This is a genomic window from Methylobacterium indicum (assembly GCF_001043895.1).
Classification (GTDB): Bacteria; Pseudomonadota; Alphaproteobacteria; order Rhizobiales; family Beijerinckiaceae; genus Methylobacterium; species Methylobacterium indicum.
This window is the reverse complement of the sequence record NZ_JTHF01000015.1, coordinates 1-55,124: the sequence shown is the minus strand read 5'-3', so window position 1 is coordinate 55,124 and position 55,124 is coordinate 1. Positions and strand designations below refer to the sequence as shown.

Annotated in this window: 62 protein-coding genes (1 of these 62 running past the window's edge); 10 read left to right on the top strand and 52 right to left on the bottom strand. The window is 70.7% G+C overall.

The features are described from left to right. From QR78_RS02280 to QR78_RS33775, 3 genes are all read right to left on the bottom strand, one after another. On the bottom strand, positions 1-192 hold the 5' portion of the coding sequence (locus QR78_RS02280) for an NAD(P)H-hydrate dehydratase (protein ID WP_048425864.1). 699 nt of this gene lie to the left of the window's left edge; 192 of the gene's 891 nt are visible here — the first part of the coding sequence; it begins with the start codon at positions 190-192; its stop codon lies beyond the left edge, outside the window. Beyond that, positions 189-953: a histidine phosphatase family protein gene (locus QR78_RS02275; protein WP_048425863.1), complete on the bottom strand. Its 765-nt coding sequence runs from the start codon at positions 951-953 to the stop codon at positions 189-191. Before QR78_RS02275 ends, QR78_RS02280 begins: the two co-directional genes overlap by 4 nt. 151 nt (positions 954-1,104) lie before the next feature. Next, complete coding sequence (locus QR78_RS33775) at positions 1,105-1,320, bottom strand: type II toxin-antitoxin system prevent-host-death family antitoxin (protein WP_125901036.1); 216 nt, start codon at positions 1,318-1,320, stop codon at positions 1,105-1,107. A 263-nt stretch (positions 1,321-1,583) separates the two neighbouring features. Here QR78_RS33775 and QR78_RS02270 point away from each other — a divergent pair, with 263 nt between their 5' ends. Further along, a complete protein-coding gene (locus QR78_RS02270) occupies positions 1,584-2,129 on the top strand; it encodes a (2Fe-2S)-binding protein (protein ID WP_082171726.1) in 546 nt (181 codons plus the stop codon). Beyond that, entirely contained in the window at positions 2,126-5,689 is a 3,564-nt protein-coding gene (locus QR78_RS02265) for a molybdopterin cofactor-binding domain-containing protein (protein WP_048425862.1), read from the top strand. The genes QR78_RS02270 and QR78_RS02265 overlap by 4 nt, the downstream gene beginning before the upstream one ends. 61 nt (positions 5,690-5,750) lie before the next feature. Here QR78_RS02265 and QR78_RS02260 read toward each other — a convergent pair whose 3' ends face one another. Next, positions 5,751-6,539 carry a transporter substrate-binding domain-containing protein gene (locus tag QR78_RS02260; RefSeq protein ID WP_048425861.1) on the bottom strand — a complete coding sequence of 263 codons (789 nt, stop codon included), beginning with the start codon at positions 6,537-6,539 and terminating at the stop codon, positions 5,751-5,753. 426 nt (positions 6,540-6,965) lie between these two features. On the opposite strand from QR78_RS02260, the gene QR78_RS02255 reads away from it, so the two are divergent. Beyond that, a complete protein-coding gene (locus QR78_RS02255; RefSeq protein ID WP_048425860.1) occupies positions 6,966-7,778 on the top strand; it encodes an FTR1 family iron permease in 813 nt (270 codons plus the stop codon). Positions 7,779-7,885: 107 nt separating this feature from the next. Continuing rightward, positions 7,886-8,533: a glutathione S-transferase family protein gene (locus QR78_RS02250; RefSeq protein WP_048425859.1), complete on the top strand. Its 648-nt coding sequence runs from the start codon at positions 7,886-7,888 to the stop codon at positions 8,531-8,533. A gap of 37 nt (positions 8,534-8,570) precedes the next feature. On the opposite strand, the gene QR78_RS02245 is transcribed toward QR78_RS02250, so the two are convergent. After that, positions 8,571-9,119 (bottom strand): DUF924 family protein, encoded by a 549-nt coding sequence (locus QR78_RS02245; RefSeq protein WP_048425893.1) that lies wholly within the window; start codon positions 9,117-9,119, stop codon positions 8,571-8,573. Positions 9,120-9,333: 214 nt separating this feature from the next. Here QR78_RS02245 and ilvC point away from each other — a divergent pair, with 214 nt between their 5' ends. Then, complete coding sequence (ilvC, locus tag QR78_RS02240) at positions 9,334-10,353, top strand: ketol-acid reductoisomerase (protein WP_048425858.1); 1,020 nt, start codon at positions 9,334-9,336, stop codon at positions 10,351-10,353. Between the two features lie 140 nt (positions 10,354-10,493). Here the strand turns inward: ilvC and QR78_RS02235 are convergent, their stop codons facing one another. From QR78_RS02235 to QR78_RS02190, 10 genes are all read right to left on the bottom strand, one after another. After that, positions 10,494-13,667: an efflux RND transporter permease subunit gene (locus tag QR78_RS02235; protein ID WP_048425857.1), complete on the bottom strand. Its 3,174-nt coding sequence runs from the start codon at positions 13,665-13,667 to the stop codon at positions 10,494-10,496. A 45-nt stretch (positions 13,668-13,712) separates the two neighbouring features. After that, positions 13,713-14,939, bottom strand: coding sequence for an efflux RND transporter periplasmic adaptor subunit (locus QR78_RS02230; protein ID WP_048425856.1), 1,227 nt, complete (start codon positions 14,937-14,939; stop codon positions 13,713-13,715). Between the two features lie 204 nt (positions 14,940-15,143). Further along, positions 15,144-17,048, bottom strand: coding sequence for a response regulator (locus QR78_RS02225; protein WP_048425855.1), 1,905 nt, complete (start codon positions 17,046-17,048; stop codon positions 15,144-15,146). After that, on the bottom strand, positions 17,045-18,880 hold the full coding sequence (locus tag QR78_RS02220) for a response regulator (protein WP_082171725.1): 1,836 nt from the start codon (positions 18,878-18,880) through the stop codon (positions 17,045-17,047). Before QR78_RS02220 ends, QR78_RS02225 begins: the two co-directional genes overlap by 4 nt. Continuing rightward, a complete protein-coding gene (cheB, locus tag QR78_RS02215) occupies positions 18,877-19,932 on the bottom strand; it encodes a chemotaxis-specific protein-glutamate methyltransferase CheB (protein ID WP_048425854.1) in 1,056 nt (351 codons plus the stop codon). The genes QR78_RS02220 and cheB overlap by 4 nt, the downstream gene beginning before the upstream one ends. Positions 19,933-19,949: 17 nt before the next feature. Continuing rightward, positions 19,950-22,262, bottom strand: coding sequence for a hybrid sensor histidine kinase/response regulator (locus QR78_RS02210; RefSeq protein ID WP_048425853.1), 2,313 nt, complete (start codon positions 22,260-22,262; stop codon positions 19,950-19,952). Between the two features lie 30 nt (positions 22,263-22,292). After that, on the bottom strand, positions 22,293-23,969 hold the full coding sequence (locus tag QR78_RS02205) for a methyl-accepting chemotaxis protein (RefSeq protein WP_048425852.1): 1,677 nt from the start codon (positions 23,967-23,969) through the stop codon (positions 22,293-22,295). 31 nt (positions 23,970-24,000) lie between these two features. Then, positions 24,001-24,591, bottom strand: coding sequence for a chemotaxis protein CheW (locus tag QR78_RS02200; protein WP_048425851.1), 591 nt, complete (start codon positions 24,589-24,591; stop codon positions 24,001-24,003). Beyond that, positions 24,591-26,036: a CheR family methyltransferase gene (locus QR78_RS02195; RefSeq protein WP_048425891.1), complete on the bottom strand. Its 1,446-nt coding sequence runs from the start codon at positions 26,034-26,036 to the stop codon at positions 24,591-24,593. Before QR78_RS02195 ends, QR78_RS02200 begins: the two co-directional genes overlap by 1 nt. Before the next feature lie 8 nt (positions 26,037-26,044). Then, on the bottom strand, positions 26,045-26,536 hold the full coding sequence (locus QR78_RS02190) for a chemotaxis protein CheW (protein WP_048425850.1): 492 nt from the start codon (positions 26,534-26,536) through the stop codon (positions 26,045-26,047). A 142-nt stretch (positions 26,537-26,678) separates the two neighbouring features. Here QR78_RS02190 and QR78_RS02185 point away from each other — a divergent pair, with 142 nt between their 5' ends. The 5 genes from QR78_RS02185 to ilvN all read left to right on the top strand — a co-directional run bounded on the left by QR78_RS02185 (position 26,679) and on the right by ilvN (position 31,349). Then, positions 26,679-27,353, top strand: coding sequence for an energy-coupling factor ABC transporter ATP-binding protein (locus QR78_RS02185; protein WP_048425849.1), 675 nt, complete (start codon positions 26,679-26,681; stop codon positions 27,351-27,353). Next, positions 27,350-27,958, top strand: coding sequence for an energy-coupling factor transporter transmembrane component T family protein (locus QR78_RS02180; protein ID WP_048425848.1), 609 nt, complete (start codon positions 27,350-27,352; stop codon positions 27,956-27,958). Before QR78_RS02185 ends, QR78_RS02180 begins: the two co-directional genes overlap by 4 nt. 41 nt (positions 27,959-27,999) lie before the next feature. Then, on the top strand, positions 28,000-28,545 hold the full coding sequence (locus QR78_RS02175) for a biotin transporter BioY (protein ID WP_048425847.1): 546 nt from the start codon (positions 28,000-28,002) through the stop codon (positions 28,543-28,545). 461 nt (positions 28,546-29,006) lie between these two features. Further along, positions 29,007-30,785, top strand: a complete 1,779-nt coding sequence (locus QR78_RS02170; protein WP_048425846.1) for an acetolactate synthase 3 large subunit — start codon at positions 29,007-29,009, stop codon at positions 30,783-30,785. A gap of 21 nt (positions 30,786-30,806) precedes the next feature. Next, on the top strand, positions 30,807-31,349 hold the full coding sequence (gene ilvN / locus QR78_RS02165) for an acetolactate synthase small subunit (RefSeq protein WP_048425845.1): 543 nt from the start codon (positions 30,807-30,809) through the stop codon (positions 31,347-31,349). A gap of 3 nt (positions 31,350-31,352) precedes the next feature. On the opposite strand, the gene QR78_RS34795 is transcribed toward ilvN, so the two are convergent. From QR78_RS34795 to QR78_RS01985, 37 genes are all read right to left on the bottom strand, one after another. After that, a complete protein-coding gene (locus QR78_RS34795; RefSeq protein ID WP_158004007.1) occupies positions 31,353-31,496 on the bottom strand; it encodes a hypothetical protein in 144 nt (47 codons plus the stop codon). 2 nt (positions 31,497-31,498) lie between these two features. Next, complete coding sequence (locus tag QR78_RS02160; protein WP_048425844.1) at positions 31,499-31,759, bottom strand: hypothetical protein; 261 nt, start codon at positions 31,757-31,759, stop codon at positions 31,499-31,501. Between the two features lie 193 nt (positions 31,760-31,952). Further along, positions 31,953-32,507, bottom strand: a complete 555-nt coding sequence (dps, locus tag QR78_RS02155) for a DNA starvation/stationary phase protection protein Dps (RefSeq protein ID WP_048425843.1) — start codon at positions 32,505-32,507, stop codon at positions 31,953-31,955. Between the two features lie 197 nt (positions 32,508-32,704). Continuing rightward, positions 32,705-33,583 (bottom strand): SDR family oxidoreductase, encoded by an 879-nt coding sequence (locus QR78_RS02150; protein ID WP_048425842.1) that lies wholly within the window; start codon positions 33,581-33,583, stop codon positions 32,705-32,707. After that, complete coding sequence (locus QR78_RS02145; protein WP_048425841.1) at positions 33,580-35,133, bottom strand: GMC family oxidoreductase; 1,554 nt, start codon at positions 35,131-35,133, stop codon at positions 33,580-33,582. Before QR78_RS02145 ends, QR78_RS02150 begins: the two co-directional genes overlap by 4 nt. Next, complete coding sequence (locus QR78_RS02140; RefSeq protein WP_048425840.1) at positions 35,130-36,533, bottom strand: alpha/beta hydrolase; 1,404 nt, start codon at positions 36,531-36,533, stop codon at positions 35,130-35,132. Before QR78_RS02140 ends, QR78_RS02145 begins: the two co-directional genes overlap by 4 nt. A 296-nt stretch (positions 36,534-36,829) precedes the next feature. Then, positions 36,830-38,101 carry an aspartate aminotransferase type Ic gene (locus QR78_RS02135; RefSeq protein ID WP_048425839.1) on the bottom strand — a complete coding sequence of 424 codons (1,272 nt, stop codon included), beginning with the start codon at positions 38,099-38,101 and terminating at the stop codon, positions 36,830-36,832. 153 nt (positions 38,102-38,254) lie between these two features. Beyond that, a complete protein-coding gene (locus tag QR78_RS02130; RefSeq protein ID WP_048425838.1) occupies positions 38,255-38,518 on the bottom strand; it encodes a PepSY domain-containing protein in 264 nt (87 codons plus the stop codon). A 130-nt stretch (positions 38,519-38,648) separates the two neighbouring features. Then, the gene (rplQ, locus tag QR78_RS02125; RefSeq protein ID WP_048425837.1) at positions 38,649-39,071 is read right to left on the bottom strand and encodes a 50S ribosomal protein L17; all 423 of its coding nucleotides are present in this window, start codon (positions 39,069-39,071) and stop codon (positions 38,649-38,651) included. A gap of 150 nt (positions 39,072-39,221) precedes the next feature. Then, a complete protein-coding gene (locus QR78_RS02120; protein WP_210344715.1) occupies positions 39,222-40,259 on the bottom strand; it encodes a DNA-directed RNA polymerase subunit alpha in 1,038 nt (345 codons plus the stop codon). A gap of 100 nt (positions 40,260-40,359) precedes the next feature. After that, positions 40,360-41,244 (bottom strand): MBL fold metallo-hydrolase, encoded by an 885-nt coding sequence (locus QR78_RS02115; protein WP_244276392.1) that lies wholly within the window; start codon positions 41,242-41,244, stop codon positions 40,360-40,362. Positions 41,245-41,308: 64 nt separating this feature from the next. Continuing rightward, positions 41,309-41,698, bottom strand: a complete 390-nt coding sequence (gene rpsK / locus QR78_RS02110; protein WP_015928609.1) for a 30S ribosomal protein S11 — start codon at positions 41,696-41,698, stop codon at positions 41,309-41,311. A 148-nt stretch (positions 41,699-41,846) separates the two neighbouring features. After that, positions 41,847-42,215, bottom strand: a complete 369-nt coding sequence (gene rpsM / locus QR78_RS02105) for a 30S ribosomal protein S13 (RefSeq protein ID WP_048425835.1) — start codon at positions 42,213-42,215, stop codon at positions 41,847-41,849. A 207-nt stretch (positions 42,216-42,422) separates the two neighbouring features. Beyond that, positions 42,423-43,022, bottom strand: a complete 600-nt coding sequence (locus QR78_RS02100; protein ID WP_048425834.1) for an adenylate kinase — start codon at positions 43,020-43,022, stop codon at positions 42,423-42,425. A gap of 242 nt (positions 43,023-43,264) precedes the next feature. Further along, entirely contained in the window at positions 43,265-44,602 is a 1,338-nt protein-coding gene (gene secY / locus QR78_RS02095) for a preprotein translocase subunit SecY (protein ID WP_048425833.1), read from the bottom strand. 131 nt (positions 44,603-44,733) lie between these two features. Continuing rightward, complete coding sequence (gene rplO, locus QR78_RS02090) at positions 44,734-45,222, bottom strand: 50S ribosomal protein L15 (protein WP_048425832.1); 489 nt, start codon at positions 45,220-45,222, stop codon at positions 44,734-44,736. A 10-nt stretch (positions 45,223-45,232) separates the two neighbouring features. After that, complete coding sequence (gene rpmD / locus QR78_RS02085; RefSeq protein ID WP_048425831.1) at positions 45,233-45,427, bottom strand: 50S ribosomal protein L30; 195 nt, start codon at positions 45,425-45,427, stop codon at positions 45,233-45,235. 12 nt (positions 45,428-45,439) lie between these two features. Continuing rightward, a complete protein-coding gene (gene rpsE / locus QR78_RS02080) occupies positions 45,440-46,021 on the bottom strand; it encodes a 30S ribosomal protein S5 (protein WP_048425830.1) in 582 nt (193 codons plus the stop codon). Positions 46,022-46,180: 159 nt separating this feature from the next. Continuing rightward, the gene (gene rplR / locus QR78_RS02075; RefSeq protein ID WP_048425829.1) at positions 46,181-46,543 is read right to left on the bottom strand and encodes a 50S ribosomal protein L18; all 363 of its coding nucleotides are present in this window, start codon (positions 46,541-46,543) and stop codon (positions 46,181-46,183) included. Between the two features lie 9 nt (positions 46,544-46,552). After that, positions 46,553-47,086, bottom strand: coding sequence for a 50S ribosomal protein L6 (gene rplF / locus QR78_RS02070; RefSeq protein ID WP_048425828.1), 534 nt, complete (start codon positions 47,084-47,086; stop codon positions 46,553-46,555). A gap of 36 nt (positions 47,087-47,122) precedes the next feature. After that, on the bottom strand, positions 47,123-47,518 hold the full coding sequence (gene rpsH / locus QR78_RS02065) for a 30S ribosomal protein S8 (RefSeq protein WP_048425827.1): 396 nt from the start codon (positions 47,516-47,518) through the stop codon (positions 47,123-47,125). 16 nt (positions 47,519-47,534) lie between these two features. Continuing rightward, complete coding sequence (gene rpsN, locus QR78_RS02060; protein WP_048425826.1) at positions 47,535-47,840, bottom strand: 30S ribosomal protein S14; 306 nt, start codon at positions 47,838-47,840, stop codon at positions 47,535-47,537. 41 nt (positions 47,841-47,881) lie between these two features. Then, entirely contained in the window at positions 47,882-48,448 is a 567-nt protein-coding gene (gene rplE, locus QR78_RS02055) for a 50S ribosomal protein L5 (protein WP_048425825.1), read from the bottom strand. Then, positions 48,441-48,758, bottom strand: a complete 318-nt coding sequence (rplX, locus tag QR78_RS02050) for a 50S ribosomal protein L24 (RefSeq protein ID WP_048425824.1) — start codon at positions 48,756-48,758, stop codon at positions 48,441-48,443. The genes rplE and rplX overlap by 8 nt, the downstream gene beginning before the upstream one ends. Further along, on the bottom strand, positions 48,758-49,126 hold the full coding sequence (gene rplN / locus QR78_RS02045; protein WP_048425823.1) for a 50S ribosomal protein L14: 369 nt from the start codon (positions 49,124-49,126) through the stop codon (positions 48,758-48,760). The genes rplX and rplN overlap by 1 nt, the downstream gene beginning before the upstream one ends. Before the next feature lie 289 nt (positions 49,127-49,415). Beyond that, positions 49,416-49,670 carry a 30S ribosomal protein S17 gene (gene rpsQ, locus QR78_RS02040; protein WP_048425822.1) on the bottom strand — a complete coding sequence of 85 codons (255 nt, stop codon included), beginning with the start codon at positions 49,668-49,670 and terminating at the stop codon, positions 49,416-49,418. A gap of 15 nt (positions 49,671-49,685) precedes the next feature. After that, complete coding sequence (gene rpmC, locus QR78_RS02035) at positions 49,686-49,901, bottom strand: 50S ribosomal protein L29 (RefSeq protein WP_048425821.1); 216 nt, start codon at positions 49,899-49,901, stop codon at positions 49,686-49,688. Positions 49,902-49,915: 14 nt separating this feature from the next. Further along, a complete protein-coding gene (gene rplP / locus QR78_RS02030) occupies positions 49,916-50,329 on the bottom strand; it encodes a 50S ribosomal protein L16 (RefSeq protein ID WP_048425820.1) in 414 nt (137 codons plus the stop codon). A 40-nt stretch (positions 50,330-50,369) separates the two neighbouring features. Continuing rightward, entirely contained in the window at positions 50,370-51,104 is a 735-nt protein-coding gene (gene rpsC / locus QR78_RS02025) for a 30S ribosomal protein S3 (RefSeq protein ID WP_048425819.1), read from the bottom strand. Between the two features lie 10 nt (positions 51,105-51,114). Beyond that, positions 51,115-51,498 carry a 50S ribosomal protein L22 gene (rplV, locus tag QR78_RS02020; RefSeq protein WP_048425818.1) on the bottom strand — a complete coding sequence of 128 codons (384 nt, stop codon included), beginning with the start codon at positions 51,496-51,498 and terminating at the stop codon, positions 51,115-51,117. 1 nt (position 51,499) lies between these two features. Continuing rightward, on the bottom strand, positions 51,500-51,778 hold the full coding sequence (gene rpsS / locus QR78_RS02015; RefSeq protein WP_048425817.1) for a 30S ribosomal protein S19: 279 nt from the start codon (positions 51,776-51,778) through the stop codon (positions 51,500-51,502). Positions 51,779-51,790: 12 nt separating this feature from the next. Continuing rightward, a complete protein-coding gene (gene rplB / locus QR78_RS02010; RefSeq protein ID WP_048425816.1) occupies positions 51,791-52,627 on the bottom strand; it encodes a 50S ribosomal protein L2 in 837 nt (278 codons plus the stop codon). A gap of 25 nt (positions 52,628-52,652) precedes the next feature. Next, positions 52,653-52,949: a 50S ribosomal protein L23 gene (locus QR78_RS02005; RefSeq protein ID WP_048425815.1), complete on the bottom strand. Its 297-nt coding sequence runs from the start codon at positions 52,947-52,949 to the stop codon at positions 52,653-52,655. Then, entirely contained in the window at positions 52,946-53,566 is a 621-nt protein-coding gene (gene rplD, locus QR78_RS02000; protein WP_048425814.1) for a 50S ribosomal protein L4, read from the bottom strand. Before rplD ends, QR78_RS02005 begins: the two co-directional genes overlap by 4 nt. After that, the gene (gene rplC, locus QR78_RS01995; RefSeq protein ID WP_048425813.1) at positions 53,566-54,318 is read right to left on the bottom strand and encodes a 50S ribosomal protein L3; all 753 of its coding nucleotides are present in this window, start codon (positions 54,316-54,318) and stop codon (positions 53,566-53,568) included. Before rplC ends, rplD begins: the two co-directional genes overlap by 1 nt. A 47-nt stretch (positions 54,319-54,365) precedes the next feature. After that, positions 54,366-54,674, bottom strand: coding sequence for a 30S ribosomal protein S10 (gene rpsJ / locus QR78_RS01990; RefSeq protein ID WP_012330343.1), 309 nt, complete (start codon positions 54,672-54,674; stop codon positions 54,366-54,368). 80 nt (positions 54,675-54,754) lie between these two features. Continuing rightward, the coding region (locus QR78_RS01985; protein ID WP_048425812.1) for an EF-Tu C-terminal domain-related protein at positions 54,755-55,124 on the bottom strand (370 nt) is incomplete at its 5' end.

Below are 55,124 nucleotides of genomic sequence, written 5' to 3'. Positions count from 1 at the left end.
GCCGGCCGCGATCGACATCTGCAGCTTGCCGGCGCCGGCCCGGAGCGCCGCGGTGCCCGCGAGGATCGCGGCACCCGGCACCTCGACCGAGCCCGCGACCACGAGAGCGCTGCCGCGGGCCTCCTTGGTGCCGGCGCCGGGGTCCGGCAGGGGATACCCGCGCAGGGTCGCGGCGTCGATCGTGATGGTCATCGGGCGGCCCCCGTGGCGTCCGGCTCGGCCGTCACCGGGGCACCGGCCCGGGTCAGCGGCGCCACGACGTTGTAGCGTTGGAGCACGAGCTTGCCGCTGCTGCCCTGGCGCGGATCGAAAGCGTATTCGGTGACTCCGCAATTGGCGACGTCGCCCTCGCGGTCGATGGCGAGGATCTCGTCCTCGGTCATGCCCTCGATGAGGTAGCGCAGGCACAGCACCACGACCTGATGCCCGACCACCAGGACCCGCCGCCCGCCGTAATGCAGCGATATCGTGTCGAGGGCGCTGCGCAGGCGCAGGATCACGTCGCACCAGCTCTCCCCGCCCGGCGGCCGGTGGTAGAACTTGCCGAGAAGGCGCCGCAGCTCGGCCTGCTCGGGATGGAGCTGCACGATGCCCTCGCGGGTGAGCCGGTCGAGAACCCCGAATTCCTTCTCGCGCAGGCGCTCGTCGGCGACGAAATCGAGCAGCGGGTCGGCGACGCCGCCGGCCTCGCGGATCAGCCGGGCGGTGGATTCGGCCCGGCGATAGGGCGAGGTGAGCACCACGTCGGGCCGCTCGGAGGCCGGCTTCTCGGCGAACCACCGCCCGACCGCCGCGGCCTGACGCTCCCCGAGCGTGCTCAGCGGCACGTCGACGTCGCGCCCGGCGATGTCGATATGGGTGTGCCCCGCCGCTTGGGCTGCGTCCCGGGCGACGTTGCCGGCGCTCTCGCCGTGCCGCACGATCCAGATCCGGTCCGGCCAGCGCTGCTGCATTGCTCCCCCCGAGTGTCCGGGAGGGTCAGCTAGCGGAGGCGGCAGGGTCAGCAAGCGGCGGTGGCTGCGGCGCTTTCGTTGTCGATCCGTATTGTCGGGATACTAGGTGGACGCTGCCCCGGCTCGGATCGCGACCGGCCCGGGATCACCGTCATCCTTCCCAGAGAGCGAGGTCTTCGTCCGGAAGCGGTGAGAAGAAGTCCGGGCCGTCACCGAGCCGACCGCGCAGCAGCCCGAACTTGAACGGTGTGCGTGAGCGGGGCGCCGGAACACGACGCTCGATATCCGCGACCGCCTCACGGTGAGCCGCAGCATCGAGGCTGATCGCCCGCGGCTCTGCGGCCGCGTCATCATGGGCCTTCGTCATGCCGCCACTCCCGAATGCCGCTGGTCGGAGGTCGGGATGACGGTGTCACCGACCAAACGGGCGGTCAACCGGCGCTGCGCCGTCCCGCGGTCTGCCATCGAATGGGCTGGCTGTCACGCCGGCCTCTCCGATGGCCAGCCTCTTGCAAGCGGCACGGTCCGGCGATCGGGTTCCGGTCCGCCCGGAAATCTGTGAGAACAAGGCAACCGGCGAAAAGCCGGGTCTCGGGGCAGGACGAAGCGATGCAGGACGAGGGGCGGCCGATGGCCGAAGACGCGCGGCCGCACGATGCGCGGCTGGCGCCCGCGCGCCACCGGCTCCACGTCAACGGGCGCGGCGTGAGCGTCGAGGCGGCGCCCGGCACCCGCCTGCTCTACGTGCTGCGCAACGACCTCGCGCTGAACGGCCCGAAATACGGCTGCGGCCTCGGCCAGTGCGGCAGCTGCACGGTGCTGGTCGACGGGCGGGCGTTGCGCTCCTGCACGATCCCGCTGCGGGCCGCGACCGGGCGGCGGATCACCACCCTGGAGGGGCTGGCGGAGGGCGGGCGGCTGCACCCGGTGCAGGAGGCGTTCATCGCCGAGAACGCCGCGCAATGCGGCTACTGCCTCAACGGCATGATCATGACGACGGTGGCGCTGCTGACCGCCAACCCGGACCCGAGCGAGGCCGAGATCCGCGACGGGCTCCGGGCGAACCTGTGCCGCTGCGGCACCCATGTCGAGATCCTGCGCGCGGTGCGCGCCGCCGCCGCGCGGCTGCGCGGGAGGGCACAGGCGAGCGCCGCGGCACAAGCGAGCGCCGCATGACCGAGGAACCCGCCGCGCGCCGCCGCCGCTGGCAGGAGGCGGACGACCTGCTGCTGATCTACCGCGAGACGATGGGCCGCCCGCCCCGGCTCGGCGACGCGCCGGGCGCCGCGCTGGCCGTGGGGCCGCAACGCGCCCTCTACCTCGCGGTCGATGCCGGGGGCCGGGTCACCGCCTTCAACGGCCACGTCGATCTCGGCACCGGCATCCGCACGGCGCTCGCCCAGATCGTCGCCGAGGAGCTCGACGTGCCCCTCGCCCGGGTCGCGATGGAGCTCGGGAGTACCGCCACCGCCCCCGACCAGGGCGGCACGATCGCCAGCGAGACGATCCAGATCGCCGCCGTGCCCCTGCGCCAGGCCGCCGCCACCGCCCGCCGCCACCTGATCGAGGCGGCCTCGCGCCGGCTCAACCGCGGCACCGGGGAACTCGTCGTCGCGGCCGGCACCGTCCGGGTCGCGGACGAGCCGGATCTCGCCGTGGCCTACGGCGACCTCGTGCGGGGCGGACGCACCGAGCTGACCCTCGATCCCGAGGCGCCGGTGAAACCGGTGGAGGATTACGCCATCGTCGGGCAGCCGGTGCCGCGAGTCGACATCCCAGCCAAGGCCGTCGGCGCCTTCACCTACGTCCACGACGTGCGGGTGCCCGGCATGGTCCATGGCCGCGTGGTCCGGCCGCCGGTCCCGGGTGTCGAGACGGCGCTCGGCGGCCTGCTGCTCGGGGTGGACGAAGCCTCGGTCGCGCATATCCCCGGCCTCGTCGGGGTCGTGACGCTCGGCGACTTCGTCGGCGTGGTGGCCGAGCGCGAGGAGAACGCCATCGAGGCGGCGAGGGCGCTGCGCGTGACCTGGCGGCCCGGAGAGACGCTGCCCGACCTCAACCGGCCCGAGGCGGCGCTCCGCGACAACCCGGCGACCCCGCGCAAGCTCCTCGACCGCGGCGACGTCGAGCGGGCGCTCGCCCACGCCGAGGCGCGGCTCGACCGCACCTATGTCTGGCCCTACCAGATGCACGGCTCGATCGGCCCGTCCTGCGCCGTGGCGGCGTTCCGGGACGGTGACCTGGTGGTGTGGTCGGGCACCCAGAACCCGCACGTCCTGCAGAGCGACCTCGCCACCCTCCTCGACCTGCCGGAGGAGCGGATCGCGATCGAGCGCCACGAGGCGGCGGGCTGCTACGGCCGCAACTGCGCCGACGACGTGGCGGCCGATGCCGCGCTGCTCGCCCGGGCGGTGGGGCGGCCGGTGCGGGTGCAGCTCACCCGCGAGCAGGAGCATGCCTGGGAGCCGAAGGGCGCCGCGCAGGTGATGGACGTCCGCGGCGGCCTCGACGCCGAGGGCGGACCGGCGGCCTACGACTTCGAGACCCGCTATCCCTCGAACGGCGCGCCGACGCTCGCGCTGATCCTCACCGGCAAGGTGACGGCGACGCCCGCCACCTACCCGATGGGCGACCGCACGGCGGTGCCGCCCTACGCCTTCGGCAATGCCCGGGTGACGGTGCACGACATGCCGCCGATCGCCCGCGCCTCGTGGATGCGCGGCGTCTCGGCCCTGCCCAACACCTTCGCGCACGAATCCTACATCGACGAGCTCGCCACGGCCGCCGGCATCGACCCGATCGAGTACCGCCTGCGCTACCTGCCCGATCCCCGCGCCGCCGACCTCGTGCGCGCGGTCGCCGAGCGCGCCGCCTGGGTGCCCCACACCCGGCCCGGCAGCCATGGCGGCTCCGGCGACGTGCTGTACGGGCGGGGCTTCGCCTACGCGGTCTACGTCCACGGGCCGTTTCCCGGAAAGGCCGCCGCCTGGGCGGCCTGGGTGGCGGACGTGGCGGTCAACCGGGTCACCGGGGAGGTGGCCGTCACCCGTGTGGTGGTCGGCCAGGATTCCGGCCTGATGATCAACCCGGACGGGGTGCGCCACCAGATCCACGGCAACGTCATCCAGTCGACGAGCCGGGTGCTGAAGGAATCGGTCGGGTTCGACGCCACCGGGGTCACCAGCCGGGAATGGGGCAGCTACCCGATCCTCGCCTTTCCGCAGGTGCCCGAGATCGACGTGCTGATGGTGCCCCGGCCGCACGATCCGCCTCTGGGCGCGGGCGAATCGGCCTCGGTGCCGAGTGCCGCGGCGATCACCAACGCGCTGTTCGACGCGACCGGCATCCGATTCCGCGAATTGCCGCTGACGGCGGACGCCGTGCGCGCCGCCCTCAACCCGCCGCGGATCTCCGGGCCCGAACACCCCGGCGGGGACTCCGCCCCGCGCCGCCGCCGCGGCTTCCTCGCCGGGCTGTTCGGCGCCGGGGCCGGGGCGCTGGCGCTCGCCACCACCCTCCTGCCCTGGCGCCCGGCCTATCCGTCGATCGAGCGGCCGGATTCGGCTGCCTATTCCGCCGCCACGATCGCGCAGGGGCGCCTCGTCGCGGCGGCCGGGGCCTGCCTCGTCTGCCATGCCGGACCGGACGGCCGGAGCTTCGCGGGCGGGCGCGGGCTCGAGACGCCGTTCGGCACGGTCTACGCCTCGAACATCACGCCCGATGTCGGCGCCGGCATCGGCGCCTGGTCCTACCCGGCCTTCGCCCGGGCGATGCGCGAGGGCGTGTCGCGGGACGGGCACCATCTCTACCCGGCCCATCCCTATCCGAGCTTCGCCGGCATCGCGGAGCGCGACCTCCAGGCGCTCTACGCCTACCTGATGGCGCAGGAACCGGTGGCGAGGCCCGCGCCCGAGACGGGGCTGCGCTTCCCCTTCAACCTCCGGCCGCTGATGGCGGACTGGAACGCCCTCTTCCTCCGCCCGGTCGCCACCGCCGATCCGGCCCGCGGGCCGGACTGGAACCGCGGCGCCTACCTGGTCGAGGTCCTCGGCCATTGCGGCGCCTGCCACAGCCCGCGCAACGCGCTCGGGGCCGAGCGGCGTGGCGAGGCCCGTCTCGCCGGCGGCTTCGCCGACGGCTGGGAGGCGCCGGCGCTCACCGGCCTGTCCCGCTCCCCCCTGCCCTGGACCGAGGACGACCTCTTTGCCTACCTGCGCAAGGGCCGCTCGGCCCGCCACGGCAGCGCCGCCGGCCCGATGGCCGACGTGGTCGCCTCGCTGGCCCCCCTGCCCGACGAGGATATCCGGGCGATGGCGGTCTACCTCGCGAGCCTCGCCGGCGAGGCTCCGGCGCCCCGGCCGACCGCTACGGCAACCTCACGCCCGGCCGGCTCCGCCTCCCTGTTCCAGGGCGCCTGCGCCGCCTGCCACGAGGGCGGGGCCGGCGGCGATCTCGTGCCGCTGGGTCTCGTGACCTCCGTCCACAGCGCGCACCCGGACAACCTGATCCAGGCGGTCCTGAACGGCGTCGCGGCAGCGGCCGAGCGCTTTCCGAACCCCGATCCGGGCGCCCCGCCCGCCGCGATGCCGGCGTTTCGCGATACCCTCACCGACCGGCAGGTGGCAGAGGTCGTCGCCTATACCCGCGCCCGCTACGCGCCCGACGCGCCGGCCTGGACCGGGCTGGAAGCGGCGGTGGCGCGGGTGCGGGGTTTGAGGCCGCATGCGGGATGGTGAAGGTTTCGGCGCCGGAGGAGAGCCCGATCGCAACGCGACCGGGCCGTGATCGCGCCCACCGTCACTTCATGTTGGCGTCGAAGATCCGCTCGAACTCGCCGGACGCCTTCGTCAGGTGCAGCCACTGGTCGACATAGGCCTTGAACACCGTGTCGCCGCGCGGCAGCAGGAAACCCATCTCGCCGTACTGAAGGGGCCGGTCGGGGTTCACCGCGCACAGGCCCGGATGCAGCTTCTCCTGGAGCTTCACCTCGACGGACTCGGCGACCATGACGTCGGCCCGGTTTTCCGCGATCTCCCGCCAGATCACGCGGTTGTCGGGGAAGAGCTGGATCTGCGCCTTGGCGAGGTTGGCGCGGGCGAATTTTTCGTTCGTGCCGCCGGGATTGACGACGACGCGGGTCGCGGGCTGGTTGATGGCGTCCGTCGTCTGGTACTTCGCGACGTCGTCGCAGCGCACGATCGGCGCCTTGCCGTTCACGAGATACATCTCGCTGAAGAACGCCTCGCGCTGGCGCGGCAGCGTCACGGAGATGCCGCTCATCGCGATGTCGCACTGGCTCTTGAAGTCGGCGAGCAGGTTCGACCACTTGGTCTGGATGAAGACCGCCTCGGCATCGAGGGACTTGGCCAGCGAGCGTCCGAGATCGATGTCGAGGCCGACGAAGTCGTTGGCGCCGTCGGGGCGGTAGGAGAACGGGCGATAGTCGCCGGTCGTGCACACGTTCAGGACCTTGCGGTCGATCACCCGGTCGAGGCGCGAGGGCTCGTCGGCCGCGAAGGCTCGTGTCGCCGAGAGGACCAGCATCGCGCCCGCCACCAGCCGCGACGTCACCGAACCCGCCTTCATGAACCTGACTCCCCGTGGAACGCATCCTGCGTGAGCGAACCGTAAGGACGCGGGCGGAAGGCGTCCAGATTGTCGACAACGCGCACCGGCATGGGCTGGGGATGGCGGCTCGCGCCCGATGCCGCCGGCCGAGGCCTCTTGCCCGGCGGCTCTCAACCAGCTGCCCCTGCCCGGCGGCCGGGGCGGAGCGGCAGTCGTTCACACGGATCTTCTTCGTCATCGCGAGATGATGCAGCGATGGCCGCCACGCGCGGGGGACGTGCGATAGTTTCGATTTGTTTCCCGCTAATTTAGAACGATACGAAACAAGGATATGGCGTTTGAAAGCCGGGGCCGCCTCGCCTAAGAGGGCGCCGGACGTGCGGCGCGACGGCGCCCGTCCGGACGATCCCAGTTTTTCCCTGCGCCCGAGCGAGGAGTACCCCCATGGCCGACGGATCCACCTTCGCGCAGGCCTTCACCATCCTGTTCCGCGAAGGCCTGGAGGCGATGCTGGTCGTGGCGGCCCTGGCGGCCTTCCTGCGCCGGGCCGGCGCAGCGGAGAAGATCCGCCCGGTCTATGCCGGGGCCGGCCTCGCCGTGCTGGCGAGCTTCGGCCTCGCCTGGGTGTTCGAGACCTTCTTCGACGGCAACCACAACGACCTGATCGAGGCCGGCGTCATCGTGGTCGCCGCCGCGCTCATGTTCACGATGAGCGGCTGGCTCTTCCTGCGCCAGGACCCGGCGGCCTGGAAGGCCGAGATCAACCGCATGGCCGAGCGGGCGATGGGCGCCGGAACGGTGCTGTCGCTCGCCGGCATCGCCTTCCTGGCGGTGTTCCGCGAGGGCGCCGAGACGGTGCTGTTCCTGCACGCCCTCGCCCGCACCGTCGGCGGCTTCGACGCCTCGCTGCTCGGCGGCCTCGTGGTGGCGGCCGCGGCGCTCGCGGCGATGTTCGTGGCGATGCAGTGGCTGGCCCTGCGGCTGCCCCTGCGCCCGGTCTTCCTCCTCACCTCCGCCTTCCTGTTCGTGATGGGCCTGCGCCTCGTCGGCGCGGCGATCCAGGAATTGCAGGAGCAGGTGCTGGTGCCGGTCCACAACGACGGCGTGCCGGACTTCGTCACCGATCTCGGCTTCAACGGCAGCTGGGAGGCGCTGATCGTCCAGGGCGCGATCGTGCTGTGCGCCCTCGCCTGGATGCTGATGCGGCGGTCCCGCCCGGCGGCCGGCGTCGCGGCCCGCCCGCAGGTCTCGGCCTGAGGCCCCGCGCGCGGCGCGGTACCCCGCGGGGGCTTCTTCGCGGTAAGGGACGGGGGCGCCCGCGCCCCGCACGACCGGGGCGATCGCGGCGCGCCGGGAGGCCTCCGTTGTCCGACACCCTCACGCTCTACTACTCGCCGGGCGCCTGCTCGCTCGCGCCCCACATCGCCCTCGAGGAGACCGGCGCGGCCTTCGAGGCGGTGAAGGTCGACTTCGCCACCGCCGAGCAGCGCGGCGGCCGCTACCTCGCCATCAACCAGAAGGGCCGGGTGCCGGCGCTGGCCGAGGGCGACTGGGTGCTGACCGAGAACCCGGCGATCCTGCGCTACATCGCACGCCGGCACCCGCAGGCGGGCCTGTGGCCGGAGGACCCGCGCGAGGAGGCGCGGTGCGCCGAGTGGCTGGCCTGGCTGTCCTCCACCATCCACCCCGCCTACGCCCATATCCGGCGGGCCGAGCGCTACGCCACCGACGAGGCGGCGATCGAGGACGTGAAGGCCAAGGGCTTCGAGACCTGCGCCGATCTGTGGACGATGATCGAGGTCGGGCTCTCCCGCGGCGGCTGGGCCGCCGGCGAGCACTACAGCGTCGCCGACCCCTACCTCCTGGTGTTCTGGCACTGGGGCCGCGGCCAGGTGCTCGGCTACGACATGGCCCGCCAGTTCCCGTACTGGACCGACCACGCCCGCCGCATGGCCGCCCGCCCGGCGGTGCAGCGCGCCTTCGCGCGCGAGGGATTGCCGCTGCCCGCGTGACCCGGCCGCCGCGGGGGTCCACTCCGGCGAAATCCGCTTAGCCCCGGAAGGCGCCCTCCCCCGCCAGATAGTCCCGCTCGGCCGCCGTCTCGGGCCGGCCGAGCACCGCGTTGCGGTGGGGAAAGCGGCCGAAGCGGCGGATCAGGTCGCGGTGCTCGATCGCCGCTTCCAGGTGCACGGGCAGGCCGAGGGCGGCAAAGAGCGCGACGCTGCGCTCCTGCAAATCCCGATCCTCGGCATGCGTCAGCGGCATGTAGAGGAAGATGCGCAAGCCCGGCTCGATCGCCCGGTCGTGCCCGCGGGCAAGGGCGCGCTCGGCCGCCGCCAGCGCCGCTGCGTCGGTCGCCCAGGCCCGGGGCGTGCCGCGAAAGAGGTTGCGGGGAAACTGGTCGAGGAGCAGCACCAGGGCGAGCGCGCCCTCCGGCGTCGCCTCCCAGGCCGCGAGTTCGCCCCGCGCCGCCGCCTCGTGCAGCGGCCGGTAGGCCCGGCAGGCTGCGTCGAAGGCCGGATCGGCGGTGAACCAGCGGTCGAGTCCCGCCTCGCGCCAGAACGCCACCAGTTCGGCGGGTCCCGCCCGCTGCGTCATGCCGGCCTCCACCATTGCCGAAACCCACCCATCCCGCACGACGATCGTGCCCGGTCCGGCTGCATGCGCACGCCGAACTTGGCAGCCATGTGCAGCTTGGTGCGCATCGCCTATTCCCTGACGCGAATCACGCCGCTACAAGCCGGCCGTCGCACGGCCGCTCCAGCGCCCGGAGCGTTCGAGATTCTCGCCATCTGCACAAGGGGGAGCCGCCATGCGGGTCTATTACGATCGTGATGCCGACATCAATCTGATCAAGGGCAAGAAGGTCGTCATCGTCGGCTACGGCAGCCAGGGCCATGCCCACGCGCTGAACCTGCGCGATTCCGGCGTCAAGGACGTGGTGATCGCGCTCCGCAAGGGCTCGGCCAGCGCCAAGAAGGCCGAGGCCGAGGGCTTCACGGTCATGGAGGTCGCCGACGCCGCCAAGCAGGCCGACGTCGTCATGATGCTGACCCCGGACGAGCTGCAGGGCGAGATCTACCGCGATTCGCTCCAGGCCAACATGAAGCAGGGCGCTGCGCTGCTGTTCGCCCACGGCCTCAACGTCCACTTCAACCTGATCGAGCCGCGCGCCGACCTCGACGTGCTGATGGTCGCCCCGAAGGGCCCGGGCCATACCGTGCGCTCCGAGTACCTGCGCGGCGGCGGCGTGCCGACCCTGATCGCCATCGCCCAGGACGCGTCGGGCAACGCCCACGACCTCGGCCTGTCCTACGCCTCGGCCAATGGCGGCGGCCGCGCCGGCATCATCGAGACGACCTTCAAGGAAGAGTGCGAGACCGATCTGTTCGGTGAGCAGGTCGTGCTCTGCGGCGGCCTCGTCGAGCTGATCAAGGCCGGCTTCGAGACCCTGGTCGAGGGCGGCTACGCCCCCGAGATGGCCTATTTCGAGTGCCTCCACGAGGTGAAGCTGATCGTCGACCTCATCTACGAGGGCGGCATCGCCAACATGAACTACTCGATCTCGAACACCGCCGAGTACGGCGAGTACGTGACCGGCCCGCGCATCATCACGCCCGAGACCAAGGCCGAGATGAAGCGGGTGCTCACCGACATCCAGAACGGCACCTTCACCCGCAACTGGATGCTGGAGAACAAGGTCAACCAGACCTCGTTCAAGGCGACCCGCGCCCGCAACGCCGCCCACCCGATCGAGGAGGTCGGCGAGCGCCTCCGCGGCATGATGCCGTGGATCAAGGAGAAGGCCCTGGTCGACAAGGCAAAGAACTAAGCCGCGTCACGCGCCGCGGCCCTCCCCGGGCCGCGGCGCGTCGTGGACGAAGCCCGGTTTCCGGGTACGAGAAGGGCCGGTTCGACTCTCGTCGAACCGGCCCTTCTCGCGTCTGGACGGAAACAGGGGTGTCCCGCCGGTCAGTGCGTCGCGGCGCCGGCGGGCGCCGGCAGGCCCGGCTCGGCCAGGAGATGCACCGCCGCCGGCCGGCGGCGGGAGAAGAGCATGATCAGCACCGGCAGGATGATCAGGATCAGGACCGGCGCCAGGCTCATGCCGCCGACCACCACCAGCGCCAGGGGCTTCTGCACCTGCGAGCCGACGCCGGCCGAGAAGGCCGCCGGCAGGAGACCGACGCCGGCGACGACGCAGGTCATCACCACCGGCCGCATCTGGGTGAGGCAGGTCTTCAGCATCGCTTCGGCCCGTTCCTCGCCGCGGGCGATCAGCGCGTTGTAGTGGGTGAGCACGATGATGCCGTCCATCACCGCGATGCCCAAGAGCGCGATGAAGCCGATCGCCGCCGAGACCGAGAACGGCGTCTCGGTGACGGCGAGCGCCACCACGCCGCCGGCCACCGCCATCGGGATCACCGAGAGCGCCAGCAGCGTGTCGACGACCGAGCCGAAATTGACGAAGAGCAGCACCGCGATCAGCAGGATCGCCAGCGGCACCGTGACCGACAGCCGGGCGAGCGCGCCCTGCATGTTGTTGAACTCGCCGACCAGCTCCAGCCGGTAGTCCGGCGGCAGCTTGACCTCCTGCGCCACCCGCTCGCGGGCCTCGATGATCGTGCTGCCAAGGTCGCGGTCGCGGACGCTGAACTTGACCGGCAGATAGCGCTCCTGGCCCTCGCGGTAGATGTAGGCGGGGCCCGAGACCAGCTCGACATCCGCGACGGCGTTGAGCGGGATCTGGACGGTCGCGCCGCCCTGGGTCTGCCCGGCGATGCGCAATTCGCGGATGGCGCGGACGCTCTGGCGGTATTGCGAGGCCAGCCGCACGACGATCGGGTAGTGGCGCTCGCTGCCGGTGTCGTAGAGCTCGCCCGCCGAATCGCCGCCGATCGCGGTGCGGACCGTGGTGTTGATGTCGCCCGGCGTCAGGCCGTAGCGGGCGGCCCGGATGCGGTCGACGTTGATCTGCACCGTCGGCTGGCCGAGCGAGGTGAACACCCCGAGATCGGTGACGCCCGGCACGCGCTTGAGGACGGCCTCGACCTCGCGCGCCACGTCGGTGAGCTTCTGCAGGTCGGGCCCGAACACCTTGAACGAGTTCTCGCCCTTGATGCCCGACACCGCCTCGGCGACGTTGTCCTGGAGATACTGCGACAGGTTGAACTCGACGCCCGGGAACTCGGTGCGCAGCCGCTCCAGCAGGGCGCCGGTCATCGCGTCCTTGCTCATGCCCTCGCGCCACTGCTCGGCGGGCTTCAAGGGCGCGAAGAACTCGCCGTTGAAGAAGCCGGCGGCGTCGGTGCCGTCGTCGGGCCTTCCGTGCTGGGAGACCACCCGCTCGACCTCCGGCACCTCGGCGATCACCCGGCGGATCCGGTTGACGTAGAGGTTGCCCTCCTCCAGCGAGATCGTCGCCGGCATGGTGGCGCGGATCCAGAGGTTGCCCTCCTCGAGCTTGGGCAGGAATTCGAGGCCGAGATTGCGCCCCTCCACGGCCACGCCGAGGAAGATGAGGCCGGCCAGCCCCAGCGTCAGGGTGCGATGCCCCAGGGCCGCCCGGATCACCGGCCGGTAGAGCCGGTCGAGGGCGCGGACCAGGATCGTCTCGACCTCGTGGATGTGGTCGGGCAGCAGGTAGGCCGACAGGACCGGCGTCACCGTGAAGGTGGCGATGAGGCCGCCCGCCAGCGCGTAGGCGTAGGTCTGGGCCATCGGCCCGAAGATGTTGCCCTCGACGCCCGACAGCGTGAACAGCGGCAGGAAGCCGGTCACGATGATGATGGCGGCAAAGACGATCGAGCGGCTGACGTCGGAGGAGGCGAGCGCGATCAGCCCGAGCTTTCGCGGCATCCCCTTGGCCCCGGCGAGCCCCGGCGCCAGCGGCGGGCCGTGGCCCGAGAGGCGGCGGAAGATCGCCTCGACCATGATGACGGTGCCGTCGACGATGAGGCCGAAATCGAGCGCGCCGACCGACAGGAGGTTGGCGGACTCCCCCCGCACCACCAGGATGATGACGGCGAAGAACAGCGCGAACGGAATCGTCGCGACGACGATGAGCGCGCTCCTCAGGTTGCCGAGAAAGAGCCACTGCACGACGAGGATCAGCAGGATGCCGACCATCATGTTGTGCAGGACGGTGTGGGTGGTGACGGCGATGAGGTCGGCGCGGTCGTAGATCCGCTCGATCCTGACACCCGGCGGCAGGATGCCGGCGGCCTCGATCTTCGCGACCTCGGCCTTCACCGCCTCGATCGACGGGGTCGAGCGCTCGCCCCGGCGCATCAGCACGATGCCCTGGACGATGTCGTCGTCCTCGTTCATCCCGGCGATGCCGAGCCGCGGCTGGTGGCCGATGGTGATGGTGGCGACATCCTTCACCAGCACCGGCGCACCGCCCGATTGCGACAGCACCGTCTCGCCGATGTCGTCGACGGAGCGGATCAGGCCGACGCCGCGCACCACCGCGGACTGGCTCCCCAGGGTGATGCGGTTGCCGCCGACATTGAGGTTGCTGTCGTTGAGGGTCTTCACCACCCCCGACAGGGTGAGGCCGTGGGCCATCAGCCGGTCGAGGTCGACGCCGATCTCGAAGGTCTTGGTCTTGCCGCCCCAGCCGATCACGTCGATGACGCCCGGCACGGCGCGGAAGCGCTTGCGCAGGACCCAGTCCTGGAGCGTCTTGAGATCGAGGACGCTGTAGCCCTCCGGCGCGACGAGCTTGTAGCGAAAGATCTCGCCGATCGGGCTCACCGGCGAGATCGTGGGCTTGGCGCCGTTCGGCAGGGTGTCGAGCTGGGCGAGGCGATTGAGCACCTGCTGCTCGGCCTCGCGGTAGCTGTTGGCGAAGCCGAATTGCAGCTTCACGTCGGACAGGCCGTAGAGCGAGACGGTGCGGACCTGCTTGAGGTCGGGGAGCCCCGAGGTGATGACCTCGATCGGTACCGTGATGTAGCGCTCGATCTCCTCGCCCGAGAGGCCCGGCGCCTGGGTGATGACGTTCACCATCGGCGGCGTCGGGTCGGGATAGGCCTCGATGTTGAGGCTCTGGAACGCGGCGAGCCCGCCCACCATCAGGGCCACGAAGGCCAGGACGACGAGGGCGCGCTGGCGCAGGGCGAGGCCGACGATGCCGGTCATGGCCGTTGATCCGAAATGCTGAAGAGAACGAGGGCGGGGAGCGCGTCAGCTCTGGGTCGACATCCGGTCGATGAAGAGCGAGCCGCGGGAGATCACCCGCTCGCCCTCCCTCAGGCCATCGAGGATCTCGACGGTCGAGCCCTCGACGATCCCGGCCCGGACCGGCCGGCTCTCGACCGAGTTGTCGGCCCGCAGGACCCAGACGCTGGCCTTGTTGCCCTCCAGGATCACCGCGGCGCGGGGCACGGCGTGGGACAGGTTCTCGCGCTCGTTGATGATGCGCACGCTCGCATACATTTCGGGCTTGAGCAGACCCTGCTTGTTGTCGATCTCGGCCCGCACGGTGATGCGCCGCGTCGCCGGATCGACCGAGGTGCCGATGAAGTTGATCTTCCCCTCGAAGGTCGTCTCCGGATGGGCCGGCACCCGGAAGGTGATCTTCTCACCCATCTCGACCTTGGCGGCATCGGATTCGCGCAGCTGCGCGATGAGCCAGACCTTCGACAGATCGCCGATGATGTAGGACGGGTCGCCGCTCGACCCGACATACTGGCCCGGGCCGATCTTGCGCTGGATGATGGTGCCGCTGAGCGGCGCGTTGATCGGGGTGTCGGGGTTGATCGCCGAGCCCTTCTGGAGCGCGGCCATCTCCTCGTCGCGAAGCCCCAGGATCCGCAGGCGGTTGCGTACCGCCTCGAGCCCGACCTCGGCGGTGCGGTTGTCGTTGGTGGCCGACGTCAGGTCGTTCTGGGCGACCTGCAGCTCGCGCAGGGTGGTGGTGCGGGTCTCGTAGAGGTCGCGCTGGCGCTTCTCGGCGGCCTGCGCGAAAGTCAGCTGCGAGCGGCTCTTGTTCAGGACGTTGAGGGCGGCGAGATAGTCGTTCTGGGCCTGGACCATCTCGTTGGCCTGGACCGAGAACAGCGGCTGGCCGCGCTTCACCTGCTCGCCGGTGCGGGCGAAGATCGCGATGACGCGGCCGGGATAGGGCGAGAAGACCGGCGTCGCCATGTACTCGTCGACCCCGATCTTGCCCTCGGTGGCGATCTCCTCGAAGAACTGGCGCTTGACCACCGGCTCGCTCGACACCGTCGCGAGCTGCGACGCCGTGAGGGTGAAGGCCTTGCCGGCCGCCGGCTTGGCCGGCACCTCCGCGAAGGTGACGACCGGCTCCTGGCGATGGCCCGGGCGCAGGTACGGATAGGCGAAGACCGCGCCGGCGGCCACGACGGCCAGGACGACGACTTGGGTGCTCAGTCTCAGCGTCCGGGCCATGGTCGTCACACTCTATCGTCGGCGGGCGTGTTGCTGCGGCGGACCGGGCATGACCGATCGGCAACGCGCGGGCAACGTCTAGCCAATTTTGCTGACGCAAGCGTGAATGGAAATCGGGCCCGAACAGTTCCGGGCCCGCTGTGCCGCGGGCGATACACGACTGTCGTCTTAGATCGACCGTCTTAGATCGGTCGCTACTGCGCCTCACCCCTCCGGCGCGAGCAGGGCCGCGACCCGGGCGGCCAGGTCGGCGGACGGGAACGGCTTTTCCAGGACGGAGAAATCCGCCGGGATCCGGGCCGCCTCGGCGTGGCCGGTGACGAGGAGGAAGGGCAGGGCGGGCCAGCGCTGGCGCACCGCCTCGGCGAGGTCGAGGCCGCTCATCCCGGGCATCGCCAGGTCGGCGACGACGAGGTCGAACCGCTCGGCCTCCAGCCGCGCGAGCCCCGCCTCGCCGCTCGGCACCGCGGTCTCGTCGTAGCCGAAGCCGCTGAGGAACGAGGCGGTGACGTGGCGGACCTGGGGATCGTCGTCGACCACCAGGATCCGGGCCCGGCGCGGCGCCGGGGCGGGGGCGCTCGCCGCCACCGGGGCTGCCGCGACCGCCTCGTGGGAGCGCGGCAGGTAGAGGAGCACGGTGGTGCCGTGACCGACCTCGCTGTCGATGCGGATCGTGCCGCCGGATTGCTGGACGAGGCCGAACACCATGGCGAGGCCTAAGCCCGTGCCCTGGCCGACCCCCTTGGTGGTGAAGAACGGCTCGAACACCCGGCCGAGAATCTCCGGCGGGATGCCGGTCCCGGTGTCGCGGATCGCGATCACCGCGTAGTCGCCGGGTTTCAGGTTCGGGTCGGCGCTCGTCCGCACCGTCTCGTTGCGGGTCGAGAGGGCGACGACGCCCCCCTCCGGCATCGCGTCGCGGCCGTTGATGCAGAGGTTGAGGATCGCGAGTTCGAGCTGGTCGGGATCGACGCGGGCCGGCCACAGGTCGTCGTCGAGATGGCGCTCGACCTGGACGAAGCCGCCCAGGCTGCGCCCGAGTAGGTCGTCCATGCCGCGGATTACCGCGTTGAGGTCGACGGTGCGGGCCTGGAGCTCGCGGCGATGGCTGAAGGTGAGGAGGCGCTTGGTCAAAGCCGCGCCGCGCTGCGCCGCCTGGGTGGCGTTGCCCATCAGCCGCGACAGCCTGGCATCCCCCGCCACCTTCGGCTGGGCGAGTTCGAGGCTGCCGAGGATCGCGGTGAGCAGGTTGTTGAAGTCGTGCGCGACGCCGCCCGCCAGGGTGCCGAGCGCCTGCATCTTGTCGGCCTGGCGCAGGCGCGTCTCGAGCAGGCGCTGCTCGGTGACGTCGCGCTCGATCACCGCGAGGTTCACCACCGCGCCGGTGGCGTCGCGGATCGGCACGCGGGTGACGTGGTTCCAGGTCGGGGCCGCCTCGGGGCCGCTCGCCACCGTGGTCTCGGTCGGCGCGCCGGAGGCGATCGCCGCCAGATCGGCAGCCTCGGCCGCCTCGCTCGCCGGGCCGGCGACCTCCGCCTCGCGGCGGCCGAGGCAGGACTCGGCCGACGATGCACCGAGCCGCGTCGCCATGCGGGCGTTGAGGCGAAGATAGCGGCCTTGCGCGTCCTTGAACGCGATCGCATCGCCCGAATGGTCGAGGAGGCCGCGCAGGAGGGCCCGCTCGGTGGCGAGCTCGCGGGCGAGGCGGTGGCGCTCGTGGGCGGCCCGCACGGCGTTGCGCAGGAGCGAGGGGTCCCAGGGCTTGGTGACGTAGCCGGTGATGCCGCCGCGGTTGAGCGCCGAGACCACTGCCGAGATGTCGGCGTAGCCGGTGAGCAGGATCGCCTGCGCATCCGAGATCTCGCGGGCCTGGGCCAGCAGGGCGTCGCCGGTCAGGCCCGGCATGCGCTGGTCGGACAGGATGACGTCGATGTCGGGCTCGGCGGCGATCATCTCCAGGGCCTCGGCCGGCCGGCTGGTGGTGAGCACCCGGTACTCGTCCTCGAGCAGGTCCTCGAGGGCGACCAAGATATCCGGTTCGTCATCGACCGCCAGGATCGTGCCGCGCAAGATCGATGTCGTCGCGTTGTTCGTCATGCCCGCGGTCATGCGGCCCGCCTCGGAATGCTGATCACGAAGCAGGCCCCTCCTTCCGGCGCCGATTCAACGGAGATCTGTCCGCTATGCGCCTGCACGACGCTGTATGCAATGGCGAGGCCGAGCCCGGTGCCGGACCCGACGGGCTTCGTCGTGAAGAACGGCTCGAAGATGCGCTCGCGCAGGGCCTCCGGCACGCCCGGGCCGGTGTCGCAGATCCGGATGACGTCGTGCTCGTCGCGGATCGCGGTCTCGATCGTGATCGCGCCGTCGCCGGGAATCGCGTCGGCGGCGTTGCCGAGGATGTTCATCACCACCTGGTTGAGCAAGGCCGGCGAGCAGCGGATCTCGGGGGCGCCGGCGAGGTGCTTGTGCACCGCGATGCGGGTGCCGAGCTTGTGCTGGATCAGCGCCAGCACGTTCTCGATCGCGTCCGGCACGTTGACGGTCTGCATCTCGCCCTCGTCGAGGCGCGAGAACTTGCGCAGGTTGACGACGAGGTCCTGGATCCGGGCGAGCCCGAGGCGCATCGATCCGACCCGGTCGCGGGCCTTGTCGAGGGCGCGCCGGGAGGGATCGCCCTCCGGCACCGCCGCCGCCACCTCGCCGATCAGCCGCTCGACCGTACCCTGGTGGGCGAGGATGAAGGCGAGCGGGTTGTTGATCTCGTGGGCGATGCCCGCGACCAATTCGCCGAGGGAGGCCATCTTGGCGGCCTGGACGAGCTTGGCCTGGGTGTCCTTCAGTCGGTGATTGGCCTGTTCGAGGTCGTGGTTGGCCTGCGCCAGGGCACCGGCGAGCGCCGCCTTCGCCTCGGCCGCCGCCGCCTCGGCCTTGGCGCGCTCGGCGGCGAGCGCATGGCGGCGCACCTCCTCGGCCACCCGGCGGTCGTCCTCGTCGAGGAGCTTGCGGCGCACCAGGGTGCGCACCCGGATCGCCAGGAGGTCGGCATCCGTGCCCTTCGGGCCGGTCCCGTCCCGACCCGACACGTCCCGTCCCCCGACGTCTCGTCCCCCGACATCCTTGGCGACCACGTCGTCGGCCCCGGCCGAGAAGGCCTCGACCAAGAGGTCCTTGCTGGAGGCCGCCGCCGAGCCGATGCCGACGAGGTAGAAGCCAGGCGCCCCCGCCCCCGTCGCGGCGCCCCGCAGGGCGTCGATGCGGCGGCAGAGCGCGATGGCGTCGAAGCTGGTGCCGAGGAGGTCGACCGTCACGCAGTCGAACCCCTCGCCCGGAGCCTGCAACGCCGCCATGGCCTGGTCGGGCCCGTCGGCGGCCACCACCTCGTGTCCTTCCTGGGCCAGGAGGGCCGACAGGTACGCCCGGAAGGTCGCGCTGCCGTCGACGACCAGGATGCGGGCGCGGCGGAAATTCGCCGCCCGGCCGGGCTCGCCCGCCGGCACGGCGGCGCGCTCGCGCAGCAGCGCGCGGATGCGCAGCAGCAAGAGGTCGCGGTCGGCGGATTTCGGCACGTAGGCGTCGGCGCCGCTCTCGAGCCCCTGGCGCTCGATGTCGCGGCCGCTCGCCTCGGTCAGCATCAGCACCGGCGTCGCCCGGGTGCGCATGGCGAGGCGCATCTGCCGGGTCAGCTCGTCGCCGTTCATGCCCGGCAGGTGGTAATCGGCGACGACGAGGTCGGGCAGGCCGTGATTCATCGCCTCGAGCGCGGCCTCGGCGGTGGCGTGGCGCGCCACCGCGAAGCCGTTGCGCTCCAGGAACAGCCGCAATTGCAGGGCCTGGGTCTCGGAATCCTCGACCAGCAGGATGCGGGTCGGGGCCGCGGGCGCCGGGGCGCCCTCTCCGGGGACCGGACCGGCGTCCCGCGCGGGGAGCGGCGCCGTCACGGCGCGAGGCCCGGCTGGGTCGCCCGCAGGACCCGCGGGGCGATCAGGTCGAGGGGCAGCACGCTGCCGGCGGCCTTGAGGCGCACCGCCGCCGCCGGCATCCCGTAGACCACGGCCGAGCTCTCGTGCTCGGCGATGGTGGCGGCGCCGGCCACGTGCATGTCGAGGAGGCCGGCGGCGCCGTCCTCGCCCATGCCGGTGAGGAGCACGCCGAGGCCCCGCGGTCCCGCGACCCGGGCGACCGAGCGAAACAGCAGGGTCGCGGAGGGGCGCTGGCCGCCGACCGGCGGCTCGTCGACGAGGGTGAGGAGCCCGCCCGGCCCGAGGGTCAGGTGGCGGTCGCCCGGCGCCACGTAGACGTGGCCCGCTTGAGGCCGCACGCCCTCGCGGGCGATGACGACGGTGAGCGGCACGACGCCGTTCAGCCAGTCGGCGAAGCCTTCCATGAAGGCGGCGCCCATGTGCTGGACGAGGAGCACGGGCAGCGAAAAATCCGCCGGGAGCGCGCCGAGCAGCTTGGCGAAGGCCGGCGGTCCGCCGGTGGAGGCCGCCACCGCCAGAACGCTCGGGGCCTGCGTCGCCGGGATCGGCGCCGTCCTCGCCTCGTCGCGCCCCGGCTCGGTGCGGGCCAGGCGCTCGGCGCCGATCGGCCGGCGCCGGATCACCGGCACCTGGCTCATGATGCGCAGCTGGGTGCAGATCTGGTCGGCGATCGCCTCGTAGGCCCGGTGCCCGGTGCCGACCGGCTTCTCGACGACGCTCAAGGCGCCCGCCCGCAGGGCGTTCATCGAGATCTTGAGCGAGGAATCCTCGATCGCGTCGGCCACGACCACGATCGGGGTCGGCCGCTCGGCCATGATCCGCCGGGTGGTCTCCAGACCGTCGATGCCCGGCAGGCGGATGTCCATCGAGATCACGTCGGGCTGGACCCGGTGGATCTCGCGCAAGGCCTCCTCGCCGGAATCGACGGCGGCGACGAGGGCGAGCCGCGGGTCGCGGCTGACGATGTGGGCGAGGAGCTGGCGCACCACCAGCGAATCCTCCACCAGCATGACGCGGACGGGGGTGCTCACAACAGCTGACCGATCGTGTCGAGAAGCTCGCGCTGGTCGAACTTCTGCTTCGTGAGGTAGGCGTCGGCCCCGAGATCGAGGCCCCGGCGGATGTCGGCGGGATCGCCGCGGGAGGTCATCAGGATCACCGGCAGCCGCGTCAAGCCCGGATCGGCCTTGACCGCCTGGAGCAGGCCGAACCCGTCGAGGCGCGGCATCTCGACGTCGGCGACCACGAGGTCGACCTCCGCGCCGTCGCGGCGCAGGCGGTCGAGGGCGTCCTGGCCGTCGACGCAGACGAAGACCCGGTAGCCGTGGGCCTCCAGGATGCTCTTCTCGAGCGTGCGGGTGGTGATCGAATCGTCGACGACGAGCACGGTGCGGACCCGCGCCTTGCGGCGCTCCGGCACCGCCACCGGCGCCGCGACCAGGCCGCCGGCCCGGGCCCGGACGCACAGGCCTTCCGGGTCGAGCACCAGGGCCGGGGTCTCGTCGGCGAGCATCACGGTGCCGGACATCAGCGCGGGGTCGCCGCCGAGCGGCGGGGCAGGCCCGACGAGGAGCACGCGCACGTCGAGCAGGCGGTCGACGGCGACGGCGCAGAAGGCGGGGCCGCAACGCAGCAGCACGGCGCGGACCAGGCCGTCATGGAGAGGAAGGGGAGCAGCACCGGAACCGAGGAGGGACGCGAGGGGAACGAGCGGCACGACAACGTCCCGTCCCCCCTGGTTGATCCTTGCCGCCGGCTCGCTCGCCACGGACGCAAGGTCGCGCTCGGACAGCCGCAGGAGTTGCGCGACGGCGCCGCTCGGCAGGCCGAAGGTCTGCGGCGCCTCCCCGGGCCTCAGCGCCGCCTCGACGAGCAGCACCGGCTGGCGCGCCGCGGAGAGCGGCACCGTGATGGCGACCTCGGTGCCGTGGGGCTCGGCCGCCCGCAGGGTCGCCCGGCCGCGCAGCGCCCGGGCGGCCTCCGCCACCACCGACAGGCCCATGCCGCGCCCGGCGATCCGGTCGACGGCGGCCGCCGTGGAGAAGCCCGGCGCGAAGACGAGGTCGAGGATCGACTCGGGGGTTGGGTCGGCCCCCGGCGGCACCAGCCCCTGGCGCCGGCCGGTCTCGAGGATGCGGGCGAGGTCGGGGCCCCGGCCGTCGTCCCGGATCGTGACGAGGAGCTGGCTGCCCTTCGAGGCGACCGACAGGGTGACGTTCAGCGCCTCCGGCTTGCCCGCCTGGCGGCGCGCCTGCGCCGTCTCGGCGCCGTGGCTGATGGTGTTGCGCAGCGCGTGCAGCACCGGATCCTTGAGCGCCTGGAGCAGGCCGCGATCGACCTGGAGGTCGAGGCCGTGGAGGCGCACCTCCACGGCGAGGCCGGCCTCGCGGGCGATCTCCCGCACCATCCGGCCGTAGCCGCCGAACACCGTCTCGGCCGGGACGAGGAGCAGGCGGTCGGAATCGTCGCGCAGGCGCCGCAGCGCGCCGTCGACGATCCCGGTGCTGCGGCTCTGCACCCGGGCGAGGCCCGAGATGCCGCGGATCACGCCCCGCAGGTCGCCGTCGAGGCGCCGCACCCGGTCGACGAAGCCGTCGAGGGCGGCGCCCGCCGGGTCGCCGGCCTCGCGCAGGCGGCGGGCGAGAGCCACCATCTCGCCGGTGCGGCCCTGCACGGTGTCGACGCTGCGGCGCAGGGCCCGCGCCCCGGATTCGAGACCCGCCACGGCGGCCGTGACGGTCTCCTGGCCCTGGAGCGCCGCATTCAGGTCGTGCACCGCCTTCGACAGCGCCTCGACCTGGTCGCTGGCGATCCGCAGGTAGGCGACGGCGCCGTCCTGCGCGGCGGGGGTCTGGGTCTGGGCGGGAGCCTGAGCGGGAGATTGGGCCTGCGAGGCCGCGGGCGTCGGCTCGGGCGCCCGCTCCGTCGCCGCCGCGGGCGGCGGGGCGGCCCCGGGGATCGGCCCGCCGGACAGGCAGGCGTCGAGGGCCGCGATGGCGTCCGCCGGCGCTTCCGGCTCGGGCGTCTCGGGAAGGCCCGCCACCAGCCCCTCGATGCGGTCGAGGGCGAGGTCGACCACGCCCGCCGTCGCCCGATCGAGGCCGAGGCGGCCCTGCACCACCCGGTCGAACAGGGCCTCGAGCCGGTGGGCGACCTCCTCCACCGCCGGCAGATCCACGGCCCGGGCGGCGCCCTTCAGGCTGTGGGCGCGGCGAAACACGTCGTTCCAGTCCGCGGGCCGGCCGGTCTCGACCGCGGCGAGGGCCGCCCGGATCGCCGCGATGTGCTCGCGGTGCTCGGCATCGAAGGCCGCGAGGAGAAGCTGGCGGATGTCGTCCATCGGCGCTGGCCGGGATCCTCGACGGGTGCTCTAGAGCCGGTAGCGCTCGGCCAGCGCCAGGAGGGCGCTCGCCAGCTCGCTCAGGTTGGCGGCCGCGGCCTCGACCTGCCGGGTGCCGGCGGCGGTCTGCTGGCTCGCCTGGCGGATGTTCTGGAGCGCGCCCATCACCTGCTCGATGCCGAGCTGCTGCTGGTTGGTCGAGGCGACGATCTGCTGGAAGGTCTGGACGCTCTCCTGCACCCGGGCGGTGATCTCCTCGATCGTCGCGTGGGTGGTGTCGGTGCGCTCCTTGCCGACCGCGACGCGCTTGACCGCCTCCTCGGTCAGCATCACCGAGGCGTTGATGCCGCGCTGGATGTCGCCCAGGATGGCGCGGACCTGCGTGGTCGCCTCCTTGGCCTGGTCGGCGAGCGCCTTCATCTCGGAGGCCACCACGGCGAAGCTGCGTCCGCTCTCGCCGGCCGCCGCCGCCTCGATGGCGGCGTTGAGGGCGAGCAGATGCGTGCGCTCCGAGACGTCGTTGACGGTGGCGATGATCTCGCCGATCGCCTGCGTCTTCTCGCTCAAGGCCACGATGTTCTCGGCCACCGCCTCGCTCTGCTCGCGGATCGCGTCCATGGCGCGGGCCGTCTCGTCGACGGCGCGAAGCCCGGCGCTGGAGGTCTGGGCGGTGGCCTGGGCGGTCGCGATCACTTCTTGGGCCCGCTTGCCGATCTGGGCGCCCGCATGGGTGATCTCGTCGACGGTGGCGGCGGTCTCCTGGACGGCGGCGAACTGTTCCTCGACGCTCGCGGCCTGCTCCTGGGCGGAGGCGCGGATCTCGGCGGCGGCGGCGTTGAGGTTCGAGGTCGAGGCGCGGTTCTGGGTGGCGAGCTGGCGCAGGCCCTCGACCATCTGGTTGAGGACGCCTCCGAGGCGCCCGAGCTCGTCGCGGCGGGTGTCGGCGATCCGGCCGGTGAGGTCGCCGCTGCCGACCTTGCCGACGAAGGCCATCACGGCGTCGAGGGGCTGCACCACCGAGCGGCGGATCAGCACCGTGATCACCAGGGCCATGACGACGCAGACGGCGAGCGCCACCAGGGTCGAGAGCCGGCTCTCCTCGTAGATCGCCCCGACCCGGCGCTGGCCGGCGGTGATCGCCCCGTCGAGAGCGTCGCGGGCCGACCCCATGGTGTGCACGAAATTGTCGCCCGACTGGTCGAGGGCATTCTCGGCCGCCTGGATGCCCGGCACGTCGTTGGCCGCGATCGCCTCGAACTGGCGCTCGGTGGCGGTGCGGGTGGTGCGCAACTCGGCGCCGGCCGCGACCAGCAATTCGGCGATGCGCTGCCAGGCGGCGGCGCGGTCGGGCGAGAGCGATTGCGCCCGGTAGTCGTTGGCGGTTGTGATGGCGCCGGCGAGCGCCGTCTCGGCATTCGCCGCGTTGCGCCGCCAGGTCACCGCCGGCTCCTCCTTGGCCGCCGGCTCGCGGCCGAGCGCCCGCAGGTAGTAGCGGGTGGTCGCCTCGTCGCGCAGGTCGCTCATCCGGCGCTGGGCCTCGCGGATGTTCTCGAGCTGATGCATCACCGTCAGGTCGCGGGTGACGATGATGTCGGTGGCGTTGCGCACCTCGCCGATCTGCCCGACCGCGTAGACGCCGAGCGCCACGATCACCAGGACGACGGCGGAGAAGCCGAGGAGGATGCGGTTCCCGATCGAGAGCGACACGCGGGCTTCCCTGTGTTGGATGGCGACGGGTTCAGGCCGGCCGGGCGGGGCCGGCAGCGAGGAGCGGCGCCAGCAGGGCCGGCACGTCGATCACGGCGAAACCCGCCTCCCCATAGTCCGATTCCTGACGGGACCCCGTCGGTGCGGGGTCGACATAGCCCGCCACCGCCCGCCTGCCCAGCCCTTCGGCCTCGACCACCGCCTCGGTCACCGCGAGGACGCGCTCGACCCGCAGGCCGATGCGCGGTCCGTCGCGGCGCAGGACCACGACGTGGCCGCCGGCCGCCGTGCCGCCCGCCGGTTGGCCCAGCGCCGTCGCGAGGTCGAGGACGCTGACGAGGAGACCGCCCCGTCCGGTGAGGCCGATCAGGGCCGCAGGCGCCCCCGGCACCGGCGTGCAGGGCCGGAAGGGAAACACCTCGGCGACGCCCTCCAGCGGCAGGCCGACCCGCTCGGTGCCGGCGCGGCAGAGGAGCAGCGCCCGGGTCGGCCGCGCCGCGGGAGCCGCGTAGCGGGCCGCGAGGGTGCGGGTGCGGGCATCCAGGATCTCGTCGATCCGGGCGGCGCTGAGGTCGGCCTCGCCCGGGAGGGCCGGGCCGGGGGCGGCGGCTGTCTGCGGCATCAGGCGGCCTCGTCGCCGAGGAACGGACGGGCCGCGCCCGACAGGTCGGCGGCGGTCAGCCCGTCGCCTTCCGGCAGGATCGCGTCGGCGGGCAGGTGTGCGGCGAGCCGCAGGGCATTGGCGATGGCGCGGCGGCCGGCCTCGGTGCGGCCGGCGGCGACCAGGGTCAGCCCGAGATGGTAGTGCGCCATGACGAAGCCCTTATCGAGGTAGAGCGCCCCGCGAAAGGCGCGTTCCGCCTCCTCCGGCCGGGCGCGGGCGCGGGCGAGCAGGCCTTCGTAGTAGCGCAGGCGCGGATCGGTCGGGGCCTGGCCGAGGGCGACCCGGCAGGCCTGCCAGCTCGCCTCGAGGTCGCCCGCATCGGCGAGCGCCCGGACGGTCGCCAGGGGACCGCCCTCGGGAGGAGGTGCCGGCAGTGGGGCGGTCCGAGGCTCGCGCGTGGGGGTCTCGGCCGTCGCGACATCCGGGGCGGCCGGTTCCGGCGGCAGGAGCGGCGCCCAGATCGAGTGGAAGCCCGGCGCCGCATCCGGGACCGGCTCCGGCTGCGCGGGCGGCGGCGGCAGGTCCGGGACCGCCCCCTCCCCCGGGCGCCGGTAGGCGGCGGTGCCCGGGAGCGGGACGGCCTCCAGGAACTCCGCGAAGGCCGGGTTCGGCTCGGCATGGCCGAGGAGCAGCCAGCCGCCGGGCCGCAGGCGCCGAGCCAATGCCCGGACCAGGGCCTGCACCACGTCCGGGTGGAAGTAGATCAGGACGTTGCGGCACAGGATGAGGTCGTAGTCGGTGAGCGCCAGCGAGGCGGTGCCGTCCAGGAGGCTCATCAGGTTCTGGGGCTCGAACCGGGCGAGCCCGCGGTATTCCGGTCGCAGCGCGAAGGTGCCCTCCCGCGGGCCCGGCCGGAAGTAGCGCTCGCGCTCCTCGGGCCCGAGGGTGCGCAGGGCCCAGGCGCCGTAGACGGCGCGGCGCGCCACCGCCAGCACGTCGCGGTTGATGTCGGTGCCGGTCAGCCCGATGCGCCAGTCGGGCAGGCGCTCGCCCAGAAGCTCGCGCAGCACGATCGCGACGGAGTGGGTCTCCGGGCCCGTCGAGCAGCCCGCGCTCCAGATCCGCAGGCGCCGCTCGTCGCCGCGCGCCGCGATGCGCTCGGGCAGGATCGTGCCGCGCAGCGCCGCGAACTGCTCGGCGTAGCGGAAGAAGAACGTCTCCCCGATGGTGATCTCGGATTCGAGGGCCGCCCACTCGGCCTCCGACTCCTCCAGGAGACCGAGATAACCGGCGGGATCGGGCACGCCCCGGACGCGCATGCGCCGGCCGACCCGCTCCCACAGGAGGTCGTCCTTGTCGGCATAGTAATGGTGGCCGGTGCGGGCGACGAGGCGCGATTTCAGCGCCGCGAAGGCCGGGTCGCCGGTCGGCGCCGGCCCCAGGATCGACCGTGCGATCGGCATGGTCCGGCTCAGGCCGCCCACTCGGCGAGGCGGGCCTGCGCCTCCCGGGTCTGCGCCGCCAGGCGGTCGCGCTCCTCGGCGAGCAGGATGCGGTCGACCGAGAGGCCGTGGACCAGCCGGTCCCCGAGCCGGATCTCAGCGGCGACGCAGCCGTTCAGCGTCGCCCCGTCGGCCACCGGCCGGACCCGCTCGGGCTCGACCCGGACGACATCGGCGACCCGGTCGACCATCAGGGCAAGGAGAGACTCGCCGTGCAGCAGGACGAGGTGGCGATAGAGCGCCTGCCGGGCCGTCGCCGGCCGGCCGAGGCCGAACAACGCCGCGAGATCGAGGACCGGCACGGCCGCGCCCGCGAGGTTGAGGAAGCCGGCGAGCGTCGTGGGCGCGCCCGGCGGGCGCCACAGGCGCGGCAGGGGCAGGACCTCCCGCACCGCCCCGCGCGGCAGGACGCAGTCCGTCCCGGCGACATCGACCAGAAGGTAGGCCGTTCCGGTCGTCATCGCGCCATCCCCGGCGGACCAGCCCGCCGCCGCGTCAGATAGGGGAGCCCGGCGGAGTTTCCAAACCGTCCGCGCACCCCTGTCGGCCGCCGCCGGAGATGGTAAGACGCGGCCGCCCGGGGCGGGCGGGAGCGGTGTCGTTGTGATCGAGATCAGGCAGGTCGGCCATGCCTTCGGGGAGCGCACCGTCTTGCGCGATCTCACCCTCGACCTCACCGAGCGGCGCATCGCGGTGGTGGGCGGCAACGGCAGCGGCAAGAGCACGTTTGCCCGCCTGCTGAACGGCCTTCTCGTGCCGAGCCGCGGCACCGTGCGGGTCGACGGGCTCGACACGCGGCGCGACGGCAAGGCGGTGCGCCGCAAGGTCGGATTCGTGTTCCAGAACCCGGACAACCAGATCGTGCTCCCCGTGGTCGCGGAAGATCTCGCCTTCGGGCTGAAGAATCTCGGCCTGCCGAAGGACGAGATCGCGCGGCGCACGGAGGAAGCCCTGTGCCGCTACGATCTCCACGAGTTCGCCGACCACCCGGCCCACCTCCTCAGCGGCGGGCAGAAGCAGCTGCTGGCGATCGCCGGCGTGCTGGCGATGGCGCCCGACGTGATCGTGTTCGACGAGCCCACCACGCTGCTCGACCTGCGCAACAAGCGCCGGATCGCGCAGGCCATCGACGGCCTCTCCCAGCGCGCGATCGTGGTCTCGCACGACCTCGCCTTCCTGGAGCATTTCGACCGGGTGCTGGTGTTCGAGGACGGCCGGGTCGTGATCGACGACCGCCCCGCGGTCGCGCTGCCGGCCTATATCGCGATGATGTCGTGACCCCGTACGTCCCGGGGGCGAGCCCGGTCCATCGCTGCCCGCCGGGGCACAAGATCCTCGGCCTCGTCGCCGCCGGCACGGTCCTGTTCGCGCTGCCGCGGCTCGGCCTCGCGCTCGCGGCGCTCGGGCTCGCGGGGCTCCTCTACGGGGTGGCCGGCATCCCGGCCCGCCTCGTCCTCGCCCAGCTGCGTCCGCTCGCCTGGATCCTCGCCATCCTCGTGCTGGTCCAGCTCGCCCTCGACGGCTGGCTCGCGGGTCTGATGGTGGCCGCCCGCCTCGCCGCCCTCGTGCTGCTCGCCGGTCTCGTGACCCTGACGACGCGCAGCGCCGACCTGATCGAGGCGCTGCAACGCGGCCTTGCCTGGCTGAGGTTTCTCGGGGTCAACCCCGCCAAGGTCGGCCTCGCCATCGCGCTGACCCTGCGGTTCATTCCGGTGCTGGCCGCCATCACCGCGGAGGTGCGCGAGGCGCAGCGGGCGCGGGGCCTGGAGCGCAGCCTCGTGGCGCTGACCGTCCCGGTCGTGGTGCGGATGCTGAAGATGAGCGACGACATCGCGGCGGCGATCGACGCGCGCTCCTACGATCCGGACGGGACCGGACACTGACATTCCCCTCCCCCTCGCTCCCAGGACGTCCAAGGACACCCATGTCGACCCGTGACATCGTCTTCGTCGCGCTCTTTGCCGCCCTCACCGCCGCCCTCGGCCTGTTTCCGCCCGTGACCCTGCCGGTCGTCGGCGTGCCGATCACCGCGCAATCGATGGGGGTGATGCTGGCCGGCGCCCTCGCGGGCTCGATGCGCGGCGGGGCGGCGCTCGCCCTGTTCGTCGTCCTGGTCTGCGCCGGGCTGCCGCTGATGGCCGGCGGGCGGGGCGGGCTCGGGATCGTCATGGGGCCGGGCGGCGGCTTCGTGCTGATGTGGCCGGTCGCCGCCTTCGTGATCGGATACCTGTACGAGCGCTCCCTGCGGACCCTGACGGTCTGGAAGGAAGTCCTGATCCTCGTCGCCAGCGGGGTGGTGCTCACCTACGCGGTCGGCATCCCGTGGATCGCCGCGGTGGCCCGGATCGACCTCGCCAAGGCGGCGATCGGCTCGGCCTGGTTCCTGCCGGGCGATGCCGTGAAGGTGGTGCTCGTGGTGCTGATCGCGCGGGCCGTGCGGCGGGCCTATCCGACGCTCCAGGCTCGCTAAGCAGACTTGCGTTGGCAGGCCAACGCTTCGCCCGCTTAGGTTATTGTTTTGTCGCAGATTTTTGTCGCCGAACCGGTATCCACTTCGGCGAAATCTGCTGAGAGCATTTTTCGACGAAGCGGGTACCGGTTCGTCGAGGGAAAATGCGGCGAGATCGAAGCCCTGGAGCCGTGCCCGGTCGCCACGCGATCGGGCGCTGCTCTGGACCCGTACTTTCCGCCGTCGCCGAAACCGGTTGACCCTGCGAGTCGAGGCGCGTAGGGTCCCCGCCACTCTCTCAAGGGCAGGCTTTTTCACAGCATGCGTGCGGTCCTTATTGTAGCGGAAGCGCCACCGACGGGGCGGGCTTGAGATAGCCCGGCTTCCCAAGGGTGGCGCGTGCAAGGGTCCTTCGGGGCCCTTTTTTGTTGCGTAAAACGGATCCGAGAGCGCGGACGAGACCAAGGAACGGGAGCGCGACGATGAGTGCGGGCGAGGTCATGACGGGCGCCGAGATGGTGATCCGGGCGTTTCAGGATCAGGGAGTCGACACCCTGTTCGGCTATCCGGGCGGCGCGGTGCTGCCGATCTACGACGCGCTCTTCCACCAGGACTCGGTGAAGCACATCCTGGTGCGGCACGAGCAGGGCGCCGTGCACGCCGCCGAGGGCTATGCCCGCTCGTCGGGCAAGGTCGGCTGCGTGCTCGTCACCTCGGGGCCGGGCGCCACCAACATCGTCACCGGGCTGACCGACGCGCTGCTCGATTCGATCCCGCTCGTCTGCATCACCGGCCAGGTGCCGACGCACCTGATCGGCTCCGACGCGTTCCAGGAATGCGACACGGTCGGCATCACCCGCAGCTGCACCAAGCACAATTACCTGGTCAAATCGATCGAGGACCTGCCGCGGATCCTGCACGAGGCGTTCTACGTCGCCTCGCACGGCCGGCCCGGCCCGGTGGTGATCGATCTGCCGAAGGACATCCAGTTCGCCAGCGGCGTCTACCGCCGCCCGGTCGACAACAGCCACAAGACCTACAACCCGCAGACGCAGGGCGATCCGGAAAAAATCCGCGCCGCCGTGGCGCTGATGGCGGGGGCACGCCGCCCGGTCTTCTATACCGGCGGCGGCGTCATCAATGCCGGACCGGAGGCCTCGGCGCTGCTGCGCGAGCTCGCCCGTGCCACCGGCTTCCCGGTCACCTCGACGCTGATGGGCTTGGGCGCCTTCCCGGGCTCGGACCCGCAGTTCCTCGGCATGCTCGGCATGCACGGGACCTACGAGGCCAACCTGGCGATGCACGAATGCGACGTCATGATCTGCATCGGCGCCCGCTTCGACGACCGCATCACCGGCCGTCTCGACGCGTTCTCGCCGTTCTCCAAGAAGATCCACGTCGACATCGACGCCTCGTCGATCAACAAGACCGTCAAGGCCGATATCGGCATCGTCGGCGATTGCGGCTCGGTCCTCGCCGACATGCTGCGCGAGTGGCGGGCGGTGACGCCGGAGCCCGACCAGGGCCGCCTGACCGAGTGGCTGTCGAAGATCCGCGGCTGGAAGGCGCGCGAATGCCTCGGCTACTGGCCGTCGGGCACCACGATCAAGCCGCAATACGCGGTCCAGCGCCTCTACGAGGCGACCAAGGACCGCGAGACCTACGTCACCACGGAGGTCGGCCAGCACCAGATGTGGGCGGCCCAGTACTACAAGTTCGACGAGCCGAACCGCTGGATGACCTCCGGGGGGCTCGGCACGATGGGCTACGGCCTGCCGGCGGCGATCGGCGCCCAGCTGGCCCACCGCGGCGCCCTGGTGATCGACATCGCCGGCGAGGCCTCGATCCAGATGAACATCCAGGAGATGTCGACCGCCGTGCAGTACCGCCTGCCGGTCAAGATCTTCATCCTGAACAACGAGTACATGGGCATGGTGCGCCAGTGGCAGCAATTGCTGCACGGTTCGCGCTACTCCGAGAGCTATTCGGAGAGCCTGCCCGACTTCGTCAAGCTCGCCGAGGCCTACGGCGCCAAGGGCATCCGCTGCTCGGATCCGGGCAGCCTCGACGCGGCGATCGCCGAGATGCTGGACTATGACGGGCCGGTGATCTTCGACTGCATCGTCGACAAGACCGAGAACTGCTTCCCGATGATCCCGTCGGGCAAGGCGCATAACGAGATGCTGCTCTCGGACTACCTCGGCGAGACCGGGGCGGACCTCGGCGACGTCATCTCCGACGAAGGCAAGATGCTGGTCTGATCGGGACAGGGTTTGAGGACGATGAACGCCATGAACACCCACTACCCCGATCCGGTCCGCGTCGAGCCGGTGAACCGCCATACCCTGGCGGTCATCGTCGACAACGAGCCCGGCGTGCTCGCCCGCATCGCCGGCCTGTTCTCGGGCCGCGGCTACAACATCGAGAGCCTGACGGTCTCGGAGACCGAGCACGCCCGTCACATCTCCCGCATCACCATCGTGACGACGGGCACCAACGCGGTGATCGAGCAGATCAAGGCGCAGCTCGACCGGCTGGTGCCGGTGCATCGGGTGGTCGACCTGACGCTTCAGGGCGATTCGCTGGAGCGGGAGCTGGCGCTGGTGAAGGTCGCCGGCAAGGGCGACCACCGGGTCGAGGCGATGCGGCTCGCCGCCGCCTTCGGCGCACGCACCCTCGACGCGACGCTGAACTCGTTCGTGTTCGAGCTGACCGGCTCGACCGAGGAGATCGACCGCTTCGTCAAGCTGATGGCGTCGGTGGGGCTGGTCGAGGTCTCGCGCACCGGCGTCGCCGCCATGGGGCGCGGCGCGGAGGCGATGTAAGCGCTACTCGGCGGGCGGGGTGCCGGTGCGCCCCGCCTGGCCGTACTTCCGCTCGAAACGGTAGACGGCGAAACCCAGGGTGGCGAGGCCCGTCACCGAGATGAACAAGGCAAAGCTGAGCATCGCGAGGGTGGCATCCCAGGGCATCGTCACTCCTCCCGGCGCAGAAGTCGGATCACCGCGTGACCAATACAATGTAAGCCGAGAGAGGCCATAAACCAAGAGAGATGCGACTGCCCCAAGGTCGCGTTCGGGTTATTGACCAGCGGTACGATGATGGCCGCACCAGCGACGGCGATTGCCATAGCGTTCACGTAGGCCGCGAACAGCTTGATATGCTCGTTCAGGCGCTTCGCTGCATGCTTGCGACGGGCAGCGATCTCAGCCGCATCGGGCGCTGCCTTGGACACGCGGGCTGCCTCATCGGTTCATGACCCGACGTAACCGATCGCGTCTCCGCCGTCGATATCCGTCTCTCCGTATAAAAATGCCTCCCCGATCGACAGGGAGGCGAACGACGTTTTCGTTTTTCAGCGTCATCAGAAGGGAGAGGGTGTTGCAAGCCGGGGCCGGCTCAAGCGCCGGCCCCGAAATCCCCCTGCCTCAGCGCGCGCCCTTGCCGTCCCCGTCGCGCATCGCGCCGGTCGGCTCCTGGACGTGGGCCTCGAGGAACCACAGCTGCTTGTCGACCGCGCGCGAGACCTCGGTGAACAGGTCGGCGGTGCCGGCATCGCCCGCCTCGTCGGTCTGGTCGATGTTCTCGCGCACGGCGTTGGCGTAGGCCGCGTAGCGGTCGATCAGGGCCGAGAGGTGGTCGGCGATGGCGTAGACGTCGGTCGGATAGGGGGTGAGCTTCGAGGAGGCGGCGACGACCGAGGCAGTGCCGAGCGCCGTGGCGCCGAGCTGCACGGCCCGCTCCGCGACCTTGTCGTTGAGATCATCGATCTCGGTGCGGAACCCGTCGAGCATCTCGTGGATGCCGATGAATTGCGGGCCCTTCAAGTTCCAGTGCGCCTGCTTGATGTTGAGCGCCAGGTCGATGCCGTCGGCGAGGCGCGCGTTCAGGGTCTCGATCGAGACGCGCTTGGCGTTCGAGTCGGTGTCGTTGCGGGTGCGGTGCTGGCGCGGCTCGCCGGCCTTGCCCTTGGAATCCGCCATGTCGGTGATCTCCGTGGATTTGCCGCAACAACGAGGCCGAGGGGCAGCCGTTCCGGTGCTGCGGCGAGGTTTCGTGACCCGTCCCGCGCTTTTCTTCGGGGCGGTTGGACGATCCGGCATCGGGCTCGTCCGATACCGGAGGAGCTAGGGCAGGGTACCCAGCCGGACAGCCCGCCGGGTGAAACCCTGACCTTCCGTCAGAGCATCGGCTGCCCGCCGGTGACGGGCACGAGCGCGCCGGTCATGTAGCTGCCCTCCCGCGAGGCCAGCAGCACATAGGCCGGGGCCAGCTCCGCCGGCTGGCCGGCCCGGCCGAGCGGCGTGTCGGCGCCGAGCTGCTCGATCTGCTCCGGCGTCTTCACGATCGGCTGGATCGGCGTCCAGACCGGGCCGGGGGCGACGCAATTGACCCGGATGCCCTTCGGGGCGAGGAGGTTCGACAGGCCGACGGTCAGGGTGCTGATCGCCCCCTTGGTGGCGGCGTAGACCAGCATGCTCGCATCCGCGACCTTCGCCTGCTGGCTCGTCGAGTTCACGATCGCCGAGCCCGGCCGCATGTGCGGCACCGCCTCTTGCGCCAGGTAGATCATCGCGAAGACGTTGGCGCGGAACGAGCCCTCGACGTCGTGGGCGGTGACGTCGTCGAGGCCCTCGTTCACCACCTGCGCGGCGGCGTTGTTGACGAGCACGTCGATGCGGCCGAACTCCGCCACGGTCTTCTGCACGATCGCCCGGCAATGCGCCTCGTCGCGCAGGTCGCCCGGCAGGAGGAGGCAGCGCCGGCCGGCCTTCTCGACCCAGGCCTTGGTCTCCTGCGCGTCCTCCTCCTCGGAGTCGAGGTAGGAGATCGCCAGGTGGGCGCCCTCCCGGGCATACGCGATGGCGACGGCCCGGCCGATGCCGGAATCGCCCCCGGTGATCAGCGCGATCCTGTCGGTGAGCAGGCCCTTGCCGACGTAAGATTCCTCGCCGTGGTCCGGCGCCGGGTCCATCGGGCCGGTGAGGCCGGGGCGCGGCTGCTGCTGCGCCCCCGGGAAGGGCGGCCGGGGATAGGCCGCACGGGGATCGTCGGTCATCGAGTGCCTTTCAGGAACGCGCCGGCGGTGCGCAGGGACAGCGCCATGATGGTGAGCGCCGGATTGGCCGCGAGCGAACTCGGGAAGACCGACCCGTCGCAGATCCAGAGGTTCTCGACCTCGTGGCTGCGCCCTTGAGGATCGACCACGGAGGTGTCCGGGTTCCGCCCCATCCGGCAGGTGCCCAGCGTATGGGCGACGCGCTCCAGGACCCAGATGTCCGTCGCCCCCGCCGCCTCCCAGATCTCGCGCATCACCTTGGTGGCGTGGGCGTTGAGCCTGTCTTCGTTCGAGCCGTAGCCGAAATCGATCCGCGCCTTGCGCATCCCGAGCGCGTCGGTCTCTTGCGAGAGCGTCAGGACGTTGGCGTCGCAGGGCAGGGTCTCGCCGTTGATGCCGATGCCGGCGACGCGGTTGTACTGCCGCAGGTAGTCGGTGAGCGCCGGCCCCCACAGCCCCCGGCCGCGGGCGACGGAATTGGCCCAGGTCAACGGTTCGACGCCGAGGCTCTGGACGAGGTAGCCGCCGGCGAAGTCCGCCCCTTCAGGCCGGGTGTAGTCCTCGGTGATGAGCGAGGACGGGTAGCCCCGGTTCATGCCGACCTCGTCGGCGAAGGTCCCCCAGACCTGCGTGGCGACATGGCCGATATAGTTGCGCCCGACTTGGCCGCTCCCGGTGGCGAGATCGAGGTGGAGCAGGAGGCGGGGCGTCTCGACGGCGCCGGCGCACAGGATCAGGTGGGCGCAACGCTGGCGATGGTCGCGCCCGCCGCTGCGGTAGATCACGGCGGTGATCCGCCCAGCCTTGTCGCGCTCGACCCCGTGCATTCGGGCCTCCGCGCGGATCTCGGCACTCCGCGCCACCGCCAGCGGCAGGTAGGTCACGTCCATGCTGGCCTTGGCGCGGGTGCGGCAGCCCTGGTGGCAGAAGCCGCAATGGATGCAGGCCTTGCGCTCCGGCACCGATGGATCGACGGTGAAGTCGCGCGACACCACGGCGGCCGGCGCGTCGGTCGCGGTGATGCCGAGCCGGTCGCAGGCCGAGGCCATCAGCTGGGCCGGCCCGTTGCGCAGGACCGGCGGCAGCGGGAAGCGACGAGCCTCGTCCCAGGGATAGGGCGTGGGGCCGGAGGTGCCGATGAAGGCCTCGACCCGGTCGTAGAACGGTACCAGCTCGGCGTGGTCGATCGGCCAGTCGCAGCCCTCGCCGCTCTCGGTGTTGAGGCGGAAGTCGCGTGGGTCGGCCCGGGGCACGAAGGCGCCCCAATGCAGGGTCGAGCCGCCGACACCGGTGCCGCTGTTGTTGGCGCCGAAGGCCTCCGGCGTCGAGCCGCCGCTCAGGCGTTCCTCGGTCCAGTAGATCTCGTCGGCGAGCGTCTCGTCGAAGCCGTACCCGGCCGGGTCGAAGTTCGGCCCGGCCTCCAGTGCTACGACCTTGAGGCCGGCCGCCGCCAGCTCGGCCAGCAGCGGTCCCCCGCCCGCGCCGGTACCGACCACCACCACGTCGACGACCTCGTCGGTGCTGTAACGGTTCTGCCCCGAGAGGTTCATCGGGCGTCTCCCACGGTCTCGAGGACGGGTTGCTCCCAGGGTTCGCGCTCGTTCAGGCCGGTCAGGCGGTAGCCCGGCAGGGCCTCCGCCTCGTCGCCGCCGGCACCGATGCCGGTAAAGCCGATCGCCGCGAGGCCGGCCGGGTGGGCGAGGAAGGTGCGCACCGCCTCGCCCCGCACTTCCTCGAACCAGCAGGTCATCAGGTCCGGCGCGAGGCCGTCGGGACGCTCGGGCAGGTCGCCGGAGGCGGCCCGGGCGAGAAGAGCGTCCTGCTCGGACGCGCCGAGCGCGGCGAAGGCGCGCCCGTGGGCGTCGCGGGCCGCGGCATCGAGGGTGCAGAGCGCCCGCTCATAGGCCTCCGCGTCCGGGGGCAGGGTGACGAAGCGCCAGCCGTCGCCGGTGCCGGAGGCGAGCCGCGCGTCGATGCGGCGGGCGAGGTCGATCCTCCCCGGCCCCGGTTGCGGCAGTACCCGGTCGAGGCAGGCGGTGAGCGTCGCGCGCGCCTCCGCGCTCAAGCAGAACGGCCCGTCGGGTTCGCGCATCCGCTCGCGGAGCGTCGTGCGCAGGCGGGTATTGACCCGCTCCGAACCCATCAGCGCGGCGAAGGCCGGCGGCAGGAGCGGGGCCTCCGCCTCCTCCGGCGGCGCCGCCAGGAAGGCGCGGATCAGCTCCGCCATCTCGTCCGGCCGCTCAAGCGGCAGCAGGTGGGCGGCACCCACCGCGACGACGTGGCGGTGGCGGGCGAGGTGAGGCAGGGTCAGCGCGGCCTGCGCCTCGGGCCCGAGATCGCCGTCCTGCGCTCCGCTGACCACCAGCGCCGGGACCCGAAGGAGACCGATGCGGTCGCGCCAATCCTCGTTGGCGCCGCCGGTGAGCCAGGCCTTCCAGGCGTCCGGGTTGGCCCGCAGCACGTCCTCGACGGTCCGGGCATGATCCTCGGGCGAGAGCGGCGCGCCGACATTCGCCGACACGAAGGCCTCGGCCTCCCGCCGGCGGGTCTCCGGATCGGCGTCGATCCAGGCGATCATCGCCCGGCGGCGCTCCTCCGCCATCGGCTCAGGGCAAGGCGGCGAGCCGGCCATCAGGACCAGCCCGGCGAGACCCGCGAGGGCGGGATCGCCGTCCTCGTGGCGGCGGGCGAGCGCCAGGGCGACCTTCGCCCCCATGCTGTTGCCGGCGATGAGCCAGGGCCCGGACGGGCCCTCGGCTTCGATGCGGGCGGCGACGTGGTCGGCCATGGCGGCGACGTCGCCGCCGGGATGGTCGGCCGCGTCGCCGAAGCCCGGCAGGTCGATGGCGACGCAGCGCGCCGCGGGCCCGAGACGCTCGGAGAGCGGGCGCCATTCACGGGCGCTGCCTCCGAGGAAGTGCAGGCAGAAGAGGACGGGTTCGTCAATCATGCCGGCGACATCGCGCGGCGCTGCGCTGCGTCAACGGCCGCTCGCCCGCGGCGCCTTGCAGCACCCCGGGATGGTATGTCGAATGGTGAACGTAAGAGTCGGTCGATCGGGCCGGGATGTCGTCCGGATCCCTGTCGGTCAGCAATCGACTTCGATTCGACGCTCGGACCGGAAGACCGGCGTGAGACGCATCTCACGCCGTCGCGAGCCGTCGCCATCCTGGATGAGGACGCGCCGCCTGATGTGCGTGACCGGCGGACCGACCGCCGGTCACCTGCGTCGTTACGGGCCTGCCCTCAGGCCGCCACCTGCCCGCTCCCGCCGGCCTCGCGGCTCTCGGCGGCGGCCAGGAGCACGCAGACCGCCACCACCTCGGCCGCGGCCTCGACCTCGGCGGGCTTCGGATAGGACGGGGCGAGGCGCAACAGCTTGTCCTGTGGGTCACGCCCATAGGGATGGGTGGCGCCGGCCGGCGTCAGCGCCAGCCCGCAGGCGGCGGCGAGCGTCACCACGCGGGTGGCGCAGCCCACCGGCACTTCGAGCAGGATGAAGTAGCCGCCCTCCGGCTCGCTCCAGCGCGCGACGCCGGTGCCGCCGAGATGGCGGGCCAGGGTCTCGGTGACGGCCTTGAACTTCGGCGCCAGCAGGCGGCGGTGACCGTCCATCAGCGCGTCGAGCCCGCCCTGGTCGCGCAGGAAGCGGACGTGGCGCAGCTGGTTGAGCTTGTCCGGCCCGATGCTGCGCTTGCCGGCATTGGCGAGATACCAGCGGATGTTGCCCTCCGACGAGGCCAGCATCGCCAGGCCCGCGCCGGCGAGCGTCACCTTCGAGGTCGACGCGAAGACGATCGCCCGGTCCGGGTGTCCCGCTTCCGCGCAGGCGTCGAGGACGTTGCGCAGGGTCGGGCGGCGCTCGGTCAGGTGGTGCAGCGCGTAGGCGTTGTCCCAAAACAGCCGAAAATCCGGCGCGCCGGTCTCCATCCGGGCGAGGCGCTCGACGGTGGCGTCGGAATAGGTCTCGCCGCCGGGGTTCGAGTATTGCGGCACCGCCCACATCCCCTTCACCCGGGGATCGCGGACCTCGCGCTCGACCACATCCATGTCCGGACCGTCGGCGGTCATCGGCACCGGGATCATGCCGATGCCGTAGGTCTCGCACAGGGCGAAGTGGCGGTCGTAGCCCGGCACCGGGCAGAGGAAGCGGATCTCTTCCTCCTTGGCCCATGGCCGCGTCCCGCCGGGCACGCCCTTCAGGAGCGCGTAGGCGATGCAATCGTGCATGAGCGCGAGGCTCGAATTGTTGCCGATGGCGATCCGGTCCGGCGACGCCCCGACCACCGGCGCGAACAGGGCGCGCACCTCGGCCAGACCCTGCACGCCGCCGTAGTTGCGGGCATCCTCGCCGCTCTCGGTGCGGTGGTCGCGGTTGCCCGGGAGGGTGAACAGGTCGTCGGACAGGTCGAGCTGCTCGGGCGCCGGCTTGCCCCGGGTCATGTCGAGCTTGAGGCCGCGCCCCTGCAGGGCGGCGTAACGGGCCTGGAGATCGGCAAGCGCAGGAATGGCAGTCATGGGACGGTTCGCTGGTGGACGGAAAGGCGCCCCACCTTTGCGCCTCCCACCCCTGGGAATCCAGCGTTTTGCCGGCAGGGCTCCCCTGCGGAATGGCGCCGGCCGGGATAATCCGACCCGCCGCCCCCTGCCGGCTTCGTCGTCCGGCAGCCCCTACTTGCCGGCTTTCTCGGACAGGATGGCGCCGGTGCGGGGATCGGCCTTGAACTTCATCGGCTTGCCGTCCTTCATCCCCTCTCCTTCCCAATGGCCGTCATCGGCCTCGATCTCGGAGATCTGGGTGTAGCCGGCAGCCTCGACCTTCTGGATCACCTGGCCGATCGGCATCCAGTCGGCCCCGACCTTGTCGGCGAGGGCACCGGCGCTGCTGCCGGCGAGGATCAGGGCGGCGAGGGCCGGAATGGTCAGCTTGGTCATGAGGTCACGTCTCCCTTCGCGGGCTGTGGATGCCGCAAGGGAGATCGTGCGCCGGGGCGCGAGGTTCCCGCCAAAGAAGAAAGGCGGCCCGCGAGGGCCGCCTTCGAAGACGTCGAGAAGGTCGAGCGGATTACTCCGCGGGGGTCTCGTCGGCGACCTGGACCGGGCCGGAATCCTTGCCGCGGGCGTCGACGTCGCGATCGACGAACTCGATCACCGCCATCGGGGCGTTGTCGCCGTAGCGGAAGCCGGCCTTCATGATGCGGCAATAGCCGCCCGGACGGCCCTCGTAGCGGGGGCCGAGCACGTCGAACAGCTTCTTGACCATCACCTCGTCGCCGCGCAGAGCCGCGATCGCCTGACGGCGGGCATGCAGGTCGCCGCGCTTGCCCAGCGTGATCAGCTTCTCGACGACCGGACGCAGGTCCTTGGCCTTCGGCAGGGTGGTGATGATCTGCTCGTGCTTGATCAGCGCGGCCGACATGTTCGAGAACATCGCCTTGCGATGCTCGACGGTGCGGTTGAAGCGACGACCCCGGAAACCGTGACGCATGGCTCTCTCCTTTGGTTCTCGGCCGCCGTGCCACGGGTCGGCCGTCCTTTGTGGTGCGAGGGCGGTGAACCGCCACTCCGGATGCGCCGCCCATCGGACGGCGCATCCGGAGTGGCGGCGCGGGACCTACCGTCCCGCGCCGCGACCGGCTCAGTAATGCTCTTCGAAGCGCTTGGCGAGATCCTCGATGTTCTCCGGCGGCCAGCCGGGAACGTCCATGCCGAGGTGCAGGCCCATCGCGGCCAGCACTTCCTTGATCTCGTTGAGCGACTTGCGGCCGAAGTTCGGGGTGCGGAGCATCTCCGCCTCGGTCTTCTGGATGAGGTCGCCGATATAGACGATGTTGTCGTTCTTGAGGCAGTTGGCCGAGCGGACCGACAGCTCGAGCTCGTCGACCTTCTTGAGCAGCGCCGGGTTGAAGGGCAGCTGCGGCGCCAGCGGCGCGGCCTCCTCCTTGCGGGGCTCCTCGAAGTTCACGAAGATCTGGAGCTGGTCCTGGATGATGCGGGCGGCATAGGCCAGCGCATCCTCGGGCGAGACCGCACCGTTGGTCTCGACCGTCATGGTCAGCTTGTCCTTGTCGAGATCCTGGCCCTCGCGGGTGTTCTCGATACGGTAGGACACCTTGGTGACGGGCGAGAACAGCGCGTCGACCGGGATCAGGCCGATCGGGGCGTCTTCGGGACGGTTGCGGTCGGCCGGGACGTAGCCCTTGCCGGCCGAGACCGTGAACTCCATGCGGATCTCGGCGCCGTCGTCCAGCGTGCAGAGCACCAGGTCGGGGTTGAGGATCTGCACGTCGCCGATCGTGGCGATGTCGCCGGCGGTCACGAGGCCCGGGCCGGTCTTGCGCAGGGTCATGCGCTTGGGCGTGTCGCTGGACGAGCGGATCGCGATGGTCTTGATGTTGAGGACGATGTCGGTGACGTCCTCGCGAACGCCCGGGATCGACGAGAACTCGTGCAGCACGCCGTCGATCTGGACGGCGGTGACCGCCGCGCCCTGGAGCGAGGACAGGAGGACCCGGCGCAGCGAGTTGCCGAGGGTGGTGCCGAAGCCGCGCTCCAGCGGCTCGGCCACCACGGTGGCGATCCGCTTCGGGTCGTGCCCGGGGGTGACCTCGAGCTTGTTCGGCTTGATCAGCTCTTGCCAGTTCTTCTGAATGACCACGTTCGCACCTCTCGCCAACTTACACCGGGGCAACCCCGAAGGGCCCTCCCCTCGCGATCCCTCCCGCGCCCGGGAGACACCGCCGTCCTGATCTCTCACGCGTTCGAAGCAGGGGCGGTCAGGACGCCGCGCTCCACTGCTCCGGGACCCAGGCGAAGCCGGCGCCGTCGCGCCGGACATAGCCGAGGGCCGGAAAATCGAGATGCATCCCGGCGACCAGGCTGCGCTCGGCGGCGACCTGGTCGAGGATGCGCTTGCGGGTGGCGGCCGCCACCGCGCCGTCCACGTCGAAGGTCAGACCGACCTCCGGACGGGCGAGCTGGATCGCCGGCAGATGCACCACGTCGCCCCAGATCAGCAGGGAGCGGTCTCCCGACTGGACCCGGTAGGCGGTGTGGCCCGGCGTGTGGCCGGGCGCCGGGATCGCCTCGATCCCCGGCAGCACCTCGCCCCCGCCGGCCCGGCGAATCCGGCCGCCATAGGCCGAAACGAGGCCTTGCGCGCGGCGAAAGCCCGCCTTGGCGCCCTCCGGGGCACGGGCCTCGGCGCCTTCGGCGAGCCAGTAGGCGGCCTCCGCCTCCGGGATCACCACCTCGGCGTTGGGGAACGCCACGGCGCCGTCCCGCGCGATCAAGCCGCCGATGTGATCGGAATGCAGGTGGGTCACCAGCACCGTTCCGACGTCCTCGGGCGCCACGCCGCAGGCGGCGAGCGCCTTCGGCAGGTGGCCGAGGGTGTCGGGACCGCCCGCCCCCATGCCGGCATCGACCAGCACGGGTTTCGCCCCGCCGAGGATCAGGAAGGCGTTCACGGTGATCCGCGGCGCGGCCGCGTCCCGGAACCCCTCCGCCTGCAGCCGCCCCGCCTCGTCGGCGGGAATGCCCTGCACCAGCCCGAGCGAGGCCACGAGATGACCGTCGTTCAGGGCGACCACAACGCGATCGCCCAGCGTCCAGGGGAGGACGCCGGGGCGGGCGAAGTCGGCGGTGGGAGCTATCGACACGCAATCCTCTTCGCGGGCCGTCGGCCGGGGAGCCCGCAAGGGGCTCCCCGGGACGTGGGGACGATCAGACGCGACGACGCTTGCGCGGACGGCAGCCGTTGTGCGGGATCGGGGTCACGTCGCGGATCGACGTCACCGTGAAGCCCGCGGCCTGCAGCGCGCGAAGCGCCGACTCGCGACCCGAACCGGGGCCCGAGACCTCGACCTCGAGGGTGCGCATGCCGTGCTCGGCGGCCTTGCGGCCGGCATCCTCGGCGGCGACCTGGGCGGCGTAGGGCGTCGACTTGCGGGAGCCCTTGAAGCCCATGGCGCCGGCCGACGACCACGAGATCGTGTTGCCCTGAGCGTCCGTGATGGTGATCATCGTGTTGTTGAACGAGGCGTTCACGTGGGCGACGCCCGACACGATGTTCTTGCGTTCGCGACGACGGACGCGGGTTGCTTCCTTGGCCATACTGTCTTTCGATCCTTCAGGCGCGCCCGTGGTGCCAGGCGCTCGGGACGTGTCTTGCGGGTGTCGTGAGCGGCGCTGGCGCGCCGCCGGTGTCGGGCAGGCCTCGGGACCTGATCCCGGGACCCGCCGATCCTATGCTGACCGCGGCTTACTTCTTCTTGCCGGCGATCGGCTTCGCCTTGCCCTTGCGGGTACGGGCGTTGGTGTGGGTGCGCTGGCCGCGGACCGGCAGGTTGCGGCGGTGACGCAGGCCGCGGTAGCAGCCGAGATCCATCAGGCGCTTGATGTTCATCGAGACTTCGCGACGCAGGTCGCCCTCGACGACGTAGTCGCGGTCGATGGTCTCGCGGATCTGCAGCACCTCGGCGTCGGTGAGCTGGTTCACGCGACGCTCGGCCGGAATGCCGACCTTCTCGGTGATCTCCTCGGCCTTCTTGGCGCCGATGCCGTGGATGTACTGGAGCGCGATGACGACGCGCTTGTTGGTCGGGATGTTGACGCCGGCGATACGGGCCATGGTGTCCTGCTCTCCATCACGTCCGCGGCCGTGGCCGGGACGATGTTTCTGGTGTCGCGCGCGTCCGGTGGAGCCCGGCCCCTGCGCGCCGTCCCGACGGCAAATCGGCCCGGAGCGGCCTCCAAAGAGGCTCGCCGGGCCGTCCGGGTCTGAACGAAGGAGCGCCCACTAGCGCGGGCGCGCCGGCTTGTCAACCGCGCCCCGCCCTCAGGCGGACACGGTCTGGAACGGGGCCAGCAGCGTCTCAAGCTGCTTCGTCACCTCGTCGATCGGCGCCATGCCGTCGACCTGGCGCAGCAGGCCGGTGCCGGCGTAATGCGCCGAGAGCGGCGCCGTCTGGGCGCGGTAGGCCTCGAGCCGGGTCTTGAAGACCTCCGGCGTGTCATCCTTGCGCACCGGCTCGCCGCGGGCCGCGGTCTCGGCGGCGCGCTTCGCGATCCGGCCGACGAGGGCGTCCTCGTCGACCTTGAACTCGACCACGGCGTCGAGGCGCAGGCCCTTCTGGGAGAGCATGGTCTCGAGGGCCACGGCCTGGGCGACGGTCCGCGGGAAGCCGTCGAGGATGAAGCCGGAGCGGGCATCCGCCTCCTCGATCCGGTCGGCGACGATGCCGATCACGATCTCGTCGGAGACGAGAGCGCCGCTCTCCATCAGGGCCTTGGCCTTGAGGCCGACCGGGGTACCGGCCGCGACGGCGGCGCGCAGCATGTCGCCGGTCGAGAGCTGCGGGATTCCGAACCGCTCGACGATGCGCGCCGATTGGGTGCCCTTCCCGGCGCCAGGCGGGCCGAGCAGAATGATCCGCATAACCTGTCTCTCCCCTCGGCCGCGTCTCGCCTTAGATCCTTCGTCCTCGGCGCGGCCTGTATGCTCGTTGTAGCCTGGGACCGGTTGCACCCGAAATCCGACCATGCGCTAAGGCCCGGACCCCCGTCCGAACCGGCGCAAGGGAAGCGACCATGCGCCAGGCGGACGCCCGGACGCAAGGGCATTGGACGCGAGGGCTCGCTCCGGGAACCCGGGCCGGCGAACCGGCCCGGGCGCCGCGATCAGCGCCGGCGGGCGCCGCGCAGCTTCGCCTTCTTCACCAGACCCTCGTACTGGTGCGCCAGCAGATGGCCGTGGACCTGCGCCACCGTGTCCATGGTGACCGAGACCACGATCAGCAGCGAGGTGCCGCCGAAGTAGAACGGCAGCGAGGCGTAGGAGACCAGGATCTCCGGGATCAGGCAGATCACCGTCAGGTAGGCGGCGCCGATCACCGTGATGCGGGACAGGACCTTGTCGATGAACTCGGCGGTGCGCTCGCCCGGACGGATGCCCGGGATGAAGCCGCCATGCTTCTTCAGGTTGTCCGCCGTCTCCTGCGGGTTGAACACCACCGCGGTGTAGAAGAACGCGAAGAAGATGATCAGGGCCGCGTAGAGCAGCATGTAGAGCGGCCGGCCGTGGCCGAGATAGGTCGCCATGGTGGCGATGATCCCGGTGCCGTTCGGATCGGTCTGGAAGCTCGCCGCCGTGGCCGGCAGCAGCAGCAGCGACGAAGCGAAGATCGGCGGGATGACGCCCGAGGTGTTGAGCTTGAGCGGCAGGAACGAGGTCTGGCCCTCGTACATCCGGTTGCCGACCTGGCGCTTGGGGTAGTTGATCAGGAGGCGGCGCTGGGCGCGCTCCATGAACACGATGAAGTAGACGACGGCGGCCGCCATCACGACGACGCCGAGGATCACCACCGTCGACAGCGCACCCTGGCGGCCGAGCTCGAGGGTGCCGGCGATGGCGGAGGGCAGGTGGGCGACGATGCCCGCGAAGATGATGAGCGAGGAGCCGTTGCCGATGCCCCGCGAGGTGATCTGCTCGCCGATCCACATCAGGAACAGCGTACCGCCGGTGAGCGTGATGACGGTCGAGACGAGGAAGAACGGCCCCGGGTCCTGCACGATGCCGCCGGAGCTCTGCAGCCCGACCGCGATGCCCCAGGCCTGGAAGATCGCCAGCACCACCGTCAGGTAGCGGGTGTACTGGTTGAGGACCTTGCGGCCGGACTCGCCCTCCTTCTTCAGCCCCTCGAGCGACGGCACCACCGAGGTGAGCAGCTGCACGATGATCGAGGCCGAGATATACGGCATGATGTTGAGCGCGAAGATCGCCATGCGCTCGACGGCACCGCCGGAGAACATGTTGAACAGGCCGAGCACGCCGCCCTGGGCGTTGGCGAAGCTCTGGCGCAGCGCGTCGGGATCGATGCCGGGCAGCGGGATGTAGGTCCCGAGCCGGTAGACGATCAGGGCGCCAAGCGTGAACCAGATCCGCTTCTTGAGCTCTTCGGCCTTGGCGATGGCGCCGAAGTTGAGGTTGGCGGCGAGCTGCTCGGCTGCAGAGGCCATGGGTTGAACGTCCTCGGGTCGGGTCCGCGGAGAGCGCGGCCAGGGATGCGCGGGCATCCCCCAAAACACGAGCGGCGGCCTCGCGCTGGTCGCACGGGCCGCCGCCGATGATCGGTGACTTAAAGTGTGCCTTAGGCCGACGCAACCGCGTCGTCGGCGGTGGCGAGCGACTGGGTCACCGAGCCGCCGGCCTTCTCGATCGCCTCGACCGCCGACTTCGACGCCCGGGAAACCTGGAACGTCAGCTTGGCGGTCAGCTCGCCGACGCCGAGGATCTTCACCCCGTCGCGGGCCTTGGAGACCACGCCGGCGGCGATCAGCGACTCGACGGTAACGGGAGCCGAGACGTCCAGCTTGCCGGCATCCACCGCCTGCTGGATGCGACCGATGTTGACCGCGTTGAGGTCGGTCGCGCCCGGGTTGTTAAAGCCGCGCTTGGGCAGGCGACGGTGGAGCGGCATCTGGCCGCCCTCGAAGCCCTTGATGGCGACGCCGGAGCGCGCCTTCTGGCCCTTCACGCCGCGGCCGCCGGTCTTGCCCTTGCCGGAGCCGATACCACGGCCGACGCGCATCCGCTTCTTGGTTGCGCCTTCGTTGTCACGGATTTCGTTGAGCTTCATGGTGCCCTCCTCAAGCCGCGTCGTCGAGAACGCGCACGAGGTGATGCACCTTCGCGATCATGCCGCGCACCGAGGGGGTGTCCTCCAGCGTCGCGATGCGGTGCATCTTGTTCAGCTTCAGGCCGACCAGCGTCTGACGCTGGCTGGCCTCGCGGCGGATCGGCGAGCCGATCTGCTGCACGCGGACGGTCTTCTTCTCAGCCATCGGAGCGCCTCCTTACGCCGCGTCGGCGGAATCGGCCGAAGCGGCCGAGTCGGCGTCACGACGGCGGGCCTGGAGGGCCGACACCTTGAGACCGCGGCGGGCCGCGACCGAACGGGGGGAATCCTCGTTCTTCAGCGCGTCGAAGGTGGCGCGCACGAGGTTATAGGGGTTCGAGGAGCCGAGCGACTTCGCCACGACGTCCTGCATGCCCAGGGTCTCGAAGACGGCGCGCATCGGGCCGCCGGCGATGATGCCGGTGCCGGCCGGGGCCGCGCGCAGGATGACCTTGCCGGCGCCGTGACGGCCCTGGACGTCGTGGTGCAGGGTGCGGCCCTCGCGGAGCGCCACGCGGACGAGACCGCGCTTGGCGGCTTCCGTCGCCTTGCGGATGGCCTCGGGAACCTCACGGGCCTTGCCGTGACCGAAACCGACGCGTCCCTTCTGGTCGCCGACGACGACGAGCGCCGCGAAACCGAAGCGACGGCCGCCCTTCACCACCTTGGCGACGCGGTTGATGTGGACCAGCTTGTCCACGAACTCGCTGTCGCGCTCCTCGCGGTCGTCGCGGCGACGACCCTCACGCTCACGTGCCATGTGTCATGTCCATTCGACTGACGCGGGCGGCGGTCCCGCTCGCAAAGTTTCGATCCGCCGTAACGAGAGAGGGAGCCTCGTCGGCCCCCTCGTCTCCTGGGACATCGTGCCGAACCCGGACGGGGCGGCGCTCGACGAGCGCCCTCCCCTCTTGCGGGATCAGAAGTCCAGGCCGCCCTCGCGGGCCGCGTCGGCCAGGGCCTTGACCCGGCCGTGATAGAGGTAGCCCGAGCGGTCGAAGATGACCTGGCTCACGCCGGCCGCCTTGGCACGCTCCGCCACCAGCTTGCCGACTTCCGTCGCGGCGGCCTTGTCGGCGCCGGTCTTGAGACGGCCGCGCAGGTCCTTCTCCAGGCTCGACGCGGCGGCCAGGGTGCGGCCGGTCGCGTCGTCGATGACCTGGACGTAGATCTGCTTGGAGGAGCGGAACACCGAGAGCCGCGGACGACCGTTGGCCGCCTTGCGGATCGCCCGCCGGACGCGCGCGCGGCGCCGGTCGAGCAGTTCGATTTTGCGAGACATCGGCGGTCCTTACTTCTTCTTGCCTTCCTTGCGGAAGATGAACTCGCCGGCGTACTTGACGCCCTTGCCCTTGTAGGGCTCGGGGCCGCGATAATCGCGGATCTCCGCCGCGACCTGACCGACGCGCTGCTTGTCGATACCGGTGACGATGATCTCGACCGGCCGGGGCGTGGCGATCGAGATCCCTTCCGGGATCGCGTACTCGATGTCGTGGCTGTAGCCGAGCGACAGCTTGAGAACCTTGCCGGCAACCGCAGCACGGTAGCCGACGCCGTTGATCTCGAGCTTCTTCTCGTAGCCCTTGGTGACGCCCTCGACCAGGTTCGACACCTGGGCGCGGGAGAGACCCCACATCGCGCGGGCCTCCTTGGACTGCGACCGGGGCTGGACCGAGATCGCGCCGTTCTCGTGCGCCACCGACACCTGGTCGGGGACCCGGAACTGCAGCTCGCCCTTCTGGCCCTTGATCTTGACGTTCTGGCCGTCGACGGTGGCGGTCACGCCGGCCGGGACGGTCACGGGCTTCTTGCCTACGCGGGACATGCTCGTCTTTCCTTTTCGGCTGTCAGGGTCTGCAGGTCAGAAGACCTTGCAGAGCACCTCGCCGCCGACGTTGCGCTCGCGCGCCTCGTGGTCGGCCATGACGCCCTGAGGGGTGGAGACGATGGTGATGCCCAGGCCGTCGGCGACGCGCGGCAGGGTATCGACCGACGAGTAGACCCGGCGGCCCGGCTTGGAGACGCGCTCGATCGAGCGGATCACCGGCTGGCCGTCGAAGTACTTGAGCTCGATCGCGAACTCGGTGCGCCCGTTGCCATAGTCGGTCGTGGCGTAGTCGCGGATGTAGCCCTCGGACTTCAGGACGTCGAGGACGCGCGCCCGCAGCTTGGAGCCGGGGGTCTGCACGACGTTGCGACGACGCATCTGGCCGTTGCGGATGCGGGTGAGCATATCGCCCACGGGATCGTTGATCATCTGTGGCGCCCTCCCCTTACCAGCTGGACTTGACCAGACCGGGGATCAGCCCCCGGGAACCCAGGTCGCGGAGCGCGACGCGGGAGATGCCGAGCTTACGGTAGTAAGCGCGGGGACGGCCGGTCATCTCGCAGCGGTTGCGGATGCGGGTCGGGCTGGAGTTGCGGGGCAGCTCCGCCAGCTTGAGGCGCGCCTCGAAGCGCTCCTCCATCGACAGCGACTCGTCGTTGGCGGTCGCCAGCAGCGCCTCGCGCTTCGGCGCGTAGAGCTTCACGAGCTCCCGCCGCTGCTTGTTCTTCTCGATCTTGCTCGTCTTAGCCATGTTCTAGCTCTCCAGTGTCCGCGTATGGGGGCGGTCAGCCCTCACTGCCGGAACGGGAAGTTGAAGTGCTTCAGGAGCGCCCGGGCCTCGGCATCGGTCTTGGCGGTGGTCGCCACGACGATGTCCATGCCCCAGGTGTTCTGGGCCTTGTCGTAGTTGATCTCGGGGAACACCAGGTGCTCCTTGATCCCGAGGGCGTAGTTGCCGCGCCCGTCGAACGACTTCGGGTTCAGGCCGCGGAAGTCACGCACGCGCGGCAGCGCGATGGTGATCAGGCGATCCATGAACTCGTACATCCGCTGCTTGCGCAGCGTGACCTTGCAGCCGATCGGCATGTTCTCGCGGACCTTGAAGGTCGCGATCGCCTTGCGGGCCCGGGTGATGACCGGCTTCTGGCCGACGATCAGGCCGAGATCCTCGGCGGCGACCGTGGCCTTCTTGGAGTCCTGGGTCGACTCGCCGACGCCCATGTTGACGACGATCTTCTCGATCGTCGGCACCTGCATGGGGTTGGTGTAGCCGAACTCCTCGATCAGCTTGGGACGCACCACTTCCTCGTAGTGCTTCTTGAGCCGCGGGGTGTACCCGTCCTTGAGCGCCTCAGCCATCGATCAGATCTCCCGAGCGCTTCGCGAAGCGAACCTTGCGCCCGTCTTCCAGAATGCGAAAACCAACCCGGGTGGGCTTGCCGTCCTTGGGGTCGGCGACCGCCAGGTTCGACAGGTGGATCGCCGCCTCCTTGGAGATGATCCCGCCCTCGGAGGTCTGGGTCTGGCGCGTATGGCGCTTCACCAGATTGATCCCCCGGACGAGCGCCCGGTCTTCCTTCGGCATCACCTGGATGACCTCGCCGGTGCGACCCTTGTCGCGGCCGGTCAGGACGACGACCTTGTCGCCCTTCTTCACCTTCGCAGCCATTACAGCACCTCCGGCGCCAGCGAGATGATCTTCATGTGGTTGCGAGCCCGCAGCTCGCGCGGCACGGGTCCGAAGATACGCGTGCCGATCGGCTCCTTCTGGTTGTTGATCAGCACCGCCGCGTTGCGGTCGAAGCGGATCACCGAACCGTCGGCCCGACGGACGTCCTTGGCGGTGCGAACGACGACCGCCTTCATGACGTCGCCCTTCTTCACGCGGCCCCGCGGAATAGCCTCCTTCACCGACACCACGATGATGTCGCCGACGCCGGCATACTTGCGCTTGGAACCGCCGAGCACCTTGATGCACATCACGCGACGTGCGCCGGAATTGTCGGCGACGTCCAGATTCGTCTGCATCTGGATCACGGCCTAACGCCCTTTCCTTGTTTCAGGCAGGTCTCCGTCGGGCACGATTGCCCGGCGGACGGCAGCCTGATGGGGATCTCGCGTCCCCGTCCATTAAAAGACCGCGCTGCAGCGCGATTGCTCGCGCTGGCGCGGTCAACGAACGCGATGAGGAGCGCGTCACACGCCCTTCATGTTTCGGTGGAGGCCGGCCGATTACACCGGATCGACCGTCCTGACAAGGCCTCGGGGGCACCAAAGGGCGCCCCCGACCGGCTTTGCGGCATCGCACGCCCGAAGGCGCGGCGCCCTACGCCTCGGCGGTCGCGACGGCCTCGCCCTCGACCAGCTTCCAGGTCTTGAGCTTGGAATAGGGCCGCGACTCCTCGATGAACACCTGCTGGCCGACCTTGGCCGCGTTGTTCTCGTCGTGAGCGTGGTAGTTCTTCGACCGGCGGATGGTCTTCTTCATCACCGGATGGGTGAAGCGACGCTCCACCTTCACGACGATGGTCTTGTCCTGCTTGTCGCTGACGACGACGCCCTGCAGCACGCGCTTCGGCATGGTGGTAACTCCCCCTTAGCCCTGCGCCGCCTGCAGCGTCTTCTGGCGCTGCAGGGTACGGACGCGGGCGATGTCGCGGCGCACTTCGCGCACCCGGGCGACGTTCTCGAGCTGACCCGTGGCCCGCTGGAAGCGCAGGTTGAACTGCTCCTTCTTCAGGTTCAGGAGCTCCTCGCCGAGCTGATCCGGCGACAGCGCGCTCAGGTCAGACAGCCTCTGGCTCGACTTCATCTCGAATATTCTCCTCAGTCGGCGATGCGCTGGATGAAGCGCGTGCGGACCGGCAGCTTGGCGGCACCCAGGCGCAACGCCTCGCGGGCGATGTCCTCGGCCACGCCGTCGATCTCGAACATGATGCGGCCCGGATGCACGCGGGCGGCCCAGTACTCGGGCGCGCCCTTGCCGGAGCCCATGCGGACTTCGGTCGGCTTCGCGGTCACGGGGACGTCGGGGAAGATCCGGATCCAGACCCGGCCCTGACGCTTCATCTCGCGGGTGATCGCGCGGCGGGCCGCCTCGATCTGACGCGCGGTGATCCGCTCCGGCTCCATGGCCTTGAGGCCGTAGGAGCCGAAGTTCAGATCGGTTCCGCCCTTCGCGGCGCCGTGGATGCGGCCCTTGAACTGCTTGCGGAACTTCGTCTTCTTGGGTTGCAGCATGGCAGCCTCTCAAAACTGAAGGGCGGGAGACGGGCGGCCCTTAGGCCGCCGCGTCCCGTCCGCCGCGCTCGCCGCGCTCACGGTCGCGACGTCCGCCCGAACGGCCGCCCTCCTCGTGCGCGCGCTTGTCCTGGGCCATCGGGTCGTGCTCGAGGATCTCGCCCTTGAACACCCACACCTTGATGCCGCAGGTGCCGTAGGTCGTGAACGCCGTGGCCGTGCCGTAATCGACGTCGGCGCGCAGCGTATGCAGGGGCACGCGGCCCTCGCGGTACCACTCGAGCCGGGCGATCTCGGCGCCGCCGAGGCGGCCGGCGCAGTTGATGCGGATGCCCTCGGCGCCCAGACGCATCGCCGACTGCACGGCGCGCTTCATGGCACGACGGAAGGCGACGCGGCGCTCGAGCTGCTGGGCGATCGAATCGGCCACCAGGGTGGCGTCGATCTCGGGCTTGCGCACCTCGACGATGTTGATCGTCACGTCGGCCTTGGTCATCGAGTTGACGAGCTTGCGCAGCTTCTCGATGTCCGCACCCTTCTTGCCGATCACCACGCCCGGGCGGCCCGAGTGGATGGTGACGCGGCACTTCTTGTGCGGGCGCTCGATGACGATCTTGGAGACCGCGGCCTGCTTGAGCTGCTTGAGCAGCGCTTTGCGGATCGCGACGTCCTCGTGCATCAGGCGAGCGTACTCGCCCTTGTTGGCGTACCAGCGCGAGTCCCAGGTCCGGTTGATGCCGAGACGCAGACCGATCGGATTGACTTTCTGACCCATCGGTCCCTCCTCAGGCGACTTCGGCCGGGACTTCGCGCACCACGATGGTGAGGTTCGCGAACGGCTTCAGGATGCGGGCGCCACGGCCGCGGGCGCGGGCGTGGAAGCGCTTGAGAACCAGCGCCTTGCCGACATAGGCCTCCTTCACGACGAGATCGTCCACGTCCAGGTCGTGGTTGTTCTCGGCGTTGGCGATGGCGCTCTCGAGGCACTTGCGGACGTCGACCGCGATCCGCTTGCGCGAGAACTGCAGGTCGGCGAGCGCGTGCGAGACCTTCTTGCCGCGGATGAGCTGAGCCACGAGGTTCAGCTTCTGCGGGCTGACGCGCAGCATGCGCGCCACGGCCTTGGCCTCGTTCTCGGGGAGCGCGCGGGGTGCTGCTGCCTTGCCCATCTTAGCGCCTCTTCGCCTTCTTGTCGGCCGCGTGACCGTGGAAGGTGCGGGTCGGCGAGAACTCGCCGAACTTGTGACCGACCATTTCCTCGGAAACGTAGACCGGGATGTGCTTCTGCCCGTTGTAGACCCCGAAGGTCAGACCAACGAAATGCGGAAGGATCGTGGAGCGACGGCTCCAGATCTTGATCACCTCGTTGCGGCTCGCGCCGCGCGCGGCGTCCGCCTTCTTGAGGAGGTAGCCGTCGATGAACGGCCCCTTCCAGATTGAACGTGCCATGGGACGACGCCCTTACTTCTTGCGGTTGTGGCGGCTCGACACGATGAACGTGTCGGTGCGCTTGTTCGAGCGGGTCTTCTTGCCCTTGGTGGGGACACCCCACGGCGTGACCGGATGACGACCGCCCGACGTGCGACCCTCGCCGCCGCCGTGCGGGTGGTCGACCGGGTTCATCGCGACGCCGCGGTTGTGCGGACGCTTGCCGAGCCAGCGGTTGCGACCCGCCTTGCCGAGCGAGATGTTCATGTGGTCGGGGTTCGAGACCGCGCCCACCGTCGCGTAGCACTGGCCGTGCACCAGGCGCTGCTCGCCCGAGTTCAGGCGCAGCGTGACGTAGCCCTGGTCGCGGCCGACGATCTGGGCGTAGTTGCCCGCGGACCGGGCGATCGCCCCGCCCTTGCCGATCTTCAGCTCGACGTTGTGCACGATCGTGCCGACCGGCATGCTGCCGAGCGGCATGGCGTTGCCGGGCTTGATGTCGACCTGCTCGCCCGAGACGACCTTGTCGCCGGCCTTCACGCGCTGCGGAGCCAGGATGTAGCTCTGCGCGCCGCCCTCGTAGCTGACGAGGGCGATGAACGCCGTGCGGTTGGGATCGTACTCGATCCGCTCGACCGTGCCGACCTTGCCGGCGTGCTCACGCCGCTTGAAGTCGATGAGGCGCAGCGTCCGCTTGTGGCCACCGCCGCGGAAGCGGACGGTGACGCGGCCGAGGTTGTTGCGGCCGCCGGTGGACGACTTGCCCACCGTCAGCGCCTTGACCGGCTTGCCCTTGTAGAGCTCCGAACGGTCCACGATCACGAGCTGGCGAAGGCTCGGCGTGACCGGCTTGAATGTCTTCAAAGCCATTGGCTTGTTTCCTTACGCCGTTCCCTCAGAGCCCGGTCGTGACGTCGATGGTCTGGCCCTCTTCGAGGGTGACGATCGCCTTCTTCACGTCCGAACGCTGACCGCGCTGACCGCGGAACATCTTGGCCTTGCCCTTGGTGACAAGCGTGTTGACGCTCTTCACCTTGACCTCGAACAGCTTCTCGACCGCTTCCTTGATCTGCGGCTTCGTCGCCTTCGGGGCCACCCGGAACACAACCTTGTTGAGCTCCGAGAGGTTCGTCGCCTTCTCGGTGATGACCGGGGAGACGATCACGTCGTAGTGGCGCGGATCAGCGCTCATTTGAATCGCGCCTCCAGCGCATCGACGGCGGCGCGGGTCAGCACGAGCTTCTCGCGGCGCAGGATGTCGTAGACGTTGATGCCCTGCACCGGCAGGACGTCGATCTGCGGCAGGTTGCGGGCCGCACGGGCGAAGTTCTGGTCGAGCTCGGCGCCGCCGATGATCAGGGCGTTCGAGAGCGACAGCTTGCCGAACCGCTCCTTGAGCGCCTTGGTCTTGCCCTCCTCGAGGCGGGCGTCGTCCATGACGATCAGCGCCGCGCTCTTGGCCTTGGCCGAGAGGGCGTGGCGGAGCGCCAGCGCCCGGACCTTCTTGGGAAGGTCGTGGGCGTGCGAGCGGGTGACCGGGCCGTGGGCCCGAGCGCCGCCGCGGAACTGCGGGGCGGAGGCAGCGCCGTGACGGGCGTTACCGGTGCCCTTCTGCTTGTAGAGCTTCTTGGTCGTGCGGGCGATCTCGCCGCGCTGCTTGGTCTGGTGGGTCCCAGCCTGGCGCTTGGCGAGCTGCCAGCGGACGCAGCGCTGCAGCAGGTCGGCGCGGGGCTCGAGACCGAAGATGGCCTCGTCGAGCTCGACCGAGCCGGCCTCGGCGCCGTCGAGCGTGGTGATCTCGAACTTCATCACGCGTTCTCCTCGGTGGCCGGAGCCGCGGGAGCCTCGACCTGAGCGTCGGCAGGGGTCTCCTGCGCCGCAGCGGTCTGCTCACGGAACTTGCCCGGCATCGGCACGTCGGCCGGCAGCTTGCGCTTCACGGCGTCGCGGACGAAGATCCAGCCGCCGTCGACACCCGGCACCGAGCCCTCGACCAGGATCAGGCCGCGCTCGACATCGGTGCGCACGACGCGCAGGTTCTGGGTCGTGACCCGCTCGACACCGAGGTGACCCGGCATCTTCTTGTTCTTGAAGGTCTTGCCCGGGTCCTGACGGCCGCCGGTCGAACCGATCGACCGGTGCGAGATCGACACGCCGTGCGTGGCGCGCAAGCCCCCGAAGTTCCAGCGCTTCATGCCGCCGGCGAAGCCCTTGCCGGTGGTCGTGCCCGTCACGTCGACGAACTGACCCGCCAGGAAGTGGTCCGCGGTGATCTCGGCACCGACCGGGATGATCGCATCCTCGGTGACGCGGAACTCGGCCAGCTTCCGCTTCGGCTCGACCTTCGCGACAGCGAAGTGGCCGCGCTGGGCCTTGGACACGTTCTTGACCTTGGCCTTGCCGACGCCCACCTGGAGCGCGACGTAGCCGTTCTTCTCGACCGTGCGGTGGGCCACCACCTGGCACTGATCGACCTTGAGCACCGTGACCGGAACATGCTCGCCGGCGTCCGTGAAGACGCGGGTCATGCCGACCTTCTGTGCAATGACTCCTGAGCGCATGGTTCTCCCCCGCGCGGCCTAGTGAAGCTCTAAGAACCCGCGGGTCCTCAGAGCTTGATCTCCACGTCGACGCCGGCGGCGAGGTCGAGCTTCATCAGCGCGTCCACGGTCTGGGGCGTCGGATCGACGATGTCGAGCACGCGCTTGTGAGTGCGCATCTCGAACTGCTCGCGCGACTTCTTGTCGATGTGGGGCGAGCGGTTGACGGTGAAGCGCTCGATCCGGGTCGGCAGCGGGATGGGCCCGCGAACCTGGGCCCCGGTCCGCTTCGCCGTCGAGACGATCTCGCGGGTCGACGAATCCAGGATGCGATGATCGAACGCCTTGAGGCGAATACGGATGTTCTGGCCGTTCATGTGATGTCTACCTCGCGACGGGATGGGGCGGGCACGAGGCCCGCCCCGTCACCTGTCCGCTCGTGGAAGCGCCTGGACGCTTACTCGGTGATGGAGGCGACGACGCCGGCGCCGACGGTGCGGCCGCCCTCGCGGATGGCGAAGCGGAGCTTCTCCTCCATGGCGACCGGCACGATCAGCGTGACGTCCATGGTCACGTTGTCGCCCGGCATCACCATCTCGGTGCCCTCGGGGAGCTGGCACACGCCGGTCACGTCCGTGGTCCGGAAGTAGAACTGCGGACGGTAGTTGGTGAAGAACGGCGTGTGGCGGCCGCCCTCCTCCTTCGTCAGGATGTACGCCTCGGCCTTGAACCGGGTGTGCGGCTTCACCGAACCCGGCTTGCACACGACCTGGCCGCGCTCCACGTCCTCGCGCTTCGTGCCGCGCAGCAGCACGCCGACGTTGTCG

Coding starts and splice junctions, on each gene's coding strand:
- QR78_RS02210 (WP_048425853.1), bottom strand. CDS start 22,262: ATGGACGACATCCGCCAGCTTCTCCTCGCGGCCTTCGATGCCGAGCAC.
- QR78_RS02265 (WP_048425862.1), top strand. CDS start 2,126: ATGACCGAGGAACCCGCCGCGCGCCGCCGCCGCTGGCAGGAGGCGGAC.
- QR78_RS33775 (WP_125901036.1), bottom strand. CDS start 1,320: ATGACGAAGGCCCATGATGACGCGGCCGCAGAGCCGCGGGCGATCAGC.
- QR78_RS02275 (WP_048425863.1), bottom strand. CDS start 953: ATGCAGCAGCGCTGGCCGGACCGGATCTGGATCGTGCGGCACGGCGAG.
- QR78_RS02100 (WP_048425834.1), bottom strand. CDS start 43,022: ATGCGGATCATTCTGCTCGGCCCGCCTGGCGCCGGGAAGGGCACCCAA.
- rpsH (WP_048425827.1), bottom strand. CDS start 47,518: ATGATCAACGATCCCGTGGGCGATATGCTCACCCGCATCCGCAACGGC.
- rplQ (WP_048425837.1), bottom strand. CDS start 39,071: ATGCGTCACGGTTTCCGGGGTCGTCGCTTCAACCGCACCGTCGAGCAT.
- QR78_RS02235 (WP_048425857.1), bottom strand. CDS start 13,667: ATGACCGGCATCGTCGGCCTCGCCCTGCGCCAGCGCGCCCTCGTCGTC.
- QR78_RS34795 (WP_158004007.1), bottom strand. CDS start 31,496: ATGCCCTGGGATGCCACCCTCGCGATGCTCAGCTTTGCCTTGTTCATC.
- rplO (WP_048425832.1), bottom strand. CDS start 45,222: ATGAAGCTCAACGAAATCCGTGACAACGAAGGCGCAACCAAGAAGCGG.
- QR78_RS02260 (WP_048425861.1), bottom strand. CDS start 6,539: ATGAAGGCGGGTTCGGTGACGTCGCGGCTGGTGGCGGGCGCGATGCTG.
- QR78_RS02255 (WP_048425860.1), top strand. CDS start 6,966: ATGGCCGACGGATCCACCTTCGCGCAGGCCTTCACCATCCTGTTCCGC.
- QR78_RS02270 (WP_082171726.1), top strand. CDS start 1,584: ATGGCCGAAGACGCGCGGCCGCACGATGCGCGGCTGGCGCCCGCGCGC.
- QR78_RS02175 (WP_048425847.1), top strand. CDS start 28,000: ATGTCGACCCGTGACATCGTCTTCGTCGCGCTCTTTGCCGCCCTCACC.
- QR78_RS02170 (WP_048425846.1), top strand. CDS start 29,007: ATGAGTGCGGGCGAGGTCATGACGGGCGCCGAGATGGTGATCCGGGCG.
- QR78_RS02005 (WP_048425815.1), bottom strand. CDS start 52,949: ATGAGCGCTGATCCGCGCCACTACGACGTGATCGTCTCCCCGGTCATC.
- rpsS (WP_048425817.1), bottom strand. CDS start 51,778: ATGGCACGTTCAATCTGGAAGGGGCCGTTCATCGACGGCTACCTCCTC.
- rpsN (WP_048425826.1), bottom strand. CDS start 47,840: ATGGCTAAGACGAGCAAGATCGAGAAGAACAAGCAGCGGCGGGAGCTC.
- QR78_RS02195 (WP_048425891.1), bottom strand. CDS start 26,036: ATGCCGATCGCACGGTCGATCCTGGGGCCGGCGCCGACCGGCGACCCG.
- QR78_RS02140 (WP_048425840.1), bottom strand. CDS start 36,533: ATGATTGACGAACCCGTCCTCTTCTGCCTGCACTTCCTCGGAGGCAGC.
- QR78_RS02150 (WP_048425842.1), bottom strand. CDS start 33,583: ATGACCGACGATCCCCGTGCGGCCTATCCCCGGCCGCCCTTCCCGGGG.
- rplR (WP_048425829.1), bottom strand. CDS start 46,543: ATGTCTCGCAAAATCGAACTGCTCGACCGGCGCCGCGCGCGCGTCCGG.
- rpsQ (WP_048425822.1), bottom strand. CDS start 49,670: ATGCCGAAGCGCGTGCTGCAGGGCGTCGTCGTCAGCGACAAGCAGGAC.
- rpsM (WP_048425835.1), bottom strand. CDS start 42,215: ATGGCCCGTATCGCCGGCGTCAACATCCCGACCAACAAGCGCGTCGTC.
- QR78_RS02245 (WP_048425893.1), bottom strand. CDS start 9,119: ATGACGCAGCGGGCGGGACCCGCCGAACTGGTGGCGTTCTGGCGCGAG.
- QR78_RS02230 (WP_048425856.1), bottom strand. CDS start 14,939: ATGGCCCGGACGCTGAGACTGAGCACCCAAGTCGTCGTCCTGGCCGTC.
- QR78_RS02145 (WP_048425841.1), bottom strand. CDS start 35,133: ATGAACCTCTCGGGGCAGAACCGTTACAGCACCGACGAGGTCGTCGAC.
- cheB (WP_048425854.1), bottom strand. CDS start 19,932: ATGCTGGTGGAGGATTCGCTGGTGGTGCGCCAGCTCCTCGCCCACATC.
- rpsK (WP_015928609.1), bottom strand. CDS start 41,698: ATGGCCAAGGAAGCAACCCGCGTCCGTCGTCGCGAACGCAAGAACATC.
- rplB (WP_048425816.1), bottom strand. CDS start 52,627: ATGGCTTTGAAGACATTCAAGCCGGTCACGCCGAGCCTTCGCCAGCTC.
- rpsE (WP_048425830.1), bottom strand. CDS start 46,021: ATGGCACGTGAGCGTGAGGGTCGTCGCCGCGACGACCGCGAGGAGCGC.
- dps (WP_048425843.1), bottom strand. CDS start 32,507: ATGGCGGATTCCAAGGGCAAGGCCGGCGAGCCGCGCCAGCACCGCACC.
- QR78_RS02200 (WP_048425851.1), bottom strand. CDS start 24,591: ATGCCGCAGACAGCCGCCGCCCCCGGCCCGGCCCTCCCGGGCGAGGCC.
- rplF (WP_048425828.1), bottom strand. CDS start 47,086: ATGTCCCGCGTAGGCAAGAAGCCCGTGACCGTCCCGGCCGGCGTGACC.
- QR78_RS02225 (WP_048425855.1), bottom strand. CDS start 17,048: ATGACCGCGGGCATGACGAACAACGCGACGACATCGATCTTGCGCGGC.
- rpmC (WP_048425821.1), bottom strand. CDS start 49,901: ATGAAGTCGAGCCAGAGGCTGTCTGACCTGAGCGCGCTGTCGCCGGAT.
- rplC (WP_048425813.1), bottom strand. CDS start 54,318: ATGCGCTCAGGAGTCATTGCACAGAAGGTCGGCATGACCCGCGTCTTC.
- rpsJ (WP_012330343.1), bottom strand. CDS start 54,674: ATGAACGGCCAGAACATCCGTATTCGCCTCAAGGCGTTCGATCATCGC.
- rplV (WP_048425818.1), bottom strand. CDS start 51,498: ATGGGCAAGGCAGCAGCACCCCGCGCGCTCCCCGAGAACGAGGCCAAG.
- rpsC (WP_048425819.1), bottom strand. CDS start 51,104: ATGGGTCAGAAAGTCAATCCGATCGGTCTGCGTCTCGGCATCAACCGG.
- QR78_RS02190 (WP_048425850.1), bottom strand. CDS start 26,536: ATGACGACCGGAACGGCCTACCTTCTGGTCGATGTCGCCGGGACGGAC.
- QR78_RS02130 (WP_048425838.1), bottom strand. CDS start 38,518: ATGACCAAGCTGACCATTCCGGCCCTCGCCGCCCTGATCCTCGCCGGC.
- rplE (WP_048425825.1), bottom strand. CDS start 48,448: ATGGCTGAGGCGCTCAAGGACGGGTACACCCCGCGGCTCAAGAAGCAC.
- rplD (WP_048425814.1), bottom strand. CDS start 53,566: ATGAAGTTCGAGATCACCACGCTCGACGGCGCCGAGGCCGGCTCGGTC.
- QR78_RS02135 (WP_048425839.1), bottom strand. CDS start 38,101: ATGACTGCCATTCCTGCGCTTGCCGATCTCCAGGCCCGTTACGCCGCC.
- ilvN (WP_048425845.1), top strand. CDS start 30,807: ATGAACGCCATGAACACCCACTACCCCGATCCGGTCCGCGTCGAGCCG.
- ilvC (WP_048425858.1), top strand. CDS start 9,334: ATGCGGGTCTATTACGATCGTGATGCCGACATCAATCTGATCAAGGGC.
- secY (WP_048425833.1), bottom strand. CDS start 44,602: ATGGCCTCTGCAGCCGAGCAGCTCGCCGCCAACCTCAACTTCGGCGCC.
- rpmD (WP_048425831.1), bottom strand. CDS start 45,427: ATGGCTGAGAAGAAGACCGTCCGCGTGCAGCAGATCGGCTCGCCGATC.
- rplX (WP_048425824.1), bottom strand. CDS start 48,758: ATGGCTGCGAAGGTGAAGAAGGGCGACAAGGTCGTCGTCCTGACCGGC.
- rplP (WP_048425820.1), bottom strand. CDS start 50,329: ATGCTGCAACCCAAGAAGACGAAGTTCCGCAAGCAGTTCAAGGGCCGC.